This is a genomic window from Helicobacter bilis ATCC 51630, from assembly GCF_000686565.1.
GTDB lineage: Bacteria > Campylobacterota > Campylobacteria > Campylobacterales > Helicobacteraceae > Helicobacter_A > Helicobacter_A bilis.
Genome location: NZ_JMKW01000014.1, coordinates 1 through 51,161, shown reverse-complemented (window position 1 = coordinate 51,161; position 51,161 = coordinate 1). Strand labels below are relative to the sequence as shown.

The 51,161-nt window shown below is 35.7% G+C and carries 40 protein-coding genes, 1 other RNA gene and 1 pseudogene; 8 read left to right on the top strand and 34 right to left on the bottom strand.

Going from position 1 to position 51,161, the window contains the following annotated elements; genetic code table 11:
* Positions 1 to 86 precede the first annotated feature (86 nt).
* The 6 genes and pseudogenes from T368_RS16290 (at position 87) to T368_RS17270 (ending at position 8,028) form a co-directional block, all read left to right on the top strand.
* On the top strand, positions 87 to 2,945 hold the full coding sequence (locus T368_RS16290; protein ID WP_004088530.1) for a YidC/Oxa1 family membrane protein insertase: 2,859 nt from the start codon (positions 87 to 89) through the stop codon (positions 2,943 to 2,945).
* 46 nt (positions 2,946 to 2,991) lie between these two features.
* Positions 2,992 to 3,744 carry a class I SAM-dependent methyltransferase gene (locus tag T368_RS13200; RefSeq protein WP_248646229.1) on the top strand — a complete coding sequence of 251 codons (753 nt, stop codon included), beginning with the start codon at positions 2,992 to 2,994 and terminating at the stop codon, positions 3,742 to 3,744.
* A gap of 1 nt (position 3,745) precedes the next feature.
* Positions 3,746 to 3,868 (top strand): hypothetical protein, encoded by a 123-nt coding sequence (locus T368_RS17065; protein ID WP_282705546.1) that lies wholly within the window; start codon positions 3,746 to 3,748, stop codon positions 3,866 to 3,868.
* Between the two features lie 69 nt (positions 3,869 to 3,937).
* Positions 3,938 to 5,250: pseudogene (gene aepX / locus T368_RS15335) on the top strand (phosphoenolpyruvate mutase).
* The gene (locus T368_RS15330; RefSeq protein ID WP_162164634.1) at positions 5,250 to 5,405 is read left to right on the top strand and encodes a hypothetical protein; all 156 of its coding nucleotides are present in this window, start codon (positions 5,250 to 5,252) and stop codon (positions 5,403 to 5,405) included. Before aepX ends, T368_RS15330 begins: the two are co-directional and overlap by 1 nt.
* A gap of 136 nt (positions 5,406 to 5,541) precedes the next feature.
* Positions 5,542 to 8,028 carry an iron-containing alcohol dehydrogenase gene (locus T368_RS17270; RefSeq protein WP_004088526.1) on the top strand — a complete coding sequence of 829 codons (2,487 nt, stop codon included), beginning with the start codon at positions 5,542 to 5,544 and terminating at the stop codon, positions 8,026 to 8,028.
* A gap of 773 nt (positions 8,029 to 8,801) precedes the next feature.
* On the opposite strand, the gene prfB is transcribed toward T368_RS17270, so the two are convergent.
* From prfB to T368_RS0103855, 12 genes are all read right to left on the bottom strand, one after another.
* The gene (gene prfB, locus T368_RS0103920) at positions 8,802 to 9,905 is read right to left on the bottom strand and encodes a peptide chain release factor 2 (RefSeq protein ID WP_004088525.1); all 1,104 of its coding nucleotides are present in this window, start codon (positions 9,903 to 9,905) and stop codon (positions 8,802 to 8,804) included.
* Between the two features lie 1,634 nt (positions 9,906 to 11,539).
* Positions 11,540 to 12,136: a hypothetical protein gene (locus T368_RS0103900; RefSeq protein ID WP_004088523.1), complete on the bottom strand. Its 597-nt coding sequence runs from the start codon at positions 12,134 to 12,136 to the stop codon at positions 11,540 to 11,542.
* A gap of 16 nt (positions 12,137 to 12,152) precedes the next feature.
* Positions 12,153 to 12,923, bottom strand: a complete 771-nt coding sequence (locus T368_RS0103895; protein WP_004088522.1) for an MnmC family methyltransferase — start codon at positions 12,921 to 12,923, stop codon at positions 12,153 to 12,155.
* 80 nt (positions 12,924 to 13,003) lie between these two features.
* Positions 13,004 to 13,101: signal recognition particle sRNA small type (ffs, locus tag T368_RS14805), an RNA gene on the bottom strand.
* 49 nt (positions 13,102 to 13,150) lie between these two features.
* Positions 13,151 to 14,260 carry an alanine dehydrogenase gene (ald, locus tag T368_RS0103890; RefSeq protein ID WP_004088521.1) on the bottom strand — a complete coding sequence of 370 codons (1,110 nt, stop codon included), beginning with the start codon at positions 14,258 to 14,260 and terminating at the stop codon, positions 13,151 to 13,153.
* A gap of 441 nt (positions 14,261 to 14,701) precedes the next feature.
* Positions 14,702 to 15,454 carry an RluA family pseudouridine synthase gene (locus T368_RS13175; RefSeq protein WP_034566671.1) on the bottom strand — a complete coding sequence of 251 codons (753 nt, stop codon included), beginning with the start codon at positions 15,452 to 15,454 and terminating at the stop codon, positions 14,702 to 14,704.
* Between the two features lie 112 nt (positions 15,455 to 15,566).
* The gene (locus T368_RS0103880; RefSeq protein ID WP_004088519.1) at positions 15,567 to 17,177 is read right to left on the bottom strand and encodes an SLC13 family permease; all 1,611 of its coding nucleotides are present in this window, start codon (positions 17,175 to 17,177) and stop codon (positions 15,567 to 15,569) included.
* A 113-nt stretch (positions 17,178 to 17,290) separates the two neighbouring features.
* Positions 17,291 to 17,800: a hypothetical protein gene (locus T368_RS0103875; protein WP_004088517.1), complete on the bottom strand. Its 510-nt coding sequence runs from the start codon at positions 17,798 to 17,800 to the stop codon at positions 17,291 to 17,293.
* A gap of 20 nt (positions 17,801 to 17,820) precedes the next feature.
* Positions 17,821 to 18,405, bottom strand: coding sequence for a DUF502 domain-containing protein (locus T368_RS0103870; protein WP_004088515.1), 585 nt, complete (start codon positions 18,403 to 18,405; stop codon positions 17,821 to 17,823).
* 9 nt (positions 18,406 to 18,414) lie between these two features.
* On the bottom strand, positions 18,415 to 21,045 hold the full coding sequence (locus tag T368_RS14480; protein ID WP_155266236.1) for an RNB domain-containing ribonuclease: 2,631 nt from the start codon (positions 21,043 to 21,045) through the stop codon (positions 18,415 to 18,417).
* A complete protein-coding gene (locus T368_RS0103860) occupies positions 21,027 to 23,384 on the bottom strand; it encodes a ribonucleoside-diphosphate reductase subunit alpha (RefSeq protein WP_004088512.1) in 2,358 nt (785 codons plus the stop codon). The genes T368_RS14480 and T368_RS0103860 overlap by 19 nt, the downstream gene beginning before the upstream one ends.
* 9 nt (positions 23,385 to 23,393) lie before the next feature.
* Positions 23,394 to 24,050: an NAD(P)H-dependent oxidoreductase gene (locus T368_RS0103855; protein ID WP_004088510.1), complete on the bottom strand. Its 657-nt coding sequence runs from the start codon at positions 24,048 to 24,050 to the stop codon at positions 23,394 to 23,396.
* A 263-nt stretch (positions 24,051 to 24,313) separates the two neighbouring features.
* Between T368_RS0103855 and T368_RS0103850 the strand changes: the two genes are divergently transcribed.
* Positions 24,314 to 24,928, top strand: coding sequence for an outer membrane beta-barrel protein (locus tag T368_RS0103850; protein ID WP_004088508.1), 615 nt, complete (start codon positions 24,314 to 24,316; stop codon positions 24,926 to 24,928).
* Between the two features lie 884 nt (positions 24,929 to 25,812).
* On the opposite strand, the gene rplQ is transcribed toward T368_RS0103850, so the two are convergent.
* From rplQ to T368_RS0103790, 12 genes are all read right to left on the bottom strand, one after another.
* Positions 25,813 to 26,166: a 50S ribosomal protein L17 gene (gene rplQ / locus T368_RS0103845; protein ID WP_004088500.1), complete on the bottom strand. Its 354-nt coding sequence runs from the start codon at positions 26,164 to 26,166 to the stop codon at positions 25,813 to 25,815.
* Between the two features lie 10 nt (positions 26,167 to 26,176).
* Positions 26,177 to 27,190 carry a DNA-directed RNA polymerase subunit alpha gene (locus tag T368_RS0103840; RefSeq protein WP_004088498.1) on the bottom strand — a complete coding sequence of 338 codons (1,014 nt, stop codon included), beginning with the start codon at positions 27,188 to 27,190 and terminating at the stop codon, positions 26,177 to 26,179.
* An 18-nt stretch (positions 27,191 to 27,208) separates the two neighbouring features.
* Positions 27,209 to 27,835 (bottom strand): 30S ribosomal protein S4, encoded by a 627-nt coding sequence (rpsD, locus tag T368_RS0103835; protein WP_004088493.1) that lies wholly within the window; start codon positions 27,833 to 27,835, stop codon positions 27,209 to 27,211.
* A gap of 11 nt (positions 27,836 to 27,846) precedes the next feature.
* On the bottom strand, positions 27,847 to 28,242 hold the full coding sequence (gene rpsK, locus T368_RS0103830) for a 30S ribosomal protein S11 (protein WP_004088492.1): 396 nt from the start codon (positions 28,240 to 28,242) through the stop codon (positions 27,847 to 27,849).
* A 10-nt stretch (positions 28,243 to 28,252) separates the two neighbouring features.
* Entirely contained in the window at positions 28,253 to 28,615 is a 363-nt protein-coding gene (gene rpsM, locus T368_RS0103825) for a 30S ribosomal protein S13 (RefSeq protein WP_004088490.1), read from the bottom strand.
* A gap of 3 nt (positions 28,616 to 28,618) precedes the next feature.
* Entirely contained in the window at positions 28,619 to 28,732 is a 114-nt protein-coding gene (rpmJ, locus tag T368_RS0103820; RefSeq protein ID WP_004088486.1) for a 50S ribosomal protein L36, read from the bottom strand.
* Positions 28,733 to 28,929: 197 nt separating this feature from the next.
* On the bottom strand, positions 28,930 to 30,090 hold the full coding sequence (locus T368_RS0103815; RefSeq protein WP_004088484.1) for an MFS transporter: 1,161 nt from the start codon (positions 30,088 to 30,090) through the stop codon (positions 28,930 to 28,932).
* A gap of 69 nt (positions 30,091 to 30,159) precedes the next feature.
* The gene (locus T368_RS0103810; protein WP_004088483.1) at positions 30,160 to 30,708 is read right to left on the bottom strand and encodes an FKBP-type peptidyl-prolyl cis-trans isomerase; all 549 of its coding nucleotides are present in this window, start codon (positions 30,706 to 30,708) and stop codon (positions 30,160 to 30,162) included.
* Positions 30,709 to 30,718: 10 nt separating this feature from the next.
* Positions 30,719 to 31,651, bottom strand: coding sequence for a tetratricopeptide repeat protein (locus T368_RS0103805; protein WP_004088481.1), 933 nt, complete (start codon positions 31,649 to 31,651; stop codon positions 30,719 to 30,721).
* 31 nt (positions 31,652 to 31,682) lie between these two features.
* Positions 31,683 to 32,384, bottom strand: coding sequence for an OmpA family protein (locus T368_RS14475; protein ID WP_004088472.1), 702 nt, complete (start codon positions 32,382 to 32,384; stop codon positions 31,683 to 31,685).
* Between the two features lie 58 nt (positions 32,385 to 32,442).
* Positions 32,443 to 33,729 carry a Tol-Pal system protein TolB gene (gene tolB, locus T368_RS0103795; protein ID WP_004088471.1) on the bottom strand — a complete coding sequence of 429 codons (1,287 nt, stop codon included), beginning with the start codon at positions 33,727 to 33,729 and terminating at the stop codon, positions 32,443 to 32,445.
* 313 nt (positions 33,730 to 34,042) lie between these two features.
* A complete protein-coding gene (locus tag T368_RS0103790; protein ID WP_004088469.1) occupies positions 34,043 to 36,739 on the bottom strand; it encodes an ATP-dependent Clp protease ATP-binding subunit in 2,697 nt (898 codons plus the stop codon).
* A gap of 299 nt (positions 36,740 to 37,038) precedes the next feature.
* On the opposite strand from T368_RS0103790, the gene T368_RS0103785 reads away from it, so the two are divergent.
* Positions 37,039 to 37,716, top strand: a complete 678-nt coding sequence (locus T368_RS0103785; RefSeq protein ID WP_004088467.1) for a suppressor of fused domain protein — start codon at positions 37,039 to 37,041, stop codon at positions 37,714 to 37,716.
* A gap of 159 nt (positions 37,717 to 37,875) precedes the next feature.
* On the opposite strand, the gene T368_RS0103780 is transcribed toward T368_RS0103785, so the two are convergent.
* From T368_RS0103780 to T368_RS0103735, 10 genes are all read right to left on the bottom strand, one after another.
* Positions 37,876 to 38,532 carry a lysophospholipid acyltransferase family protein gene (locus T368_RS0103780; RefSeq protein ID WP_004088466.1) on the bottom strand — a complete coding sequence of 219 codons (657 nt, stop codon included), beginning with the start codon at positions 38,530 to 38,532 and terminating at the stop codon, positions 37,876 to 37,878.
* Positions 38,533 to 38,540: 8 nt separating this feature from the next.
* Positions 38,541 to 39,875: a tRNA (N6-isopentenyl adenosine(37)-C2)-methylthiotransferase MiaB gene (gene miaB, locus T368_RS0103775; protein ID WP_004088464.1), complete on the bottom strand. Its 1,335-nt coding sequence runs from the start codon at positions 39,873 to 39,875 to the stop codon at positions 38,541 to 38,543.
* A gap of 150 nt (positions 39,876 to 40,025) precedes the next feature.
* Entirely contained in the window at positions 40,026 to 41,480 is a 1,455-nt protein-coding gene (locus tag T368_RS0103770; RefSeq protein ID WP_004088462.1) for a chorismate-binding protein, read from the bottom strand.
* A gap of 21 nt (positions 41,481 to 41,501) precedes the next feature.
* On the bottom strand, positions 41,502 to 43,823 hold the full coding sequence (locus tag T368_RS0103765) for a metallophosphoesterase (protein ID WP_004088460.1): 2,322 nt from the start codon (positions 43,821 to 43,823) through the stop codon (positions 41,502 to 41,504).
* Between the two features lie 238 nt (positions 43,824 to 44,061).
* The gene (gene lpxD, locus T368_RS0103760; protein ID WP_004088458.1) at positions 44,062 to 45,051 is read right to left on the bottom strand and encodes a UDP-3-O-(3-hydroxymyristoyl)glucosamine N-acyltransferase; all 990 of its coding nucleotides are present in this window, start codon (positions 45,049 to 45,051) and stop codon (positions 44,062 to 44,064) included.
* Between the two features lie 149 nt (positions 45,052 to 45,200).
* The gene (locus T368_RS0103755) at positions 45,201 to 46,355 is read right to left on the bottom strand and encodes a hypothetical protein (RefSeq protein WP_004088456.1); all 1,155 of its coding nucleotides are present in this window, start codon (positions 46,353 to 46,355) and stop codon (positions 45,201 to 45,203) included.
* A 107-nt stretch (positions 46,356 to 46,462) separates the two neighbouring features.
* Entirely contained in the window at positions 46,463 to 47,317 is an 855-nt protein-coding gene (gene rsmI, locus T368_RS0103750) for a 16S rRNA (cytidine(1402)-2'-O)-methyltransferase (protein ID WP_004088454.1), read from the bottom strand.
* Between the two features lie 237 nt (positions 47,318 to 47,554).
* Positions 47,555 to 49,507: an acetate--CoA ligase family protein gene (locus T368_RS0103745; protein ID WP_004088452.1), complete on the bottom strand. Its 1,953-nt coding sequence runs from the start codon at positions 49,505 to 49,507 to the stop codon at positions 47,555 to 47,557.
* Positions 49,508 to 49,662: 155 nt separating this feature from the next.
* Positions 49,663 to 49,908 (bottom strand): hypothetical protein, encoded by a 246-nt coding sequence (locus tag T368_RS0103740; protein ID WP_004088451.1) that lies wholly within the window; start codon positions 49,906 to 49,908, stop codon positions 49,663 to 49,665.
* Positions 49,909 to 49,910: 2 nt separating this feature from the next.
* Entirely contained in the window at positions 49,911 to 50,753 is an 843-nt protein-coding gene (locus T368_RS0103735; protein WP_004088449.1) for a metal ABC transporter permease, read from the bottom strand.
* Positions 50,754 to 51,161: the final 408 nt, after the last annotated feature.

Below are 51,161 nucleotides of genomic sequence, written 5' to 3'. Positions count from 1 at the left end.
TCTAGACTAAAACCACAAATCGCCCTTGTAGCAAGGCTAAGGGAGCTAGATACTATGCTAGAAAAAGGACTAGAGAAAGGGAAGCTATGCTAGAGATTTTATATTATATTTTTATATTTCCAGTAGAACAGGTGCTTGAGTGGGCTTTATTTACACTTTTTAAGGCAACTAAGAATTATGGCATAAGCATTATTTTACTCTCTCTTATAATGCAGCTTTTTATGCTAAAACTCACTTTTTACTTTGATAAAAAAGTGGCTTCCTTTGGAGTGTTAAAAGCACAATGTGATAGTAAGATTAAAGAGTTTAAAAGAGTATTTAAAGGTGCAGAACTGCAAAGCTATATCCGCACACTCTATAAGCAAAGGCATTTTCACCCCATTTTTGCCTTATTTGGCTTAGGGGGATTAGCATTACAAATTCCATTTTTTATTGCAATGATTCATTTAGTAGAGAATGCGGAGTATTTGCAAAGTGTCCGCTTTCTATGGATAGATGATTTAAGCAAACCAGATTCTATTATGTTATTTGGTTTAAGTATCCATATACTGCCTTTACTTATGACTATTTTTACTTTAATCAATGTCTTTTATAGCTCAAAAGAGCTAGGTGCGAGAGTGCAAGGGAGTTTGATTGCCTTATTATTCTTGGTGCTACTTTATAGTATGCCGAGTGCGTTAGTATTATATTGGACTTGTAATATGGCGTTTGCGTTGTTTAAAGAGATATTTAAGCAATGTAGAAATAAAAGGCATTCAGTATTGAGCGATAAATCAGGGAGTGCTTCGCCTTACTCACTGCGGTGTATGTCCAATACGCCTCATTCGCAAGACTTGCACAACCCTAATTTCTCATCTCAATCCTTAGAATGCCGAGACTCTAACACTAGAATTGTGGATTCTCAAAATACAGAATCTAAGCTAGATTCTAAAACTGCAAATCCAAGCCAAAACCCTAAAAACACACAATCCACAAAACTACAAGGAAAATTTAAGACTCTATTATTTAACATTTTCACCCCATACACCGCCCTAGATTCTAAAGCCTATACAAATTATCGCAATATTAGCATTCTAGCTATTCTTAATATCTGCTTTATAATATGTGTCTTTAGCCCTTATGCTATTTATAGCAGTGATGTCTCTCAATTTGACACAAGCCAAACATATCAAACACTAGCAGTTTTATTTGGTGCATTCCTTTGTTCTAGCTTTATGGTTATCTATATTACAAGCTTTTTTTATAAAACACGACTTTTTAAGTTTGGTGTATATGTTGCAAGCATATTATTTCTTATCGGGGTCATCAATACATTTATTTTTGTAGGTGATTATGGGGCTATGGATCATTTTGTCTTACAAAAACCAGAGTTTAATAATCCAAATAATCTTTTATATGCCTTGTGTGCTTTTATAGCAAGTGTAGCGATTGTGTATTTTTGTTTTAAATGGCTGAAGAGTATTTTTAGTGTTAGTCTCATTAGTCTTTGTGTGCTAAGTGTTATATCTTTCTTTAATATTATGGAAGCAAATAAAACTTATATAGTCCCAAAAAGCCTTGTTGCAGAGGATAACAATCTGCAACCTTATGAAAAAGAATTATTCTCTTACTCTAAGACTGAAAAGAATATCATAGTTATGGTGCTTGATGCATTCAGTGGCTCACATATGCATCCACTCTTAGAGCAATTCCCAGAGTTTAAAACACAGCTTGATGGCTTTGTGCTATTTGATAACGCTATATCTACGACAAACTCTACTATTCATAGTATTGCTACGCTTATCGGCGGGGAGCATTATGCTGTATATAATATGAATGCCAGAAAAGATAATCTTGATGATAGTATCACTGAAGCCTTTGGTGTTATAGGTGATACTTTTGTAAAGAACGGCTATGATGTGGGGTATTTTATGGGGGAATCGGCCAAAGCAGCCAAATACATACAGGCTTATAATCAAAATATTTTTGTAACACAAAATGGATATGCCTATATCGACTATTATCTTACACACCACCCGGAAGACACAATTGCTTTCAAACTTGCAAATGAAGGTAATGCAGCGATATATAAACGCTTATTAAGTTATGGGACATTTCGTTTTAGTCCAGAAGCATTGCGTTCTAAAATATATAACAATGGAAAATGGTTCCGATATAAGGGGTTGGGCTACAGAATCATGGACCCAAACGTTAGAGGATCGTTAGGATATACTTCATCAATGTATGCTTTTACCCATTTGCACAATACAGAATCTAAAAAGCCAACTTTTAAATACTTGCATACATGTATTACTCATCCCCCATATGCCATGTATTACAATGGAAAAAAATGCTTATTTCAAGGACCAAAAAATCAACTTGCCAACAAAACGGCATGGCATGACCATCCACATAAAGAAACAATGTCATATAGCTATCAAGGCGAACGAGACTTCTTCTTCAAACATTATGATTCTGAAGCATGCGCATTAAATTATCTCGATTATCTTATACAATGGCTTAAAGATAATGCAATTTACAATAACACGCAGATACTTATCGTAAGCGATCATGGATCACCAGATAGTATGGGAATACCACGCTTTATAATAGAAAAAAATGGGCGACCCGAAACCATATTTTTATTTAAAGATTTTAATACAAGCGGAGAGTTAAAAGTAGATTCTAGACTTATGGCAAATTATGATATTTCAAGCATTTTTTGCGAAAATCTTCCTAATGGTTGTCCTAATGTGCCAAAGAATATACTTAAAAATTATCCAAACAATAGAAAAATTATTACTGCAACCCCGATTACAAGCGATCTAAAAAAAACACAAAAAAACGAATGGATTATTGACCATTATTTCCAAGTCAAAGGTAATATTTATGATGAAAATAGTTGGCAAGATATCACAGAAGAAGTTAAAGATGACACATTAAAGATTGATGGGATAAAGCATTAACAATTGTCTAATAAGAAGATAGTAAAATACCCAGAAAGGATAAAATATGGACAAAACATATTGGCGTGAATTTTATAGTGGGCACAAAATCGGTGTAGAACCATCACTTTTTGCAAAATTTGTGTATAAAAACTATTTGTTAGAATCCATAAATTGTGATACTAATAAACGCACAAAATCTAATACCCCATCTCTTCTTGAGCTAGGTTGTGGTAATGGGCGAGATAGTCTCTATTTTGCAAATAATGGCATAGATACAACCGCCATAGATCAAGTGCAAGAAGAGATTGCATTTTTAAATGATTATGTAGAAACGCAGCAAGATTCTAAACAAAGCCACACAGAATCCACACAAGAAGCGGAGCAAAGATCAGATTCACAAAACAATCCCCACTTTCTATGCGGGGATTTTACACAATTAGATTCCTTTAGTTTTCAACAACAATTTGATTGTATCTACTCTCGTTTTACCCTGCATTTTGTCAATAAAGCTCAACAAGATAAAACCTTGGCAGATTGCCTTAAATATTGTAAAGAGGGTGGAATCCTAGCTATTGAAGTGAGAGGCGAGAAAAATAGCCTTTGTGGCAAGGGTAAGGCGGTAGAAGGTGAGACAAACGCATTTATTTATGATAATCACTACCGCAGATTCTTAAACTTCACTCAAACATTGCAAGAGATTGAAACCTTGCGTTTTAGCTCAAATAACGCAATGCAAGAAACAATAAATCAAAAAGCAGATGATACAAGCAACACTCAAGCAGATACCCATACAATAACTATGGGGGGGGGGGGGTAATATGCTTATTGTGTATTGTTTTAAAACTCTTTACGCAATGGAAAACAAAGGCTTTGCACCATTTAATGGTGAAGATGACTACTTTATCCGCATTATCGCAAGAAAGGAGCGCTTTAAGTTTTAGTGTTGTTTCTGTTCTTTGTAAAATCTACTCAAGGAGCAGACAATGAAACCTCCAATAATCTATGTCGCTATGGCGGCAGATTTAATCCACCCCGGACATATCAATATCCTAAAAATCGCAAGAGAACTCGCAGATTCTTTAGAATCTAGCGAGGGCAAAAAGGGCGAAGTCGTGCTAGGGCTTTTGACCGATAAGGCAATAGCCTCATATAAGCGACTACCCTATATGAACTACGACCAACGCTATGAAGTCATTAGCCATTTAAAAGAGATTGATAGAGTTATCCCGCAAGATACATTGAGTTATGAGGGCAATATCCGCTCCTTAAAGCCTCGCTATGTAATCCACGGCGATGATTGGAAAAGTGGCACACAGAGTAAAACGCGTCAAAATGTCATTGATACCTTGCAAGAGCTAAATTGCGGTGAGCTTATAGAGCCTAGCTACATAGAGGGCATAATCTCCACACAGCTAAACCTTGATGCAAGGGCGATTGGTATCAGCACAAATGCTAGACTTTCGCTTTTACGCCGACTTGTGAATGCAAAAACCCCACTTAGAATCTGCGAGACACACTCCGCCATATCTGCCCTTATCGCACAAAATGCTTGTGTAGAATCTAGCGGTAAAAAGCTAGAGTTTGATGGCTTTTGGAGTTCTAGCCTTACAGATAGCACAAGCAGGGGTAAGCCAGACATTGAAGCAGTGGAGCTAACAAGCCGCTAAACACCATTAATGAAATCTTTGAAGTAACCTCTAAACCTTTAATCTATGATGCTGACACAGGCGGTAAGATTGAACATTTTGTCTTTTCGGTGAGAAGTTTGGAGCGAACAGGCGTGTCTGCTGTCATCATTGAAGATAAAACGGGCTTAAAGAAAAACTCACTTTTAGGCAATGATGTAGAGCAAACCCAAGAAGACATTGAAGTCTTTTGCGACAAGATTAGAGCGGGGAAAAACGCACAGATTACACAAGACTTTATGATTATCGCGCGCATTGAATCTTTGATACTAGACAAAGGGCAAGAAGACGCACTGAAGCGGACTTTTGCCTACATTAACGCTGGGGCAGATGGCATAATGATACATTCACGCCAAAAAAGCCCTGATGAAGTGTTAGCTTTTCTCAAAGCCTTTAGAGAGAAAGATTCTAAAACGCCTGTGGTAGTCGTGCCTACAAGCTTTAATGAAATCACTGCAAAAGAGCTAGGCGAAGCAGGGGCAAACATTATTATCTATGCTAATCACTTGCTTAGGGCTTCATTTGTAGCGATGCAAAAGGTCGCACAAGGGATTTTGGAGTTTGATAGAAGCAAGGAGATGGAATCTTCTTGTATGAGTGTGAAGGAGATTCTTTCACTCATTCCGGGGACAATATAATGTTTTTGCGTTTTGGCAATTCAGCTTGTGGCACTATTTCGGCGGAGTCTTCAAAAATCGCTCAATCACTTACTTCAAGTAAGCTCAATCGCGATTTTTTCGACAACCACCAAACTAGCACTCACAATCTTAGAATTGCTGGGAGTTTGCATTGAAACACTTCATTCTGAGATAGCAAAACCATACTGCTAGAATGTGGAGTTGAGGTTTGCGGATTTTTGAAAAACACTTAAAAATACTTCCGCAAAATGTGTTTTTAGGTATTTTAGTCATTACACTTAAAGGAAAACTATGTTAGACACGCAGGAATTTGGTGATTATTTGCAGAGTGTGGGATTAAGGGATTTTGTCGGTGTGCCTTGCTCATATCTTGCACCGCTTATTAATTATGCGATTAATAGTGAGCGGTTTATTATGAGTAATAATGAGGGGGATGCGGTAGCGATTGCAAGTGGGATAAGCTTGTGCCGACTAATTCATAGCAATTCGTCTTTGGGTAGTCATAGCGGCGATTTTGTGGATTTTAGGGTGAGCGACACGATTGCGAACGCAGACTCTATGTCTAGCTCCCCCTTAAAATCCACAAAAAGCCCCAATAGCAATACTGCACTCGTGCGAAGCACTAGTCCAAACTTGCAAAATACTAGAATTGTGGATTCTGCCATTGCGGAGTCTCAAGTGGATTCTAGGCTTTGTCATACTGAGCAAAGCGAAGTATCTACAAGCCTAGAATCTCAAGCCGATTCTAATAACACAGAATCTAAACCAGATTCTAAACCCACCCAACCTGCAAACAAAAAGCCTACACGGCTAGAAGCCTTGGAAGTTCTGCATACTCTAGCAAAAGATTCTAAAGCCTTGCTGTTTGCTACCACAGGTAAATGTGGCAGGGAACTATATGAAATAGAGGATAGTCCAAATCAGCTTTATATGGTAGGCTCTATGGGCTGTGTGAGTTCTCTCTCACTTGGCATTGCGTTAAAAAGCAGACAAAAAGTCATTGCCATAGATGGTGATTCTGCCCTGCTTATGCGGCTTGGTGCATTAAGCACAAATGCGTATTACACAAAGGATAGGGATAATTTTTGCCATATTTTACTAGATAATGAAAGCCACGATAGCACAGGTGGGCAGTTTAATCTCTCACCTTTTGTGGATTTTAGCAGTATTGCTAAGTCGTGTGGGTATGGGAATGTGTATATAGCGGAGAGTTTAGAAGAGTTTGAGTTGCATATTAAAGCGTTTTTGAATGCAGGGCATTCAGTATTGAGCGAAGCTTACGGGAGTAGCGAAAAATCGCTGCAGTCATTTATGTCTAATAAACTCCCTTGCGATTTTTCTCACAACCCACAAGCTTCATCTCAATCCTTAGAATGCCAAGACTCTATTTATTGTTATGCTGAGCGTGAGCTAGTATCTCAAATTTTAGATTCCAATCCTGCCGAATCTAGAAGAGCAAACTTAGCCCAAAATATCACAAAGATTTTTAGCAACATTATCATCTATGATTCTGTAAATCCAAATCCGCAGCTAGAATCCTTACAAAGTGCAAAGGCAAAGATTCAAGGGCGTTATGATGTGGTTATTGCCCTTGGTGGTGGGAGTGTGCTTGATAGTGCAAAGTTTTTTGCCCTGCAAAATGAGATTGTAGTAAATAATGGGGGTTTGGAGATTGTGGGCGAGGCAAAGGCAATGCCACTTTTTGCTTGTCCTAGCACGGCTGGAACAGGCAGTGAGCTGACACAATGGGCGACTATTTGGGATAAAGGGGCAAATGTCAAATACTCTTTATCGCATAAATGCTTATATCCACAAATAGCATTTTATGATATTTCTCTTTTGCTATCCTTGCCTTTAAATCTTAGCATTCATACCACGCTTGATAGCCTATCTCACGCAATAGAATCTATTTGGAATAAAAATGCAAACCCCATCTCTACGCAATATGCAAAGGCGGCTATTGAGCTGATTTTAGAGAATCTGCCACCATTATATGAAATGCTAACTTTGGATTCTAAGCAGATTTTAGAAGCTACAACAATTGCTTGTCATACTGAGCCTTTAGGCGAAGTATCTAACAATATAGAATCTAAACAAGATTTTTCGCCTACGGCTCAAAATGATAGGACTACAAAAAACGCAAACAGCACCACCACTGCGGAAGGATTTTTAGATAATTTCAAGGGGTGTGTAGATTTGAGTGCGAGAAGCTACCTTAAGGGTAGTGCCCAAGCACGAAAATCAAATTCAAGCACACACAGCACACCTGCGGAAGTATCTTTAAGTGATTTTCTAAAGAAACTTCGTTTTCAGGGTTGTGAAGCTTTTTGCGCGGAGACTAGCCATAAGGGCTGTCGCACAAGCAAAAAGCAAATCTCCCTGAAAAACACTAAAGAGACAACGCAGATTAGAAGAAATCTAGCCCTTGCTTGTATGTACGCTGCCCTTAGCTTTTCAAACACACAAACCGCCCTAGCTCACGCCATAAGCTATCCTATCACAATGCGTTTTGGTGTGCCACACGGCTTGGCGTGTAGCTTTACTCTGCCGATTTTGCTTGATTGTATCAGTGATAAAAACGCAGATTTTATCCTACGCCCTTATAAACAAAGGATTAAAAATCTTTTTAAAACACTTCATATCTCAAGCAATCCGCGTGATTATGGACTAGATTCTACAATGATAGAAGATATTTTTAACTCACTGAATGCTAGGGCAAAAAATGGACTGCTTGATGTGGCAAAGGCAAAGAAAAGAATGCTTAGTTTGCTTTGGTAATGATTTTACTGACTAGCGGAATGAAGCGATGCAAAATTAACGCAGCGTTTAATCCAAGTTCTTGCGCTTGTAATAGGTAAATATCTATATGCAAGCTTGGATAAAGCAAGAGAAAAGTGCATACATATGTAGCTTTAATATTGCATATTACAGTAAGACATTGCATAGGAAATTCACAGCTATAAAAAGCTACACATATAGCAACCATTTGCAAGGCTAGGGCACATAAATAAAAAAGAATTGAGCTTTAAATACTTACAAATCAAGATAGGGTTAAGGCAAAAAACAAAAGATAGACCAAATCTATAAATAGTAGGGATAAAGCAGATAATGCAAACAAATTTTTTAATAAGTGGATAGACAATAAATAAATAAGAACCAATAACAACCAAGCAAAGCAACATTAAACGGCAAAGAAAAACAATGCTTACATAGATTTTTTAATCCATTGCACGATACGCCTAGAATCTCATAGTTAAACATAAAATATTTTTTTAACAATAGGCAAAATCTTGAGAAGATTCATAAAAGCATAAATCTTTTTATTGTGCAAACTCTTTGTGATTATGATGTGTAAAACTTCTGTTTTTGGGGAGGGGCGTTCTTCTGCGAGAATATCAAGATTCATTATTGTTGTATTATTGTTCCTATTTAGTGTCTAGTATTTGTCATCTTATTATCCTAACCATATTTGCTGCAATTGGATTCTCTTGTGTTCCTTGTATTCTGTCTTCCTTTATTATATGGTATTTTTAGAATCTTCTCTTAGAATCTCACTCACCCTTACTCTCCCCCAACACCAGCACAGATTCTATTAAATCATCAATATCCCCATCTAGCACACCATCGGTATCGCTTGTAGCGTAATTGCTCCGCAAGTCCTTTACCTGCTGGTAGGGGGCTAGGACATAGCTACGGATTTGATGTCCCCAGCCTATCTCGCTTTTTTCGGCATTTGCCACGCCCTCACTTTGTTTCAACCGCTCTAGCTCATAGAGTTTGCTCTGCAGCATTTTCATAGCTGTTGCCTTATTTTTATGCTGACTGCGATCATTTTGACACTGCACGACTATGCCTGTTGGAAAGTGCGTTATGCGGATAGCAGATTCTGTCTTATTCACGTGCTGTCCGCCTGCACCACTGGCACGATAGGTATCAATGCGAATGTCCTTATCCAAAATCTCAATATCTATGTCTTCACTGAGTTCCGGGCTTACCTGCACGCTAGCAAAGCTTGTGTGTCGCTTGGCATTGGCATCAAAGGGCGAGATTCTAACCAGCCTATGCACGCCATTTTCGCTTTTGGCATACCCATAGGCATTCTCACCTTTGATGATAAACGCCGCCCCCTTAATGCCTGCCTCTTCGCCATCTTGATAGTCTAGCAACTCCACTTTAAAGCCTTTGCGCTCACTCCAGCGCAAATACATACGATAGAGCATACTTGCCCAATCTTGCGATTCTGTCCCACCGGCTCCGGGCTGAATGGTAATAATGGCATTTGATGAGTCAAACTCCCCACTTAGCATAACCTCAATTTCTACCTTTTGTATGTGGCTTTGCAGGGATTCTACATTTTCAAACAACAGCTCCAAAGTGCTAGAATCCCCCTCGCTCTCTGCTATCTCAAATAGCTCTTTTGCGTCATCTAGCTCGGCTTTCATCTCCGTATAAGTGTGTAAAATCCGCTCACATTTTCGCTTTTCCTTTGTGATTTCCCCTGCCTTTTTTGCGTCATTCCAAAACTCTTGGTGCGATTCTAATGCGTTAATCTCATCTAATCGCTTTTGCAGGGAATCTGGGTTTAGAATCTTTGCGATATTTTGCGCCTTATTTTGCAGAGTTTTTAACAACTCGCCATATTCATAAGAATCCATTGTGTGCCTTTATCATGCTTGGAATTATAAAAAATTCATTATTATAACAAAAGAATGTCTAGCGTGAAACAAGCATATAGCAATCTTAGTCCTTTGGGGGTTGCTAAATTGCCATAAAATCAAGAATAGACTCTTAATATAAACTTTTAATCTTATAGTTACGCCTAAAATTCATAACCGCTTTGTAACATAAGCAAGTAAAAATCTTGGTATTTGTAAGACTGCAACGATTTGCCCAAGAAAGTGTCTTCATATAATCGCAAATTTCTATATCTGCTTTAATCCTTTTGGTATGGACAATGTTAATCCTCGCATTAAGGAGCTAGATTCTAAAATGGGATATAATTCTCATGAAACGATTCGAAACAAAAAAGTATTTACAAATAATATAAGTTGCAATTGTCTAAAAATTTATTTATAAGAAGCAGATGATGAATAAACCTTACGGAGTTGTGCAGGGTGCGTATCCCCACTGATATTATTGCTGATGAATGTGTAGAGATTTTATGCAACATCTGCTCCATTACTTTTATACAGATTGCTTTATAAAAGTAATGCATTGGACTTTAAAAAATAGGATTTTACAGATATGCTTCTTGGCATTACAAAATAGTTAGGCATTGTGATTTGTTGCTAAGTTTTGCTGTATTTACATTGTCCCCATGAGAAGTTTTATCAAGCAAAAAAATTTCTTATAAAATTTTAGATTCTGTATTTCTAATACAAGAATACTACACAAAACATAAATATATGCAAATATTATTCTTAGGTATGTTAAGCGTATTCTTTGGTATTTTGGGTTTTTCAATATTTTTATTGGTTTTCTTGAGGTTTTTTGCCCCCCCCCCCCCATCCACACACTCTACACGGATAATAATCAGAATCCCTATGCGGATTTCACGCTACTACATTTTCTCTTAGATTATATACTATTGGAAATGATGAGAGCTTGTTATTGTGAAGTTTATTATTCATAATCCTTGCCTCCACTAAAAATACAGTAGCTTATGTGTTGCACTTGCGATAATAGAAATCTTGTCAAACACAGAATATTTAGGTTTGCAAAATAGAGAATTTTATTTTACATAAGAATATTTTGGGTGGTAGTTATGATGAAAAGTTACAGTAATTTTCAATGATGTTAAACTTATATACTAACCCTAGCCTAGCACACTTACCTAAAGAAGACCATATCACAGTGCTAAGCTCTAAAACTGCAATTGTAAATGAGCAAGTCTATAACGAAATAAGCTTTATCTAACATAAAAGATAACGAAGAAATCTATATAACAGCAGAGAAAGACTATATGGAGTCTATCATTAACAACTTCTCTCAAGGCGTTCAAAATAGTAAAGATTGCAATCAATTTGGTATAGGCTTTTGTGTTTTTGGGCGAAACAATAAAGATGTCTTTTTTTGAATATTATTGCACAGAAAATGGAGAGATTAAAAAAAGAAATTGCAAAAGCGATTGATAAGAACTCGCCATATGTAGGATTTGCTAAAAGTTATAAAGGCAGATTGATATTGATAATAATGGTGTGCTAGAAGATGTAATTCTTACAGCAAGAGACTTTTAATGTGTTTTGGATATTTAAAAATGGCAAGTTATTTGAAGATAAAAATCTATTTATCAATAATTTAGATATTGCAGTATTACTTCTGTATATGCACCTTTTTGTGTAAAAATAATCGTGCATGATTGTCCTAATGTTTCATTTCTATATAGAATCCATAGTTGTTTAAAGTCTTTATTTTTTGTGTTATCTTTTTGCCAAAGTGTTGTTATATTGCCTTTATCGCTTTGTATAATCTCATTTTTTAGTGGCAAATTTTTAGCAATAAAGTCTAAAAATTTTAACTTTTTTAAGGCAATAAGACTTTGCTCTATATCTTTATTGTAGATAAAATATTTTCTAGCCCCACTACTCTCATCGCATGTAAATGGCAGGTCAGCAATCTTTTCCCCCTTAAATCGTCCATTCTCCAATGCCCCAAAGACAAGGCTTCTATCTGGTGGATATTCACAAAAATCAATATATGAAAACCCTGTTATAGAATCTTTTTTTAACTTAAAAGATTCTAATTTCTGTGCCATAGCTTCCTTAAAAAATGGCTCAAACTCTTTGATTATCTCTTGTGCTTGTTTTGTGCTTAACTCTTGTCTCATTAATTCTTGTGCATTTAAGCTGCTTAACATTGCACACAAAAATAATATCAAACTTTTCATACATATCCTTTAGAATCTATTTATAAAACACGCTACCCCATACATATTTTAGCGTCTTAAATCCTGCTTTTTGTGCTGCTTCAAGCACGACTTTTGCCTTTGCATAAGTTGTGATAATACATGGGGTTTTTGTAATGTTATAGAGTGTTTGAAAATATTTTGCATCCCATAGCTCTTTATTATGGGCTTGACTAAAAGCGTCTTGAAATACAATATCAAAAAAGCCAACACTAAAGCTTGATAGAATCTTAAGGGCATCGCCATGCAAATAATAAAGTGTTTGTGTGTTATTTTGATAGAGTGAATGCGTGTGAAGTGTATGTAAGATTGTTTTGCTTTGCGGGATATTATGATATGGAAAATTATAAAGTTCTTGTAAGAAATAGTCTTTTTCTGGTGAGTAAATCTCGCATGTTTGAAAGTATTTTAAACTAAGCATGGCATTATAACCAAGTCCAAAGCAAATATCTAGTATGCGTAATGGGCGAGTGAGATTCTGTGTTTGTATAGATTCTGTAAGGGTTTTTAGAATGTGTTGCAGTGGAGTTAAATCTGTGTTGATTTTATAGTATTTTTGTATGGAATCCACTTGTTTTAAAAAGGATTTTCCTGTGTTTTCATCACAAAAACTACCATGTTGCTGAAAGAATAAAGCAGGATAAATATGCTTTAATAGCGTTTCGCTATAAGCCCCAAGACTTTTTGAATGATAGCTTTGCTTATAAGTGGCGTTATAGACACTAAAGCTTTTATCTACGCCCTGAATTATATTATTATAAATTGCCATAAGTTAGAATCCGAGCATTTTAATATAAAGTTTCAATTTAAAGTCTTAACTAGAAGTTTGAATACGGGGTAAAAAAACCCTTCCAGCCAGGGACCAATGGCACACAAACATTGCAAGTGCTCTGCTATGTTCCCATCCTGAAGCGTTGCTCACAATGTCTATTGCATAGGGCTAACCAGAAAGGCGATCGCCATTATATCTCATTTTATTTTAAAACATGCTTAAAATTAGCACAACGCATCTTTTGCATCAGTATATGCGATACCAAAGGCATCACTCACACCTTTATAAGTGCATTTACCATTGTAGGTATTAAGCCCTTCTAAGATTCCGCTATCTTTTAATGCTGCTTCTTTTACACCTAGTTTTGCTATGCTTAAGCCAAAGTTAAGTGTAGAATCTGTTAAAGCCAAAGTTGCCGTTTTTGCCACAGCCCCGGGCATATTTGCCACACAATAATGCAAGATTCCATCAACATCAAACACGGGATCATTATGAGTTGTAGGTTTTGAAGTCTCAAAGCAACCGCCTTGATCGATTGCTACATCTGTAAGGATTGCTCCTGTTTTCATACATTGCAAATCATCTTTTTTTACAAGTTTTGGTGCTTTTGCACCCGGTATTAATACCGCACCAATCACCGCATCAGAATCTGCGATACTAGTAAGCAAATTAGCACGAGAGCTAAAAAGCGTGTGAATCCGCATATTAAACATTTGATCCACATACGCAAGCCTAGCCGTATCAATATCAAGTATCGTTACATCTGCACCAATTCCCACTGCAAGTTGTGCTGCATTTAATCCCACTACACCAGCACCAATAATTGTGACTTTGCCTTTTGGAGTGCCTGGAATCCCACTAAGAAGCACTCCATTGCCGCCAAAAGTTTTTTGAATATATTTTGCAGATTCTATAACTGCAAGTCGTCCAGCAATAGAACTCATAGGTGCTAAACAAGGCAATACGTTACGCACCTTAATCGTCTCGTATGCCACTGCATTAATCTTTTTTTCAAGCAACATATCAGTTAACTTTCGATCAGCAGCTAAATGTAAATAAGTGAAAAGTGTTTGTCCTTCTCTGAAATAGCTGTATTCGCTTTCAATAGGTTCTTTTACTTTTATAATCATATCGCTTTGCTTAAATAAAGTTTCTTTATCGACAATCTCAGCACCAGCCCTATGATACTCTTCATCGCTAAAACCAATCGCACTCCCAGCATCATGTTCAATAAAGATTTTGTGCCCAGCTTCTTTATATTCATGCACATTTGATGGCGTTAAACCAACGCGATATTCATGCACTTTAATTTCCTTTGGACAGCCAATAACCATAATGTCTCCTTAAAAAAGTATATATGTTGTATCCCTATAGCAACATTTTGCAACTATACACTTTGTCAATATATAGGGTTACTTTAGAGAATATAAGTCATCACAATAAACAAATACAATATAGACTATAAATTGAATGAATAAATAATTATATGTTACATTATGTAAAAAATATAGTCTTGCGGATATGTATTTTTATATCATTTTGAAACATAATTTGTAATTGCAAAATTTACCTTTAGAATCTACACGACAAAGATTTTTGCAAAGTCATTTAGATTCTCAATAAAAAGTGTGCTTTGCAAGATACAATGGAACATGGGATAATAAGCCCTTAATCCTGATTTATTATTATGTATAAAAGAAACTCAATATAACTTACTTGATATTTGTATAATATTTATTCATATTTCCAACCACACAACATAAAGGATACAAAACCTATTCACTCACCCCAAAGGCTTCGTGTATATCCACTTTGCTTTCAAATGTATAGCCTAGAAGTGAAGTCTTTTGACAATGCAGCATTAATCGCTTTGCTTTTATTAAGCTTGTTTTATTATAGATAATATCGCCTATGATTGGGTGTTTAATGCTTTTTAGATGGATTCGTATTTGATGGGTTCTACCTGTTGGAATCTGCACGGATACAAGCGTGGTATGCGTAAAGGTTTGCAAGGGTGTAACTATGCTTTGTGCGTTCAAGCCTTCGTTATCAATATGGCTTTTTGCTTTAGAATCTTTTTGTGTGCTAATCTTTTTTTCAATATTTATTTCTTCATAGAGTTTGCCCTCAATTAAGGCAAAATACATTTTTTCTACTTCTTTTTGCTTGAAAGCTTGGATTGCTTTTTGTCGCATTTTTTCATTTTTTGCAAGTAGGATTACCCCGCTTGTGTCTTTATCAAGGCGATTTATAAGCTTATAATGCGGATAGGTTTTAAGCAAACTATAGCTTTCAATCCCCACACTTTTATCAAGGGCTAGTATATCATCATCTTCAAATATCACAACACAAGGTGTAGTAAGCACCTCAAACTTTGTATTAAGTGGCAGTAAAGTCCTTGCGATAAGTAGCCTTTTACCTTTAATGCTTACCCTACCTGAATCAATTAAATCTTTTGCTTTATTTGTAGATATATTGCGTTGCAGGGCAAGTAGTTTATAGGCTTTTTCGCCTTGCTCTGTTCGCATGGGCTTTTTTGTGAGTATTTTTTGTGTTTTAGTTGTTGCATCTCTTTTAGCATGAGTTTTGTTTTTAGGTGCTTTTTTACGCTCCATAGTTCTCCTTATTTAGAATCTAGTTTTAGCCAAGCGGTTTTACTTCAAGGAAGCTCCACCAATACCACACAGAAAATAGCGTAACACACACAATGCCAACAAGGCTTAATAAAAAGCCAAAGCGTATCATATCCCATGCCTTAATTCCCCCTTGTGCAAAGACTATGGCATTAGGCGGTGTGCTAATAGGAATCATAAATGAAAAACTCGCACAAATAGTTACCACAAGCATAAGCAACACGCGAGAAGTATCACTCAAAAACGGCTGTGTGGCGACTTCTATAATAGGCAAAAGTATGGCGATTAAAGCCGTAGTTGATAAAAATCCAGTCGCTATAATAGAAAACACACAAGCAAAAAAGATAAAAGCAATGAAAGGCAGACCATCAAAACGCGCAAAAAATGAGGTAAATGCCCCGCCAAGCTCTGCTTGTGAAAACGCAGTAGCAATACAGAATCCAGCACCAAATAAAAAGATAATCTCATAAGGTATAGACTTTGTATCGTCCCAATCTAAAAAGCCAATTTTAGGGATAAACATCATTAAGCCAAAGGCAAGTAAAATGACATTTTCATTAAAGCCAAGCCCATTATAAAATGGTCGTATCGGCGAGTTTAAAAGCAATATCACAAGTAAAGCAGCAATAAAAACTAAAAGTCTTTTATGCGTACCATTTATATGGATAGAATCAAATAGGCTAAGATTAAGGGGCTCTTCACTCACACCATAAGACAGAATCTTTATCATCATAAATAGCATTAAAAATGTAAGGGGTGCCATCATAAAAATCCAAGTTGTAAAGCTGATGCCGCTTAAACCTTGAGATTCTAAAAAGCCAAGATAAATGAGATTGGGCGGACTGCCAATGGGCGTAGTAATGCCGCTAATACTTGCCCCAAAGGCTACGGCTAGTAAAAACCTTGTGCGTAAAATTTTATTATCTGTAATTGACATAGCAACAGGGAGTAATAATAGGGCAACAGTGGAGTTTGATAACGCTGTCCCAAGTGCCACAGAAGCCACACCTAAGGCGGATATAACGCCCTTTGTATTCTTTGGGAATCTTGCTAAAAACCATTTTGCTATCACTCTGTGTAGCCCTATCTTCTCTGTCGCGGTTGCTATCATAAAGCCACCTAAAAAGAGATAAATGATAGGATTAGCATAGTTTGCAGTGGCACTTTTTGTATCAAGTATGCCGAAGCTTGGGAATAAAATGATAGGAAGCAAGGATACAACGCCCATAGGCAATGCCTTATTCGTCCAAAGTGTTACAAGTAAGCCCATAATGCCTATAAGCGTTGAAACTTTCAAGGTTGCATGTAAATAGAAATATGCAAAGCAAAACACAATCGCACCTATAATAAGAGCTAAACCAACGCCAAGCAGGACGCCTAGAATCTTTTCTTGTTGTGTTGTGCTTATAGAATCTGTGTTATGTGTTTGGTTGCTTTGTTGTGATGAAATTTCTGTGTTATTTGTAGATTCTAAAGTTTTAGAATCTAGCTTTTTGTCATATTGAGCCGTAGGCGAAATATCTTCTTTAGATTCCATATGAGATACTTCGCCTAAAGGCTTAGTATGACAAATATTAGAATCTAGCTTCTCTCTATCCCTTGTGCTTGTATTTTGCATAAAACCCCTTTATAAGACTAAAAGCAAGATTATAACAAAAAAGTATCGATTACAAAAGTCCTAGATATCATTTACATGTTATTAATGAGTAAGGTTTTAGGCTAGATTCTAAACTAACCATAAGTCAAAAGCAAAGCAGTGATAGCATATATAAAATACAAAATACCATCAAGCATTTTAATACGCCATGAATAAATCGGTATCAATAAATAGCTAATAAAAAGCACAAAGCCTAGCGATAAAAGCATATAAATATCACGCAAATGCACCACATAAAGCACAATATAAGCAGCAATAATAAAAAGCGTATTGACAAGCAAGTATTTTAAACGCAACATGACAACACAAAAATGCAAAATCACAGCGACAAATAAAAAGCCATTTTCAAAAAATGGATTATTTGCTAAAGATTCTGGAAAACCCAAGTTAAAAACAGAAACAATAAAGATATATAGCCCACTCATAATTAAAGCGATAAAAAGACTGACAAAAAGCCATGAAGTCTGCCCTGCGGTTGCACTATCCATGCCACTTTTTTCAAGGCTATGCTTTAGGGGTGTATAGAGTGGGATACCGCCTTGTTCTTCATTCTTTTCTTTTTTATTTTTCTTTTTAATAGACATATTATTCTCTATTTAAGAATCTATTTCATACCAAAAGATACGACCTTTTTCAAACCATCACTCACACTCATTGACGACTTTTTCAGCTTATCTTTATGAATCCTTAATAAAAGCCCAGAAGTAGGTGGTGTAAGCGGACAAAATACCCAAAAATACTCCCCCTCTTCTTTTGTGATAAATCCTAGAATCTCCCCTTCACCAATCGTTACATAAGCAACGCCCAAATATTTATCCTTTGAGCTGCCACCTATCATGCTGACTAGATCTTTAATCGTATAATACACACTTCCCATAACAGGAATCTTAGATAGCACCCACTCCCCAAGCTTCACAAAAATGGCATTTTGACGCTTCTCAAATTTATATCCAATATAAAGGATAATCGCAAACATGACTAAGAGTAAGCCAATGCTTACAACAATGCTAGGAAGTGTTGTATCAAGATTCTCATTTGCTATCTTTTTAACAATAAAATGCACCATATCAAGTATGAGAATCCATATACCCTCCAAAATCCCAAATAAAAAGAAAAGTAGCCACACTACAACTGCAAATGGCAAAATCACCATTATGCCTTTACCCAAGATTCTAAATATTGCGTTCATATATTCCCTTTATGTATTATTTTTTTGTATTATAGGCTCTGCTTTGAGGCTTAAAGTATTAAAATCGACACCAATTATTTGAATCTGTATAACTTCATGTGTGTTTATAACGCAATCCTTACAATCAATCTCAACGCTACAATAGCCAACTTTATGCAAAGGAAAACCATAGGCGACACTCTTTCTCACCATAAAGACTAAGGCTTCATCACTAAAGGGCAATAAGCTTTGTGCGTATCGAAGCATTTTTAAGCGTTTATAATACGATTCTATAGAATCAAACTGCACTTCTCTCTTGTTGATATGGGCTAATATAGTCTTTGCTTCACGCATAATGTATTGTAATATTTTTGTGTTATTTTGTAAATGTGCTGTGATTAAGCGATGGATTAAAAGATCACTATAACGGCGAATAGGCGAAGTAAAATGCGTATAAAATGGGAATCCTAATCCAAAATGCCCGATACTATTACTCATATAGTTTGCTTTAGCAAAATGCCTTACAATGCAAAAATCAGCGATATGCCTTTTATGCTTTTTTATCGCCTCTTTTTGTAAAGCTTGTAGGGTAGTGAGCATACTATTGTGTTTTTTATTGCGTTTAGATTCTATGCTTTTAGGGCGTATATTCATATCTGCTAATATATTTAAAAGCTTATAAAAGTCCCTTTTATTTGGCTCTGCATGATTGCGATAGATTCCATGTTTTATGCTGTGTAGATACATTGCACTTGCTTGATTTGCAAGTAGCATTGCTTCTTCTACAATAGTGTGAGAAATATCTTTAGAATCTATTGTTATAGAATCTAGCCCTTCATCACTATCTACTTGCAAGGAAAAATCCCTTAATGCTAAATCGATCCCATTTTGCATACGCTTTTTGTATAATAAAACTGCAAGTTTTGAAAAAGCAAGTAAAGACTCTTCAATGGCTTGATTATTTATGGGTTTAGTTTCTAAACTTGATTCTAATGATATTTTGGGTGGGTGCAAGGTGTGGGGTGCAAAGGGGCTTTTAGAATCTTTTTTAGATTCTAGCCTTAAGTTTTGTTTTGTGTTTGTAGTGTTAGATTCTAAGTCTTTTTTAGATTCTAAAGTAAGGGATTTTTCGCTTTTCCTTAAAATGACATGGTCATTTGTTGTGTCTAGTGTTGTCATGTTGGTATCACTTGTCATGTTGAATGCGTAGCATGAAACATCTATTGTAGAATCTTGTTTTGTGTTTGTAGCATGATTTTTAGAATCTTGTATAAAATCTAGCTTACCCTCTTGTAAGCCCATAGCTTGTTTAAACATAAATTTAAGGCTAGAATCTAATCTAGATTCTAAAAAATGGCTGACTTGCTTATAATTGAGTGAAGCATGAGAGCAAATCACTGCTTTAAAGATTTGAGAATGCAGGACTTTTACATTTCTTTTATGTAGTTTTAAAGCCCAAACTAATGCTAGTCTCTTTTCATCTTGCTTTAAGGAACAAGCTTGAGAACTAAGCTGTGGTGGCAACATGGGAAAGACTTTATTTGGAAAATACAGACTAAAAGCCCTATCCCTTGCCTCTTTATCTAAAGTGCTATCCAGAGAGACATAGCTGCTTACATCAGCGATTGCTACATACAAAATGCTATGTTTAGAATCATAATAAATCGCGTCATCATGATCTTTTGCATTCACAGGGTCAATCGTGCAAAAAGGCAAATGTGTCAAATCATAGCGGAGTGTATTATCTAGTTGCTTTTTTATATGATTTTTAGGCAATGGTATAGATTCTGTATTCATAAAGCTTTTTGCCATATTTTCTGCTTCATTCAAGGCTTTTTGGCTAAAGTCTTTTGGTGTGTAGTCGTTGATATAAAGGGCTATTTCTCTATCTAAACTGCCTTGTGTGAGATTCCCTAAAACTTCTGTTATTTCATTATTTTCATTGACTGCTATGAGTGTAAATTTTGGCAGGGCTTTTAGGGCTTTTTGTGTGGCTTTTACAGGCAGTATCATGCGAGTATTAAGGGCTTGTGCTACTATTCTTTTTTTGCGTTCTGTAATCATGCAAATATGTCTTGTTACTGCATTAGATTCTGTTGTTTTATGTTTTTTAGAATCTTGTTTTATGTGGCTTGTGTGTTGATTATTTGCATAATATAGATTCTTATTCATTATCATGTTTAACCCATGTTTATAGTGTAATTCTAACTGCATGACTTTTCTATAATCATTTTTTGGAATCTCTTGATATTTTTTAGAATCTTTTTTTATTCTAATAAGCAGTAAATCATGTATTTGCAATGGCTTTTTTGAAGTGAGTGTAACATAATAGATATAAGGATTTGTTCGTATAGAATCTTTTCTTATAGAATCTTTTTGGGCTTGAAGTCTCTTATAAGATATGCTAAAAAAGGCTTCTGTTAGCATGAGTTTATAGGAAGTGTCTGTATGTGGGATTTTCTCTAGTTTTGTAACTACCATAAATTTTACATTTTTTGGTAGAAAATAATATTCACCTTTTGTAGATATAAGTTTATTTTTACATTCGTTTAAAAATGATTGTATAGGGCTACCTATCTTAATAGGCGTTTTGCTTAAAGCATGAAAAAGTGCGAGTTTCTCTGCATATTTTGTGCCATTTTTTATTGACAATTTACGCACTCCATGCTTCTATCAACGACATCATCGGCTTCTTTGCTTTGAGAGCGTAAGTAATAAGTAGATTTTAGTCCCAAACTCCATGCAAGCATATAGATTTCATGTAGCTGCTTTCCGCTTACAGAATCAAGTCGTATAAAGATATTTAGGCTTTGCCCTTGGTCTATCCACTTTTGACGCACGGCTGCTGCACGCACAAGGTCATGTTGATTAATAGAATAGGCTGATGGATAGAAGTTTATTGTTTCTAGTGTGAGATTAGGCACAACACTTTTTATCATTCCGCTTAGATTCTCTTCGTGCCATATTTGTTTATAAATAGGCTCAATAGTCTGTGTCGTCCCAACAAGTATGCTAATAGAACTTGTAGGTGCGATAGCCATTAAATAGCCATTTCTAATGCCCTCACTCTTCACTAAATTCCTTAAAGATTCCCAATCATAGTGAAAACTTCTCTCAACAATGGCTTTTGCTTTCTCGTTTGCCTTATCAATAGGGAAAATCCCCTTACTCCAGTTTGAGCCTTCATAAGTAGGATATGCCCCCCTTTCTTTTGCTAACATTGCACTTGCTTTAATCGCATTGTAGCTAATCGCCTCCATAATGCTATCAATAAGGCTAAAGTGTGCTTCACTCCCCCATAAGACAAGCTTACTTGCAAGAAGTTCAGCTTCTCCCATAACGCCCAAACCTATCGCACGATTTGCCATATTTGTTACTTTCACTTTGCGACTTGGATAGAAGTTTAAGTCAATCACATTATCAAGCATGCGAACCGCAATAGGCACAATCCGCTCAATATCTTCATGCGTATGAATCTTGCTAAGATTAATACTCGCAAGGTTACACACAGCAGTTTGCCCGCCTGTCTGCACTCTTTGTGTGTTAAATATCTTTTTGCCTTTGAGTGAATCTATACTTGTTAGCTTATTTGCCCTTTTTGTTACACCGCTATCTACAACTACTTCTTCATTCTCTTCAAAATAGATTCTCTCTCCATCATCAAACTCTACTTCAACTCTATAATGACTTGGCTCTGTATTTTGAAAAATCTCTGTGCAAAGATTACTACTGCGGATAATGCCGCTATGTGCGTTTGGATTAGCCCTATTTGCACTATCTTTAAAGCATAAAAATGGAAGTCCTGTCTCAAAATAGCTATTTAGAATCTTTTTCCATAAATCTTTTGCAGGCATACTTGATACGACCATATTAGGCATTTTCTCTAACTCTTCATAGCGACTTTTAAACTCATCTCCATAAAGATTAGTAAGCTCCCTGCAAGTATATGGATCAAAGAAACTCCACTGCAAATCTTGCAATACTCTCTCCATAAATAAATCACAAATCCATAAGGCAGGGAATAAATCATGCGTTCTTCTTCTCTCTTCACCGCTATTTTTACGCAGCTCGATAAACTCTGTTACATCATTATGCCATATCTCAATATATGTTGCTATCGCACCTTTTCTTGTGCCAAGCTGATCTACGGCGATAGCTATATCATTTGTGATTTTTAAGAATGGGATAATCCCACCCGCTGCATTCTTATGCCCATCAATAAAGCTGCCAATAGTCCTTACTTGTGAGAAATCCCAGCCAATACCACCGCCATATTTACTAAGTAATGCCATCTCTTTGTATGAATCAAAGATTCCCTCAATATTATCAGGTGTGCTACCAATATAGCATGAGCTTAATTGATGTCTTGTAGTCCTTGCATTTGAGAGTGTCGGCGTAGCACACATAACCTCAAAGTTTGATAAAGCATCATAAAATTTTATCGCCCATTCATTGCAATCCTTTTCATTCTGTGCCAAAAACATAGCTATTGCCATAAACATGTGTTGAGGTAACTCAATTGGCTTTCCATTAGAATCTTTTAGCAAGTATCTATCATAAAGCGTTTTTATACCTAGATAATTAAACTGCAAATCCCTATCAGCTACAATCTTAGAATCTAATAAGTCTAAATCAAACTTTTCTTTCAATCCCTTTAAGAGTTTGCCCTCTCTCTCTCCAACCTCAAAATACTCACGCAAATGCCTATATCCAGTAAAACGACTCACACGATGATACAAATCATATAAAAAAAGCCTAGCCGCAACAAAAGTCCAATTAGGACTAGCCACATCGATTTTATCCACCGCAGTTTTTATAAGCGTATCTTGTATTCTCTCTGTTGTTATGCCATCATAAAACTGCAATTTCGCATCAACTTCAAGCTCACTTTGACTCGTCCCGCTTAGCCCCTCTACTGCACTTGAAGTATGCTTTTGAATCTTTGTAATGTCAAGCTCTTCCATTGAGCCATTTCTTTTTATTACACATTTTGTCTGCATAGCTTCCCCTTATATACTTCTTACAATCTCATCTAAAGACATGCGAAGTCGTTTGCTTTGTGGCATATTGCGGTATCCAAGACATAAAAGCAGGCTTACTTGCTCTTTAAAGCTATCCATTTCTAAAACAGATTCTAAAGCCTTCTTATCAAAGCCCTCAATCATACATGAATCAATCCCAAGGAATGCCGCATGATTCATCATCGTAGTCGCCATAATATAGGCTTGATGCCCACTCCATAGCCCTAGCTTCTCAATATCTGCTGTATAGCCTAATGTCTCTAGCTTTCTTTGTCCATAACGCTCATTTGCATAATGCTTGATTTCTTCTTGTGTCTTTAATCGGCGAGAAAATTTATTGATAATATAATTTGTATGTGGCAGCATATCAGCTTTTAATGAAGTATAAATGATGACACAAGAAGCATCAACGATTTGATTTTGTCCCCAACATGCCTCTTTTACTCTCTCTCTCATCTCATTAGATTCTACAAGTATCATGCGTGTAGGCTCTAGCCCAAAAGAACTCGGTGCAAGCCTACCAGATTCTAAAATCGCTTGAAACTCATCATTTGGAATCTTTTTTGTCTTATCAAAAATCTTACAAGCAAAACGCAATCGCATCGCCTGTAAAAAAGCATCATTCTTCATAATTTCATGTTTCATAGTTAAACCTTTTGTGTGGAAGTAAAAAAGGCGTATTGTATCTAAAAAATCCTTTATAAAGTTTTAAAAATAAATTTTATAGGTTGTAGCCAAATATCCTAATACTTATATAATATAGCACTAAGTTCTATCTCATTTTATCTTAATTTGATACTTATAGTAACATTTTTTAATATTTTTTACACAAAATCACAAAAAAACCTTGAAAATCCTTTTTTTTTGTAGAATGCGGTTACAAACTTTTAAAGGAAAAGGACTTACTTATGAAAAAATACTTAGTTTCAGCGGTGCTTGCTAGCACACTTAGCTTCAGTGCATTGAATGCAGCAGAGGAAAACAATGGTGCGTTTTTAGGTTTAAATCTTGGTGGTATGATTACTGGGCAAATGAGTGGTGGCGTATCTTTAAACTCTTCAGTTGCAGTTGGTTTAAAAGGTGGTTATCAGGCATTTTTCTACGATAGAATTGGGGCTAGATTCTATCTTTCTGGTATCGGTGCGTTTGGTTTAATAGCTATTCCAGCTGGTGGTGCTGGCACCAATGCGAGTATGAATGTAAATCTTAGCGTTATGGCTGACTTAAACGGCGACATGCTATTTGACTTTGTAAGCGATGATGACTTTACAACTGGTATGTATTTTGGTTTCTTTGGTGGTGCGCTTATTAATACGCCTATCTATGTGCCTGCTGGTATGACAAGAGGTAATACAACCGTTGGCACAACTGCTGGTATCAATATCGGCTCAAGAACAACCGTGAAAGCTCACCATGAGTTTGATATCGGTGCAAAAGTAGGTGCAGCATTCAACATGGATGGCAAGACAACAAGCGTTGGTGCAGCAATCTATGTAGGCTCATCTTATTCATATAAATTCTAATCTTAGTTATACTCTAAGGTGTAATGCGGGATAACCTAAAGGCTTTTATCCCGTTTTGTATTAAATGTATTTTCAAAGTTAGATAACTTTTGACTTTGGATAGCTTATTTTTATAGGCTATCTTACTTCTTTTTGCTTCGTATCTTTAAACAGATTTAAATCTCAATTTTATAACGCTTTTTGCACTCCAACATTATGTAGAATTATTTTAGCATATGTTCGATCTGAAGTCTGTTTGGATTCTAAAGTCTTAGGGGCCATACAGAACGAGTTGGATTCTTTTGCAAACTCTTGTTCTACACTTATAGTTATCAAAGCCATTTAATAACACTTATAAAGAGTCCAATAGATAAAGCGATTATAGCTTTTTATTTCATGGAGATTTTAATATGTGATATTATGATTGAATGGTAGAATCTCATTTTATTCTCTTATGGCTTTTGTAAGATTTCTGTCTTTTTTTTGTAAAGCCTTATCTGCAAATAAGTGCATTAAGTCATGTTTGTTCGCCTATATCTATTATATCAAAATTAACACACCAAGTGATTATGCATTTAATTGACGAATAAGTTGTTAAAGAATGATTCTAGAGAGTTTAATAGGCAAGAAGTATAAACCAACAAGGGTTTCCTCATGATGCCAAGTGAGCTTTGTTAATATCCTAAAGGCACAAGAGAAAGGTTATTAACTTTTTTAAAGAAAGACATAAATAATGTAGTCTCTAGATCCTATACAAGCAATGAAATGCCAAATGGATAAGCTTAGAGTATTTTGAGATTTCTGCTTTAATGGGAGACAGAGAAAGAATGTGTGTTAAATATTGCTATCCAACACACAAGATTAGCTAATACATTGCTTGTTGCTTACATGTAAGCAACAAGTTTTTACTCAACAAATTCAATGATAGCCAATGTAGAAGCATCACCTCTTCTAATGCCACTTCTTTGAATACGAGTATAGCCACCATTTCTTGCAGAAAACTTAGGAGCTATTTCTGTAATCAATTTTTTAGTTGCCTTCTTATTTTGCAATTCAGCAAATACATATCTATGTGTATTAAAGTCCGCATTCTTTGACGCAGTAACAAGCTTTTCAATATAGCTTTGTAACTCTTTTGCTTTAAATACACCTGTTTCTATTCTACCATGCTCAATAAGGGCGATGCTTAGATTCTTTAACAACGCCTTTCTATGAGAAGAAGTCCTGCCTAATTTCCTATAACCATGTTTATGTCGCATATTATTCCTTTTAATTTTGTCCTTTTAATTTTGCCAAACGCTTACTTAAAGTCGTAGCTAATTCATGTGGTAAATCCGCACCAACCGCATAGCCAACTTCATTTAGCTTTGCTGTAATCTCATCAAATGAGCGTTTGCCTAAATTTTTAATATTCTTTAAATCACTCTCATTCATCAGCGCTAATTCACCGATGTATTTGATATTTGACTTCTGCAAACAATTGCTTGGTCGATGCTCTAAGTTGAGTATCTCAACACTTGATAACAATACCTTTAACTCTGGGCTATCATCATTTAAACGACCATTGCCTGTTGGCACATCACTAAGTTCCGCACCAAACACACTCATTTGAGAGTGCATAATAGCAACTGCTTCTTTGAAAGCTTCCATAGGCTCAATTTGCCCATTTGTTTCTACTTCAAATACAATCTTTTCAAAGTTGGGATTACTTTCATGTAGGACATTCTCAATGTCATACACAGCCCTTTTTACCGGCGTAAAGTCAGCATCAAGCGGTATATACTCACTACCTATTTCTTCACGGATAGTCTCACTTGCTACAAATCCTAAACCTTTATGTATTAAAATAGAGAATTTAAGCTTTGCATCACTATTAATATTTGCTAAATGTGAATCTGTGCTTAATACCGTGATATTTTCATTGCTTAAATGCTCACCACGCAATTCCATTGGACCATTAAACTCATAATGCAACTCAAATTTTTCGTGTTGTTGCATATCTTCATTTACTTTGAATTTCAAGTTTTTAATATTCACAATGAACGGCGCTACATCTTCAGCAACTCCACGCACAGTATCAAACTCATGTCGGACACCCTCAATCTTTATGCCTATTGGCGCATATCCCACAGAGCTTGATAATAGCAATCTGCGGACAGGATGAGCTATCGTAACAGCATAATGGGGTTCAAACGGATATGCGTGTAATCGAATGTGATTTGGCGCAATTTCTTCTATCTCAAGTTTTTCTGGAATATATGGTCTTACCTTTATACTTTTCATACTAAACCACCTTATGTATTATTTTGAGTATAGCTCAACGATTAAACGCTCCTCTATTGGAATCTCAACTTCGCTTCTTTCTGGATTGCGTGTAAAAATACCAAACTTTTTATCCTTATCAATATCAACCCAAGGCACAATACCAATTTGGTCAGTAAGATCAAGAGAACGCACAATCTGCACATTGTTTTTACTTTTTTCTCTTACTTCAACTTTTTGCCCTTGCTTGATTTGAAAAGATGGAATATCTACTCGTTTGCCATCAACTAAGATATGCCCATGTGTTACAAGCTGTCTTGCAAATCTTCTTGTAGTCGCAAAGCCCATTCTATACACAACATTATCAAGGCGTAACTCAAGCAATCGAATGAGATTCTCACCTGTGTTTCCTTCTTGTCTATTTGCTTCTTTAAAAATAGAGCGGAATTGCTTTTCACTAATGCCATACATAAATTTTGCTTTTTGCTTTTCGCGTAATTGCAAACCATAATCAGATATTTTACCTCTTCTCATGCCATGCTGTCCGGGACCATAATCCCTTTTTTCACGCGCACTTTTACCAGCTAGTCTTCTCTCACCTTTTAGTGCAAGAGAAACGCCTAGTCGTCTTTCAATCTTTTCTACAGGTCCTCTATATCTTGCCATGCAACACTCCCTTATACTCTTCTTCTTTTAGGCGGACGACAACCATTATGTGGCAATGGCGTTACATCCTTTATCCATAACACTTTAATACCTTCAATCGCACCAACACTTTTTACAGCAGTTTCACGACCACTACCCGGACCTTGCACTTTAATGCCAACTTCTTTAATGCCATGTTCTTTTGCTTTAGATAAAGCAGATTCTACAGCTTGTTGTGCAGCATAAGGCGTAGATTTTTTACTACCTTTAAAGCCCAATCCACCAGCAGTAGCCCAGCACAAAACATTACCCATTTCATCAGTAACTGTTACATTTGTATTGTTAAATGAAGCAGCAATACACACAATCCCGCGAGCAATATTCTTTTTTACCACTCTTTTTTTAACATTTGTTTGTTTTTTTGCCATACGCTACTCCTTATTTGCTACCAACGGTTTTCTTCTTACCTTTTCTTGTGCGAGCATTATTTTTTGTTGTTTGCCCACGCACAGGTAAGCCTTTTCTGTGTCTTAAACCACGATAACTGCCTAAATCCATAAGAGCCTTGATATCCATTGTTACTTTTTTGCGTAAATCACCCTCAACCATATAACTTTCTTGAATCTTTTTTGAGATTTTTGAAATATCATCTTCGCTGAGATCATGAACTCGCTTATCAAAAGAAATATTTACAGCATTCAAAATATCTCTTGAGCTCTTAAGCCCAATACCATAGATATAGGTGAGTGCATATTCTACTCGTTTCTTTTTTGGCAAATCTACACCAGCAATTCTAGCCATTTTTTATCCTTGTCTTTGTTTATGTTTTGGATTCGCACAAATTACACGAATCACACCTTTGCGTTTAATGACTTTGCATTTATCGCACATTTTTTTGACCGATGGTCGAACTTTCATAATGGACTCCTAAAAAATACGGATTTAACCCAATTTTTTGGATTAAGCCGATGATTATATCTAATAATGGTAAATATGAAAAAATATCATGAGTTTCAAATATTAAAACTTAAAATATTTTTCTTGCGTAATCTCAACAACTCAAATATATAAAAAATGAATACTGCAAATTAGCACAATTAACAAATGCTATTGTTTCATTCTACAACTACAACTCTTTGTGCGTAATAGCCAACAATATTTAACAATAAGCTTAGAACAATAAGCATAAAAATTGCATAGGTAAAGCTATGATATGTATCATGGAGTTTTCCAATAATCCATGGACAAAGAGAAGCCATAAGGTAGCCTATACCTTGCGACATGGCTGAGAGTTTAGTCGCTATGAATACATTTGCACTTTTGCTTGAAATAAAAAGTAAAGCGACACTAAAAACACCACCTAGTGGAATACCAATCAAAACAGAAGCGAGTATAACCGACCATACTTCATGTGAAATAAGTAGCAAAAAATAGCTTACCGCATAAAGCATACAAATGACAACAATAAAAACATTTCGCATTTTTTGACGCAGAGAGTGCAACCATAATGGAATGATAAATGAGAGTGGAATAATAACGCATTGTGTGAGTGTCATAATGCGAGAAATAAAATCCTTTTCAAAGCCAAAGTCAATCAGCAAACTTGGATACCATGCAAAAAAGCTGTATGCCATCGCACTTTGTAAGCCCATGAATAGAGTGATTTTCCATGCGTTTATATTTGCAAATAGTGAGTTTATCTTTGCGTAGCTTTGCTTTGGGCGAAAGATTCTGCGATTTTTGATTTGCGGTAGATAGCTTATAAACGCAAGAATGGCTAATATGACCCAGCAACTAAACGCTAAAGGTAGTGGTAAAACATGTGTCAATGGGAGTATAGCGATTATCCCTAATGCAGCGGAAATATTTAACACTAAGCTATAGATTCCCATAATCTTTGGAATCTCTCTGGGAAACTTTGCCTTTACAAAGCTCGGCAATAAAACATTTGCTATAGCGATACCAGAACCCATGATTGCCGTGCCGACAAATAAGGCTGTGTTGCCCCCAACACAACGCAATATTTCACCAAGAATTATACACAAAAGTCCAAAAAACATTGCCCTTACAGGCTGAAATACTGCAACCAAAAATGAAACTATTCCAAATGCTAGTAATGGTAGTGAAGTTAATAATCCAACTTGTGCTGAGCTAAGTCCGTAGTAGTCTTGAAGTAAATTTGCAATTGGACCAGCTGAAGTAATGGGCGCACGCAAATTTATGCTGATAAGTATAATTGGCAAAAGATTAATAAAATAAATCTTTTTACGAGACATCTTATTGCCTTTTATTATTTGCGTAATTTAAATAAGCGGTTTCTATGCGTCATTCTTTATGCTGTGTGCTTAATGACTACAACCGCAGCTACCTCCGCCACCGCCACAGCAGCCACCTCCACCATGTCCATGACCGCCACCGCTAGAGCAACCACAGCCACCCCCCATACTTGCTATAATCTCATCATCAGTAGCCTCTCTTACATTTAGCACTTCAACCCTAAAATCTAAAGTTTTTCCCGCTAATGGATGGTTATAATCAATAAGCACAGAAGTATCGTTAAAATCCGCAACAATGACTTGCACAGGCATACCATTTTCAGCTTGACCAAATAAAGTCATACCTTTTTCTAACTCAATATCTCCAAATTGTTCTCTGCCAACTTCTTGCATAAGCTCTGGATTACGCACACCATAAGCAAGTTCAGGTTCAACGCTAAATTCTAGCTTATCACCTACTTTTGCGTTTTTTATGTGTTGCTCCAAACCCTCAATGACTTGAGATTGCCCGACAATAAATTCAAGCGGTTTGTTATCCTTGCTACTATCAATTGTCTGCTTTGTTTGAGAATCAAGCACTTCATAATTAATTGACACAACATTGTTATTTTCTATCATAATGTATCTCCTATTTTGATAAAATATCTTGGGCTTTACGACCTTGTTCGCTTTCGGGGAACAAGGCAACCAAGGTTTGCAAAAATTTTCTATAATTATCTGAATCATTTAGATATTTAAATGACCATGCGGTATGCCATAGCAAAATCGGCATGTAACTCGCCTTACTATCAAGACTAGCGCTTGTCTTGTAATAAGGCAATGCCTCGTTATACTCTTTTCTTGCATAGTATATCTCACCGATATAATAACTTGATTCTGCTACTGCAAATTTCTGATCGATAAGATATTCAAAATAAGCCTTCGCTTCTTCATTGCGTTTTTTACGCAAAAGATTCTTTGCTTCACTCAGATTCTTGCTATTGTCGGGTGAAAAATTATACGCTTGTTTTGGCATATTATTGCTTGTTTGCATAGAATCTATGACTGGCTGATTTTGGATACCTTGTATATTATTTTGTAATGCTAAGGCTTGCTCACTCAATACTTGGATTTGTTTTATAATCTCATCGTTTGCTTGCAAAAAAGCTTCTGACAATTTATCAATTTTTTGGTTAATCTGCTCAATATTTTTTGTATTTGCTTCAACTTGGGCTTTCAAATTTTTAACAAGCTCTGCTTGAGATTTTTGCGACATTTGATAAGAATCTACAATATCTTGAATATTTTGGATTTTATCTATCTGATTCTTAATTGTAATGCTATCTTGTCTTGAAGTCGCGCTCATACCTTCATAAACGGTTTTTAATCCATCAACCGCTTGTTCTAGATTCACAATTTTATTTTGAAAATCACCAATAACAGAACGAGTAAAATCTGCAATATCTTTAAGGTCTCGCATATCCTTTTTTGTAGCACCACTTTGCAACTCAAATGCCGAAGGTTCGGCATAGAGTAATACAGATAATGAAGCAAATGCTAACAAAGACTTCTTAAATCTCATTGCAAAAACCCTAGCCAAGTTGTTACTTTTATTACTTCTCAACTATATCTGTGCGTCTATTTTTCGCATAGCACTCAGCAGTTTTTTCTCTACACACAGGTTTATGCATACCATAAGAGATTGTTGAGAACATATTTCTTGGTAGCCCCTGTAATACAAGCGCATCACGCACTGATATGGCTCTCTTTAGTCCTAATGCTGTGTTATATTCATCGCCACCAAACTCATCGGTATTGCCTTGCAATACAACCGCTTTAATATTTTTTTCTTTTATGAAATCAGCATTTGCCTTTATATAGTCTTTCATATCAGTTCTAATGTCATATCTATCAAAGTCGAAATAAATTGTCGTAAGAGAATCTACTTTGATAGCATCGCCATATGCTGTGCCCTCATTATTTCCGGCATACTCTTCTTCAGTATCGCCATTGGAGTTTCCAGACATACCATTTTCACCAGCATTGTTATCTGCATACGGATCATTTGAATCAGAATCGCCACTGCCATCATAACCATCTCCCCCACTCACAGCACCATCAGGCATAAAACCACCTTCAGGCAAACCTCCACCGCCCGGATTTGCCACTGCCTCTTCAGGTTCTTGACCATCAACTTCTTGTTGCACCTCTGTAGTTTTCTGCGTGGTGTTGCCATCCTTTTCTACACTTTTACTACCACAGCCAACCGCAAAAAAAAGTGCAAGTAAAACACTTGAAAGCTTTAAATACTTCATGATATCTCCTTAAATCTCAAAAAAATGTTTTGCTATTCTATCAAAAAAACAAAAAAAATTACCAATCAAACGCTTGAATTTTTACATTTTTTAGTGGAAAAAGGAAACTTTTGTTAATTGATAATCGGATAATGCCAATTGCTTGTTCATTTTTTTGTTGGCGTAAAAACATAATAGAATCTCCATCATGAGAGAATGCTGGGATTCTATTTGTGCCTATTTTACTCAAACGACGAACATAGTCGCTATGGGCTGAAACTAAATAGAGATTAAATACATTCAACCCAGTTTCTTCATCACTTTCTCTACTAGAATACACTATATATTGCCCAAAAGTTGATAGTGTGCTATTGTTGCGTCCTTTAAATACAATTTGTGTAACATTGGCGTTTGGCATAAGATCTTGCATGAAAATATTTGGATACCCAAGTCTATCAGATACAAATACAAAACTTTTTTCATTATTGGTAAAATGTGCATTGACATCAATGCCTGAATACCTTGTGAGTTGTGTTAGCTTTTTACTCTTTACTTCATATAAAAATATATCGCTTAATCCAACTGGGGCAAGTGATAATAGTAACTTATCGCCATGCTTTGACACATCAGACACTACCGCCATGCCTTGACTTGAGATGACTTTCTCGTTTTTTCCACTATACATGTTATATTTATATATGGTCGCCTCATGCGTTACGAGTGTGTAGTAGAATTCTTCTTGCTTACTATCTGCCCATTTTGGAAACATGTTGAGACCATTACTGATGATAGTTTTTTGGTAGGTAAAGGTATAGTCTGCAATGAGAATATTGCTACGACCAGAACCAACATAATTTGAAAAAACGACATAACGATTTAGCCAATCAGCATTTGGTGCTTTGATACAATCATTAAGATAGCTTGCCATAGCATGGGCGATAAATGGATAGCGTTCTGTCTCATCTTCTCTATATTCTGTTGTGATGGTCTTACCACTTGCATATTCATATAGGCTAAGGGTGGCTATGAGACTACCACCTTTTTTCTTTTGTGAAACTTGTGCGATAAAATTCATATTTTTATTTTTATAATCCTGCAGTGCAAGATTATTTTGCAAAATATCAGTCTTCAAGGTATCATCATAATATACATTAAAATGCCCAAGTGTCTTTAAGTCTTGCACCAACATTTTGTATATTGCCATGGTATTATCAGCACCATCACTACTTACAACTTGAATATTTGGGATATTGTCTGTTTGTCTTGTTACAACAATTGTTTTATCTTCTGCGTATAAGCCCACAGAATGCATGGCAAACATTGCACAAAACGCAAATATTGCATAAAAACACCTAAAGCGATACATTGCACTTCCTTAGCTAAATTTATTGTTCGTGTAGAATGATAGCAATTTATTGTTAAAACATAAAATAAAACGCTGCTTAATCCGCAAACACTACTTATATGTTTTGCAAAATTGTTTATAGCTATGGGCATACATGTAAATATATGATTAGCTATTACAAAACAACATGTTTATTTTCATGTCGTGTTAATTTACTTGTTATAATACAATTATTATTGCTATGATAAGAAAAAATAAGATTCTCTTTTAATGTATGAATAGTTTTTGCAGTAAGCTCACCCCAAAGGGTAGGGCATACCAAAGATTTTTTACACTACATTGATACCACCTGCGTTTTTACGCTATTCTCCACAATGTCAAATATCACCTTGCTTTGTTCGCTTAACTCTTCATTAAGGATTAAATCTGCAAGTCTGTCTTCAATCTCTCTTTGCACTGCCCTTTTTAGCGGTCTTGCACCAAATACAGGATCAAAGCCAGAATCTGCTAGATAATCTTTCATAGAATCTGTTAAAACAAGCGTGATATTTCTATCCTTAAGTTTTAGGGCTACCTGCTGTGTTAAAATATCAATAATATTTCTAATATCATCTTTACTTAAAGCATTGAAAATAATCTTATCATCAAGTCGATTTAGAAATTCTGGTCTAAAAAATTTCTTTAACTCTTGCTCGATTTTCTCCATTTGAGAAGCCCTTTGTGCTTCTACTAAGCTGTTTAGAATCTCTTTTTCTCTCTCTAATTTCTCTCTAGATTCTATATTGCCCTCTTTTATTGCTTTTTGTAAAGCCGCAATATCATCTCTTTTCATTGCCACTTCTTTAGAATCTTCGCAAATAAGTTCACTGCCTATATTACTCGTTAGGATAATAATTGTGTTTTTAAAATCCACAACAACGCCTTTATTATCACTCAATCTTCCATCATCTAGCACTTGTAAAAGCACATTAAAGACTTTTGGATGCGCCTTTTCCACCTCATCAAAAAGCACGACACTATAAGGCTTTCTTTTAATGGCTTCAGTCAAGATTCCGCCCTCTTCATAGCCTACATAGCCCGGGGCTGCTCCAGTCAATTTTGTCGCATCAATCTCTTGCATATACTCACTCATATCAAGCCGCACAAGTTCTTTTTCACTATCAAACAAAAACTTTGCTAACGCCTTTGCACTCTGTGTTTTACCAACACCACTAGACCCTAAAAATAAGAAACTAGCAATAGGGCGATTTGCATCATTTAGCCCTGCTTTATTGCGTTTAATCGCACGGGCAATGCTTTCAATAGCCCTGTCTTGCCCTATCACACTTGCTTTTAAATTCTCTTCAATATGCAAGATTCTATGCTTTTCAGATTCTAACATTTTACCTACTGGGATCTGAGTCCAACGCGATACAATCTCTGCGATACTCTCTTTTGTTACAGCATGTTTTAGGAGTGATCCACTCTTTTGTAGATCCTGCCATTTTGCTTCAAGATTCTTTAATTCAGCTTGTGCGTTTGGAATCTTTCCATGCTCTATCTCTCCAGCCCTTGCATAGTCGCCACTTCGGCGTGCTATCTCGCTTTCTCTACGCAAAGATTCTATATCATTTTTCACTTTTGCAATATCGCTAAATATCGCCTTTTCATTTTCAAAGGCACTTTGCAATCCACTTAGCTTTTCTTTAGAATCTATGAGTTCTTTTTCTATCTCTTGCAAACGCGTATTGTGCTGTTCGTTTTTGTCAAGGTTTAGGGCAACCTTTTCAACTTCTAATGCTTCAATATCCCTTTTTGCTTTTGCAATGGCTTTTGGTTCAGATTCTATTTGCATTTTGAGTTCTGCTGCTGCCTCATCGATTAAATCGATAGCTTTGTCAGGCAAATAGCGATTTGTGATATAGCGACTTGATAGCTTCACGCTCTCCACTAATGCCCCATCGGTAATGCTTACATTATGGTGTGCCTCTAGGCTTTCTTTAATGCCACGCATGATTTGCAAGGCTTCATTTTGACTTGGTTCATTAATATTTACAGGTTGGAATCTCCTTGCAAGGGCTGCATCTTTTTCAAAATATTTTCTATATTCTTTTAGCGTTGTAGCCCCGATTGTTCTTAGCTCTCCCCTTGCTAATGCGGGTTTTAAAATATTTGCTGCATCCATGCCACCTTCACTCGCACCTGCCCCAACAATAGTGTGAATCTCATCTATGAATAATATAATCTCATCATTATTTTTTACTTCATCAACAACCGCTTTCAATCTCTCTTCAAAATCGCCACGATACTTTGCCCCCGCCATTAATGCAGTCATATCAAGGGCTATAACCTGCTTATTTTGCAAGGATAGTGGCACTTCTTTTTTTGCTATTTTTATGGCTAGTCCCTCTACAACTGCGGTTTTGCCAACACCCGGTTCTCCTAGCAAAATAGGATTATTTTTTGTTTTTCTAATTAAGATTTGCATCATTCGCTCAATCTCTTCATTCCTGCCAATAACTGGATTTAGCTTATTTTGTGCGGCAAGTTTGCTAAGATTTATGCCATATTTATCTAGCGTTTCAAGAGTGTCATCACTACTTTGAGAATCTATTTTCATACCTTTTCGCATATTTTTTAGCGTATTGATTAATTCTAATTTATCAATATTTTTTAGCAAATCTTTGAAATGTGAATCAAGATTTGCTCTCACAAAGCTATCCACACCGATGAAGCTATCACCTTGTGTTGTAGCAAAGCTTAGGGCATTTTGCAAGGCTTCTCGCAGTGATTTACTAAGCGACATATTTTGCGTATTTGCATTGCTAACTTTAGGCAATTTATCAATCTCAAGTGTGAGATTCTGTATTAAGGCATTAATATTTTCATTATTTTTTTGCAATGCTTGATATAAAAGCATATTAGAATCTGCAAGCATAGCAAGCAATGTGTGAATGGGCTGTGTTTCATTATTTTTATGCGTAATGGCAAATTGAGCCGCATTGTTTAATATCTCTCTCATTTGGTTTGTCAATTTATCAAAAATACTCATAAGAAACTCCTTATATAAAATGTGCTGAAATCATAGCATAAATTTAGCAATATTTATAAACAAGTGCTAATTTTTTTAAAATTTTATAGTATTTATATAATAAAACTTTAGCTAATTGATATAAAGTTATATAAATATATACTACTAAACCTTTTAAAAAGATACTTTGTTTCTATACTATTCAAAACGCATAGAATCTGGTGTATGAAAAATACATGAGTAAATAAAAATCAACAAAATTTCAGCTTAAATATTATATGATTGTAGTTATAAATCACTTTGAGTTTAGGGGACTTGCCATGACTTTAGAAGAATATAAACAGAAAATAGAAAAAAATCCAGATTATTCACCCGGTTGGGAAGCTATTGAATCTTGTTTTAGCACAATTTATGGCAACCAAAAACCGCGTCATTATGCTACAAATCTTGCCTCCCGTGCGAATCTTGGTGGCGATCAATACCTTGATGGTTACAGCATTTACACTTCTATGAATGAATATCAGCATATTGTTACCTATGGTATGAGTGAGTTATACGCAAATGAAGAATCTTTTGGTGGTGAATGGAGTGGCTGGGGCTATGAGATGACTTTTAAGCTTGTAGCAAATAAGCCTGAAGAGTGCCTATGGGTGCTAAATACACTTGCAAATCTTGCGTTTTTTACGAACACGCAAGAAAGCTATTTAGAGAATTTGCAATTTATCGCAGGTGATGGCAAGTCCCTTAGCCGCGATGATAAGTCCTTAATTACAGCTATGATTGTAACGCATGATACAGAGATACAAGGCGTTACAACAGAGCATGGCAAACTCCAGTTTCTACAACTCGTAGGCATTACACAAAAAGAGTTAGAATGGATTATGCAATATGATAATGCAGATGATAACAAAAAAAGCATACAAGAGTTAATCTACAAAATGCAAGATGATAATCCATACCTTGCCACTGATATGAATAGACAAAAAAGTTATGTGTGATGTTATGCAATCCATTTGTTATGGAGAATGGGATTGCGGCTTACAGATCATAAAAATGATTAACTAAATTCTAAAAGTGATTTTTATCTATGGCTAAAAACTAGGTTTTTTTATAGAATCTTATTGCCGCACTGCAAAACAATTTGAAAACTTGCATTATCATAGAGCATCCACTTCATTCATATACTCTTGCAATATCTTTTTTGCTTCATCAATCTCTATATCTTGTGGTAAAAATAAAGGCTTATGTATATAATAGTCAATGCGGCTAAAAGGCTTTGGAATGCAGAATTTATCCCATGTCTTTAGCTCCCAATATGCACTAGGTTTTACTCTACAACCACAGATTCCAACACCACTTCTCATAGCCATGAGTAAGATCCCATTTGCAATGCTTTTATATGGACCTTTTGGACCATCTGGGGTAACGGCTACATCTTTGCCTTCTTTTAAAGCTCTAACTGCTTGTATCAAAGCCTTTGTGCCACCTTTATGTGTGCCTGTGCTGCCACGGATAGATTCTAATCCAAACTGCTCAAAATACTGCTCCACCATCGCCCCATCATTATGTGCGGCAGTGATTAAACACATATTTGGAATCTCTCTAGCCTTTGCGTAAAGATAGGGCATCATTAAGAAATTGCCATGCCATAAGCACGCAATGAAATTATTATCCTTGACATAATCAGTGATATGAAATCTTTTACGGCATGTTATATTGATAGTTTTTGATATAAATAGCATAACTTTATGTATGTATCTGCGTTTTAGCTTCTGCTGCCGCTCTCGCGTAAGGAATCTATCAAAAAAAGACATTCAAATACTCACTTTTCTATGCTTTTACCAAAAAGCGTGCTACCTACAACTTTTATAATCTCTATATCCACAATAGCACCCATATCGATGAATTCATTCTCGATTCTAATCAATCTATTTGTATCGCTTCTGCCTTCACTAAAAGTCTCACTCAGTGATTTTTTATTAGAATCTATTAGCACTTTACGAATCTTTCCTAGCTCTTTTTGGCTATTTTCTTGTAAAATCTCTCTGTGTCTTTGCTGCAATATCGCTAATCTCTCTTTTGCTACTTCCTTTGGCACACTATCCTTATCTCCCCATGAATGCGACAGAGTATTTGGGCGCGGTGAGTAAATAAAGCTATACATTGTATCAAAACGCACAGATTCTAAAACGCTCATTGTCTCTTTAAAATCATCATCATTTTCACCCGGAAAGCCCACGATAATATCCGTGCTAATGCCTACATTTGGACTTTGCTTTTTTAAGTATGCAATGCGGTCTAGATACCATTCCTGCGTATAGCCACGCTTCATTGATTTTAGAATCTTATTTGAGCCGCTTTGCAGGGGGATATGTATGCTTTTACAAATCTTTGGATTAGAGGCAAACTCGTCTAAAAAAGAATCATTCATATGCAAAGGATGCGGACTTGTAAAGCGGATACGCTCTAAGCCATCTATCTTGCTTAGCTCCCTTAAAAGCGTAGTGAAATCAATCTTTTCATGCGGTGCGCTAAACCTTACACCATAATTATTTACATTCTGCCCTAATAATAGAATCTCTTTGACACCATTTTTAACTAGCTTGTCTGCTTCTTTATAAAGCAAATCAAAAGGGATAGAGATCTCTTTACCACGCGTAAAAGGCACAATGCAATACGCACATTTTTTATCACAACCGATGGAGATATTTAGCAATGCCTTAAATCCACTCTGCTTAGAATCTGAAAAAACATAAGTGCTATCATCATAGCTTGTATCAATCTCTACTGCTTTTGGTTTATGTATAATGCTTGTGATTTTAGAGATATTTCTAGCCCCCAAAACAAAATCTACATGCGGCGATTTTTTGATAATCTCATGCCCCATAGCACTTGCCGTGCAGCCGCATATGCCAATCTTTGCCCCATCTTTTTTATGCTTTGCAAATTGTCCTATTTCACTAAATAGCTTTTGTTCTGGCTTCTCTCTAACAGAGCAAGTATTAATGAGTATGAGATCTGCTTCTTGCATATTCGCAGTCAAGCTATACCCCTCTTTATCTTGCAATTCTGCAATAATATGCTCACTATCACGCACATTCATCGCACAGCCCAATGTTTCTATATAAAGCTTTGGATTGCTAGTCTTTGTCTGCATGAGATTATTTCCTTATGGTTATGTTAGATTTATATGAATTGTTTATAAAGTTCGAGAGAATTATAGAATCTTTGTGTTATTAAAAGCTTAATGGGAGTTTTGTTTGTGATTTTAAACATGAAGTAGATTTTATGTTTTAGAATCTAATGATTAAAAATTAATGTCGCTCAAAAACTTACATTTTAACTGCAATTCACTAAACTCTTCTTCTGCCAAAGATTCCCATACAACTCCACTGCCGACACCATAGTGATAATATGCTTCTTGCTTGGGCTTATAAAGTGTGCGGATAGGCACACTCATAATGCACTCTTTTTTGCTAATCACACCAATAGCACCGCAATACACCCCCCTTTTTCGCTGTTCTAACTCGCTGATTATATGCGTAGTTTTGTATTTTGGCGCACCTGTGATAGACCCGCATGGAAATAGTGCTTTTAAAACCTCAATGATTCCATAGTGTTTTGGCAGTTTTGCTTGTATTGTTGATACCATTTGATGTAGCGTAGGATAGGTGCGGATAGCAAATAGTTCTTTGACACGCACACTTCCTTGCAGTCCTATGCGACTTAAATCGTTTCGCAATAGATCTACAATCATCACATTTTCGCTGCGATTTTTAGAATCATAATGCAGTGTTTTAAGGTTAGAAAAATCCCTTACCCTATCAATGCCCTTTATTTTTGGAATCTTTTTATATTGTTTGTAGAGTTTTAGATTTGGCTTTACTTCGTTTTTTATTTTGTTTTTCTCTATAAATGCACGCTTTATTGTGCCTTTCATAGGTTGTGTTGTGATAGTGTGATTTTTATAATGAAAAAAGAGTTCTGGGGATAGGGATAAAATCTCTACATGTTTATTTGTAATATAGGCTTTATAGGCTGTGTTTTGCCGACTGGATAGAATCTTAAAGTAAGTAAAAGAATCTTTCTTTAGCATGGGTTCTAATAGGATTTCTTGTGTGTAATTTACCTGATAAGTATGCCCTTGTTCTATATTTTCTTTAATGCGTGAAAAGTCGAGAATATAACGCTCTTTATCAAGGGGTTTTACTATCTTAAAAAGTTTATTTTTTTGATATTTTTTTTGGATTGGTTTAAATTTCTTTCGTTTTAGAAAAAGCTCAAAGTAGAGAAGTGGTTCTTTTATGTTGTTTGTTTTAATTGTGCTGGGGTTAGATTCTGTATTTCCTTTTACTTGGGTGGGTGCAGGGCATTGGGGTGCGGATTTTTTAGAATCTACATTCTTGCAAGTGTGAGTTGCTGTAAAAGTTGAAAAATCTTTTTTAGATTCTAAAACTTTAGATACTTCGACTAAAGTCTCAGTATGACAAGTTTTAGAATCTAGATTCTCTATTGTTTGTACCTTGAATTCCGCACTTCGCTCAAGTTGTTTAGAATCTAGATTTTTACCATCTTGCATACCATAATAGGAATCTTGTAAAAGCAATCCGCATTCATAGGTTAAATAGCCAACAAAATAGCCCTTCTTTTTTCTTTTTGTATGATTTTGCATGATACGCAAACATGCCATAACCTCATCATAGCTAAAAGCTTGGAAAATGCGTTTAGAATCTGTGTAGATATAATCTCCAAAAACAAACATAAATCTACCTATTTAAAGCTATTAAATCGTAAAATCATATAGAATCTGTGTAGCATTTTCATTGCTAACTAAATCGTGTATAAACGCATTTTGTATCCATGATATTGGCATATTTTTCCAATCATTTTGCGTAGCAAAGGCACTAAACCATCGCATAAAAGCAAGGCGAAATGGGCTATTCACCCATGATAAAGGGGCAATCTCATCACGCATACGCCACACTTTAACAAGCTCCAAGCAAACCTGCATTTCATGCTTATATAAAGTCTGTATTGTAAAATAATTACCTTCAGTATCAACCGCATAAAAGCCACTAAAAGATATATTAGGGCGTATGTTTAAAGCATTAGATTCTAAGATATGTAGCTCTAAAGGCATGGATTCTAAAAAGCCAGATTCTGTGTTTATTGAAGTAGTGTTTGTGCTATCTTGTGCTGTATTTGTAGAATCATTATTTTTATCAATTGCATTAGAATCTATTTTATTTACTTGAAGTGTTTTGCTTGAAGCGATACGCATATTAAAGCTATTGATCGCTTTTATAAAGGTTTTAAATTCTTCTTTATCATTGATTGTAAAGAGAAGTTTTTGCGATTTTATATGAAGTATTTCTGCGATTTTTTCTCTCTCGCTTTGTGGCAGGGCTGTCGCTTGAGTGAGATTTGGGAATATATTAAGCAGATAAATCTCATTTCTATTTGTTTGGGCAAAAAGCATGGAATGTGATTTATTCCTAAAATAGTCTATAAGCTTTTTTTGTTTATCTTTATCTCGTAAGAATTTTGGCAATTTATTCTGTATTATAGAATCTTTAAACATATAAAAATTATTGTTGTAAAAAGAGATGATAAACTGCTTACTAAAAAGCTTTTGTGTGATATGTAAAGGAAATCTTACATGCTCTAAGACACTCTCTTTATTTGCTTGAAAATAAGGGTTTTTATCTTGGCTTAGATGAGATCCCCTTGCTACAAACTGCCACTTTTTTGTATCAATAATGCAAGGATAAAATGCGTGTATAAGCTCGACTAAATCCTTTGGTCGCTTGATTGAGGGATATTCCACACCGATAAAATCCCTGTTTTCTTTCAATATAAATCGCTTGTTATGTAAAAGATGATCGAAAAATTTTTGTAGCTTTCTTTGTGCTTCTTTCTCTTCTTTTGGGATAAAAATGGTATTTTTCAAGCTTTTATCTGTGAAGCCATGCTGGTTTAACTGCAATATGCGTAAATAGCCCCCAAACTCAACTTGAGATTCTAGAATAAAGTTTTTATCATTTAGCTGTATAGGCAGCCCTGTTTTATTACGATGTCCAAATACTTGGTAGAAATTCTCTGGCACATTGTATGCAAATGCTTGTGAAATGCCACTTGCATTAAGATATGAGCCTACGCCATGTATGCTTTGTGCGGCACTTAGCAGGACTAAACGCTTTGGCATATTTGAGATTCCACCATGTGTGCAAATCACCCTTTTATCATGGAATTTGTAGAAAAGATAGGGCTTTAATTTGAGATACAATCTTTTTGCATCATTTTTATCTAAACCTTTTTGCTCTAACTCTATCTGCGTGCTGAAGCGAAACTCTTTTGACTCAACCTCCCTATTATTTGCCCACTCCCATAGCCATTTCTCATGATTACCCTCAAGCAAACACACATTTTTTCTATCCATAATCTGCATTAAAAACTCTAGCACTTCATAATTTTGGAATCCCCTGTCAATATAATCCCCAAGAAAGATATAAAACTCATCATTTTTCATATCTTTTAGATATTGCTTCAATACATGATATGAGCCATGTATATCGCCTATGTGATGGACTATCTTGTAGCCATTGAGATTGTAAGGGTCTGTATCTAGCATTGTCTTAATCTCATCTGGGGCTATAATCTTACATTTAATGGGAATCTCTTCATTATTCATGGTGTTATAGAGAGTTTGTAACTCTTCTTTTGTATAAGGGTCTTTTTGTGTGCTGTTTCTCTCACAAATCATCTCAAAAGGTATATGGCTAAAATCTACTATAAGCACTTCATATGCATAATGTTTTGCCATTTCTTTGTAGTTACTCCAGTATGATTTTAAAATATGTAAATCTTCTATAATGATAAACTCACCACGCTCCATTCTTGACTGCAAGGCTGTAAAAAGCATTTGATATGCAAGCTTATCATTTTGCTTTGGCTGTGTAAATTTACCAGAATCATCAAGCATAGGTGCGTGTAAGAGTTGCTGAAAATGCTTTGGATTCAATACATAAGATTCTAAATTATATTGCTGTATCCATGTGGTCTTCCCACATAAAGGCATACCGCGTGTTACAAGTAAATACCGCATATCTCATATCCTTTTTTCTTTACCATGAAACAAAAAATAATAAGCAATTATAACGAATTTTTAAGGGGAGATTCTGAATTCTTATATCAAGTGTCTTATCTTGCTCATAAATGTGAGAAATCCATATTTATATATTCTACACCCGCCCAAGCAACAGAGAATATAGAATATACAAAATGTCTGTCTAGTCGAAGTTCAAATCAATCTCATGTTAAACTGCAAGGATATGGAATTAGCGTTACTTTTCAGTCTTATTATTCTCTTTTAACATGCGTCTAAGACTTACATAAAACTTCATCCATTCATCAAGCTGCATGATAGGATGACCGCCCCATTTGCTTTTGGGTGGTAAGTTTTTGGATACCGCTCCTCTGCCTGCAACTTGCACGAAGTCCCCGATATGCACATGTCCGCCTGTGCCAACTTGCCCGCCTAGCACAACATTTCGTCCTGTTGTAGTAGATCCTGCCAAACCAACTTGTGCTACAAGCAATGAATGTTCTCCTACAATAGAGTTATGTGCGATAACGCAACTATGTCCGACTTTACTGCCTTTTTTAACGCGAGTTTCACCAAAAACAGCTCGATCTATTACATTATTTGCACCGATTTCTACATCATCTTCAATAATTGTGCGTCCATTATGCTCAATCTTTGTGTGTTCGCCAAGTGCATTTTGCGCGTATCCAAAGCCATCGCTACCAATGACACTATTAGCATGGATAAGCACTCTATCACCTATCACACTTTCACGATAAATCACAACATTTGGATAAATCTTGCAATTTGCCCCAATACTCACATTATCAGCGATCACAACGCCGGGCATAATCATGGTATTTGCCCCGATAGTTACATTTTTACCTAGCACGACATTTGCTGCGATAGATGCACTTGTGTCGATTTTAGAATCTGCATGTGGTCTTGCTATAAAATCGCCTTTTGCAAAAAGCTGTGAAAGCAGGGCAAATGCTAAATGTGGGTTATCAACGATAAGAGGCTGTATATGGTTTGGCACTTTGTCTTTTATGGATTCTCTAATTAACACCGCTCCAGCCTTAGAATCTTGTAAGCCCTGAATGTATTGGTCTTGTTGTATATAACTTACTTGATTTTTAGTAGCAGATTCTAATGGGGCTAACCCTTCTAGTATAAAATCATTTGTAATTTCATTTTTCAATACCGCATTGCTACCAAAAGTCTTGTTAATTGCTTTACTTAGTTTCATAAGATTCCCTTAATTATGTCTATATTGCCATGTGGAGATTATGCTTAGTTTTAAATATCTATAAAAGTTTAATAAAGATCACTGAAGCATGGCGTTTAATCCATGCCCTATTTACAAAAGATAGGTTACTTTGTAATGGGTAACTACTTTTAGTTATGTTGCTTAAAGCGAGCAGCTCCAACTTCGATTCTATATCTATTAAACACATCGCCATTAAATAGATTGAGAGTTTGCCCTGCTTGTTCTTTATCTAATTTATAAAATCTATTTGTATCTTGTGTAATTTTATCATAAGCACGACCTAGATTAAAGCCTTTATTTGTGCGATTTGTCAGTGTGATATACACGGTTTTGATATTAGAATCAAGCATAGCAGAATCTCTTAGCGTTACAAAAAGTTTGTTGAGACTTTCTTTTGTGCGTTCGTCAATCGCGTCATTGCCCCATACATAGCCCATCGCATTGCCATATATATAACCTACACCAGAGTTATAAAGTGTATGTGCGAGTTGATTATATCTTTTATTTGCATAATCTGAAGCTTCACTAGAATCATCAATCATATCAGCAAAAATATGCTCATAAATTTTCTGTGGTAATTGTGGCTTTGTGATAGCAATATCTACACCATAAAGATTCACATCAATACTGCTTAATATATCTTTAAAACTATCCATTCTTTCAGCTAATTGCTTTTTATCTTTTGTGTTTGCTACTTCTCTTAACATTTTATCCCAAAACGCTGTGCTTTTTTGCAATAAAGACATAGAATCTACATTAGCAAATAGAGATGAATCAGCTTTTGCTCTCAAGCGAATATTGAGTTTATATGAGTCGCTATCTATCGTGCAAACAAGCTGTTCATTCACTTGCTTTTTATCATTGTGGATTTGAGTGAAATCAGAGCATTGAAAAGACTTTGGCACAAATGGCTTTAAGTCATAATTACTAGGTACTTCAATCTTTCCGCTTACTCTCTCAATCACGCGTGAATCTTTATAATCAAGCGTGTATCTATAATCACGCAATACAAAGCCATTTGTATTACCAATCTCATAGCGGTCAGTCTTACATATCGCAGTCCTATCGCCACCTTCACACTCAAACTTATTGGCATGATCAAACATGCTTGAGATAGACACTCTCATATAATCATCAGCTTTACCACCAGCATACGCAGACGAAGCTAATAACCCACTCAGTGTAAAAGCACACACCAAAGCTTTCATACCGCCATTTACAAGAGTGCGACTATCAGTATTTTTACCTTTTAAACCGCTTTTAAAACCTTTAAACTTCAACATACTTTTCCTTTTTTACAAGATTGTAGAATACTATCTTAAATTGTATAAAAATTCAACTTAATTTATCATAAAAAGCCAAAACTTCATTGCTTTTTCTCTTGTGTTTGCTATTGTGTTAATATTGTATACCATTCTTTTATGCTTTTTTCACTCACTTGTGCGAGTAGTTTTGCTTTTTGTTTTGGTGGTATATCAAGGGCTAAAATATCATCTTTACCTAACCTTAGAATCTTTTCTTTGGAATCTTTTAAAGAGTTTTTAGAATCTTTTTGGATAATTATGCAGTATTCCCCCTTAATATTATTTGGCAATTTAGCAAGTATTTCTTGTGGGCTACCTATGATTTCTCTCTCATATAACTTTGTGAGTTCTTTATATACAAAAAGTGTAGAATCTGGCATAAATAAGGCTATATCGCTTAAGGATTCTCTAAGTCTTTTGGGGCTTTCATAAAGGATTATATGCGTTGTGTTATGATATTCAAGTAAGGATTTTAAATGCTTTTGTCGCTCTTGTTGCTTATGGGCTAAAAAGCCACCAAAGTAGAATGCCCCCTCTAATCCACTACACACAAACGCATGACTAAATGCACCCCCGCCAAGCACCACTTCATATTCTATATTATTCTCTCGCACATACCGAAGTAGTAATGGCCCCGGATCACTAATATTTGGCATACCTGCATCTGTGCAAAAGGCAATATCTTGTGTGAAAAAATCTTTATTTGCATTCCTTAAAAACTCATCTTGATTATGACTATGAAAGCTTATGAAGTGCTTTTCTTGTGGATTTATATTTGGATAATTTTGCTGTATAAAATCATTGCGTAATAATAGAGTGAGTAATTTCTTTGTTACGCGTGTGTCTTCACATAAGATGACTTTGCATTTATTAAAAACCATAAGCGTATGTAATGATATATCAAGTAGATTCCCTATTGGCGTAGGCACAAAAAATAGCATAATGATCCTTTTTAGACACAAATATTTAATTTGCAAACTCTAATTATTATCATTAAACTTTAAGATTTAGCGATTATTTTTGTAGTAATGTAATGTAAGACTTATAGCGGCTTTTTTGCAATGTATTCTATTTCAGAATCTTGTATTTGGTGTTTTTGCAAAATCATACAAGATTCTATAAAGAATGACAACAAAGCTATATCGCCTAAAGTTAAAATAGATGATACGGCACAGAATCTATCCTAAAAATTCACATGCTTGCGCAATACTTGTAAAGTATAAGATTCCCTCTTTCAAGCAATACTCCCTCGCTTCTTTTACATTTTCGCCACCAAGTAGAATTGGCACAACTTTATGCTTAAATGTATATTGTTTTAGAATCTTAACCGTGCCTAACGCATCAGTCATATCCTGCGGTGTGATAAGCATATAGATTAAATCAAGATTTGGAAAAGTATCTACAACCTTTAAGGCACTCTCATATCTATCTGGCAGGGCATCGCCTATTACATCGATTGGATTATTATGCGACCACATTGGTGGCAGGACAGAATCTAGCTCACTTTTTTGTGCATCATTAAGCTCATATAATTCCTTTTTTCTTGCAGCTATTGCATCTGTTAAAACGGTTCCCGGACCTCCAGCATTTGTGATGACTGCGATATTTTTCACATCTTTAAATAATGGTGCAAAAAGTAGTGAATCTAGAGTATTCACAACTTTTACACCCAAGCTTTGCATGATTCCATTAAACATAGCGTAATTGCCACTAAGATTGCCTGTATGTGAAAATGCGGCTTTTTTTGCGGCTTCAGACTTTGCGGCTTTGAAAAGATATATTGGCTTGTTGCAATTTCTAATGCTCTCACACAAGGATTTACCGCGTGCCACACCCTCTAAATACAATGCAATGCTCTCACAGCTTTTCGCATTATTTAGCATAGGAATGATTTCAGCACTTCTTAAATCCACCGCATTCCCAACACTAATTAAATGTGAGAATCCAAGTCCAAGCTCTGCTGCCCTATCCATGAGACTTGCTAAAACCGCACCACTCTGTGATACAAACGCATGGCTTCCATCATGCACCATGCCCGTGCCAAAGGTGATATTTAGCTTCTCTTCATTCGCATAGAATCCAAGACAATTAGGACCAATAACATTAAAGTTATGCGTTGCCGCTAGTCTGCCAATCTCTTCTTCTTCTGCATCATGTCCGCTTTCTTTGAATCCTGCAGTAATGATAATGAGATTTTTTAGCCCTTTTTTGACTAACTCATGGATTGTAGGGATAACAAATTTCGCACCAATCACAATCACAGCGGTATCAATATCGCCCTCAATCTCACTCACACTTTTATATAATTTCTTACCAAAAAGCTCCCCGCCTTTTGCATTAACATAAAGCAATTCGCCTTTAAAACTTTGTGCGTTTTTTGCTATCGTGTAGCCCGTTTTGCCCTTTTCCGTGCTAGCCCCAACAATCACTACTCGATCATTCTTTAAGAAGTCTGGTCGCTTTTTCTCTCTTTGTATTTCGCTATATTCTAGTTTGCCTTTTAAGATTCTAGCATCGACTGCAACTAAGCCATCTTTTGTAAGCTTTAAGGGATTTATATCAAGCTCTTTTATCTCATTTTCTTGCAACATTTTTTGCACACTCTTAACAAGATTAATCACCCATTCAATCTTATAGTCAAAGCCTCTAAAACCATCAAAAAGCTTTGCTATTTTTGTTGTGGCTAAAGCCCTTTTAATCTCATCTTCTCTCGCATCAGATTCTATATAGCACACATCTTTATATAACTCAAGATAGATCCCACCCTTGCCAAATAAGATAACATTCCCAAAGGTAGAATCTTCCACACTTCCAATATAAAGCTCTTCGCCAAATACCATTTGCGTGATGATAAAGCCATCATTACTATCAAGCTCAATATTGTGCTTTTTAAGATTTGCAATGATTTGTTCCCTTGCTTTCTCTAGCTCATCGTTACTTGTAAGGTTGAGCATCACACCACCTACATCGCTTTTATGCACTACCTTTGGTGATTGTATCTTTATAACAGCTGGGAAAGCATCAAATGTGATTTTTTCTCTCAAGCCCACGCTTTTACATGCTGGTGTTTTTATCCCATATTTACCTAAAAAGCTATAAAGCTCACTTTCGCTTAATGTATGATTTTGCATATCTGCTCCTTTTGTAGAATAAAGCTAATTGTAATGCAGAATAAACATAAAGCAGCAGTGTTATATGATATTCTTATGTAATTTATGATTTTGTTTTTCTTTTTTACTCAATTTGTTATACAGAGCTTGTAAATATGAATGTGATATATCAAAAATTATTTTTCGCCAATATTTTGCATTTTCTCTATTTGTGTTTGTAATGATTGCACTTTGCGTTCATTTCCTGCCACACCACCTGCGATAGTGAAGAGTATGCTAAGATTTAGCGCAACAAAGAAAAAGCAGAGTATGCCAACGCCTATGCTAAGTTTCAATGCATTTTTTGTAGTCTTTTTCTGTGCGTCTAGCTCATTTTGTAAACTCTTTACTTGCTCTAGCAATGCCTTTATATCAGAATCCATATCTATCCTTTTTGTAAATATCCCAAAAACCATCTACATAAATGCACCAAAATAATGCAAATCGTGCCAACAAAAGTGATAGCCGCACCGGGCATAACATTATAAGCATAAGCAAGAAATAAGCCAATAACCATAAACAATAACGCAAAGATTCCAGCAAAAAACATTTGAGTTTTGAGCGTTTTTGCAAAAATATTTCCCATATACGCAGGGATAGAAAGCATGGCTAATACAAGGATTAAACCCGATATTTGCATACTAAGAATGATCCCAATGGCAATAAATACAAAAATGCTTTGTGTAAAGATATTTGTATGAAGCCCACGCAACTGGCAAAACACAGAATCATAACTCACGCTTAGAATCTCTTTATAATACATACCAACAAAAAGCAGCAAAATCACATCAAACACGCCCATAAGCAGCAAAGATTCCATATCCACACTAATAAGTGAGCCAAAGAGATAAGATTCCATATCGGCATTTGCGTTTGGACTAAGATTCATAAACACCACGCCCACAGACATGCCAAGCGCCCACAATATCGCATTAAAAGTATCAATATGTGTATCCCATTTCTTCTGCACAAACGCAAGGCTAAATGCCACAATAATCGCACTGATACTTGCCCCAAGCAATACAGAAAAGCCGAAAAATAACGCAATGCCAATCCCACCATACGCACAATGGGCAACACCGCCACCAACAAATACAATGCGATTTGACACAAGCAAAGAGCCAATTATCCCAGCAATTACGCTAATAAGCACAATAGCAAGTAAGGCATTTTGCAAAAAGCTATATTGCATAATGGCTTGCAGAAAAGATTCTAAAGTTGTTAGCATAATGTCCTATATTTTGTAAGATGTGCGTATTATAATCTTTTAAAGCGAATTTTTATCCGCAAAGATTTATTTTAGAATCTAGAGGCTACAATGACTTATACACTTACCCCCCCCCCCCCACAGAAGACTTCTTAAGCAAATGTTTAAAGTCCAAGCATGAAAGGATAAAACTCATCAACACACTTTTAAAAACATAACTGCATTATTTTGAACCAAACAAGTAAATGCTTTTTTATATGCCATAAAACTCGCTATTGATGGGCTAAATCCTGGATTATGCGTAAGTCAAACATGCAATTTTTAAAAAACACTCAACAAAAGAATAAAAAATGCCGATTTAGTTTGCAACAAGACAAGAAAGACCTAAAGACATCTAACATTTAAGGAGCATAAGATGGCTTTTCAAGT

Coding starts and splice junctions, on each gene's coding strand:
- T368_RS16290 (WP_004088530.1), top strand. CDS start 87: ATGCTAGAGATTTTATATTATATTTTTATATTTCCAGTAGAACAGGTG.
- T368_RS13200 (WP_248646229.1), top strand. CDS start 2,992: ATGGACAAAACATATTGGCGTGAATTTTATAGTGGGCACAAAATCGGT.
- T368_RS17065 (WP_282705546.1), top strand. CDS start 3,746: ATGCTTATTGTGTATTGTTTTAAAACTCTTTACGCAATGGAAAACAAA.
- T368_RS15330 (WP_162164634.1), top strand. CDS start 5,250: ATGTTTTTGCGTTTTGGCAATTCAGCTTGTGGCACTATTTCGGCGGAG.
- T368_RS17270 (WP_004088526.1), top strand. CDS start 5,542: ATGTTAGACACGCAGGAATTTGGTGATTATTTGCAGAGTGTGGGATTA.
- prfB (WP_004088525.1), bottom strand. CDS start 9,905: ATGGATTCTTATGAATATGGCGAGTTGTTAAAAACTCTGCAAAATAAG.
- T368_RS0103900 (WP_004088523.1), bottom strand. CDS start 12,136: ATGAAAAGTTTGATATTATTTTTGTGTGCAATGTTAAGCAGCTTAAAT.
- T368_RS0103895 (WP_004088522.1), bottom strand. CDS start 12,923: ATGGCAATTTATAATAATATAATTCAGGGCGTAGATAAAAGCTTTAGT.
- ald (WP_004088521.1), bottom strand. CDS start 14,260: ATGGTTATTGGCTGTCCAAAGGAAATTAAAGTGCATGAATATCGCGTT.
- T368_RS13175 (WP_034566671.1), bottom strand. CDS start 15,454: ATGCGAACAGAGCAAGGCGAAAAAGCCTATAAACTACTTGCCCTGCAA.
- T368_RS0103880 (WP_004088519.1), bottom strand. CDS start 17,177: ATGCAAAATACAAGCACAAGGGATAGAGAGAAGCTAGATTCTAATATT.
- T368_RS0103875 (WP_004088517.1), bottom strand. CDS start 17,800: ATGTCTATTAAAAAGAAAAATAAAAAAGAAAAGAATGAAGAACAAGGC.
- T368_RS0103870 (WP_004088515.1), bottom strand. CDS start 18,405: ATGAACGCAATATTTAGAATCTTGGGTAAAGGCATAATGGTGATTTTG.
- T368_RS0103860 (WP_004088512.1), bottom strand. CDS start 23,384: ATGCAGACAAAATGTGTAATAAAAAGAAATGGCTCAATGGAAGAGCTT.
- T368_RS0103855 (WP_004088510.1), bottom strand. CDS start 24,050: ATGAAACATGAAATTATGAAGAATGATGCTTTTTTACAGGCGATGCGA.
- T368_RS0103850 (WP_004088508.1), top strand. CDS start 24,314: ATGAAAAAATACTTAGTTTCAGCGGTGCTTGCTAGCACACTTAGCTTC.
- rplQ (WP_004088500.1), bottom strand. CDS start 26,166: ATGCGACATAAACATGGTTATAGGAAATTAGGCAGGACTTCTTCTCAT.
- T368_RS0103840 (WP_004088498.1), bottom strand. CDS start 27,190: ATGAAAAGTATAAAGGTAAGACCATATATTCCAGAAAAACTTGAGATA.
- rpsD (WP_004088493.1), bottom strand. CDS start 27,835: ATGGCAAGATATAGAGGACCTGTAGAAAAGATTGAAAGACGACTAGGC.
- rpsK (WP_004088492.1), bottom strand. CDS start 28,242: ATGGCAAAAAAACAAACAAATGTTAAAAAAAGAGTGGTAAAAAAGAAT.
- rpsM (WP_004088490.1), bottom strand. CDS start 28,615: ATGGCTAGAATTGCTGGTGTAGATTTGCCAAAAAAGAAACGAGTAGAA.
- rpmJ (WP_004088486.1), bottom strand. CDS start 28,732: ATGAAAGTTCGACCATCGGTCAAAAAAATGTGCGATAAATGCAAAGTC.
- T368_RS0103815 (WP_004088484.1), bottom strand. CDS start 30,090: ATGTCTCGTAAAAAGATTTATTTTATTAATCTTTTGCCAATTATACTT.
- T368_RS0103810 (WP_004088483.1), bottom strand. CDS start 30,708: ATGATAGAAAATAACAATGTTGTGTCAATTAATTATGAAGTGCTTGAT.
- T368_RS0103805 (WP_004088481.1), bottom strand. CDS start 31,651: ATGAGATTTAAGAAGTCTTTGTTAGCATTTGCTTCATTATCTGTATTA.
- T368_RS14475 (WP_004088472.1), bottom strand. CDS start 32,384: ATGAAGTATTTAAAGCTTTCAAGTGTTTTACTTGCACTTTTTTTTGCG.
- tolB (WP_004088471.1), bottom strand. CDS start 33,729: ATGTATCGCTTTAGGTGTTTTTATGCAATATTTGCGTTTTGTGCAATG.
- T368_RS0103790 (WP_004088469.1), bottom strand. CDS start 36,739: ATGAGTATTTTTGATAAATTGACAAACCAAATGAGAGAGATATTAAAC.
- T368_RS0103785 (WP_004088467.1), top strand. CDS start 37,039: ATGACTTTAGAAGAATATAAACAGAAAATAGAAAAAAATCCAGATTAT.
- T368_RS0103780 (WP_004088466.1), bottom strand. CDS start 38,532: ATGTCTTTTTTTGATAGATTCCTTACGCGAGAGCGGCAGCAGAAGCTA.
- miaB (WP_004088464.1), bottom strand. CDS start 39,875: ATGCAGACAAAGACTAGCAATCCAAAGCTTTATATAGAAACATTGGGC.
- T368_RS0103770 (WP_004088462.1), bottom strand. CDS start 41,480: ATGTTTGTTTTTGGAGATTATATCTACACAGATTCTAAACGCATTTTC.
- T368_RS0103765 (WP_004088460.1), bottom strand. CDS start 43,823: ATGCGGTATTTACTTGTAACACGCGGTATGCCTTTATGTGGGAAGACC.
- lpxD (WP_004088458.1), bottom strand. CDS start 45,051: ATGAAACTAAGTAAAGCAATTAACAAGACTTTTGGTAGCAATGCGGTA.
- T368_RS0103755 (WP_004088456.1), bottom strand. CDS start 46,355: ATGTTGAAGTTTAAAGGTTTTAAAAGCGGTTTAAAAGGTAAAAATACT.
- rsmI (WP_004088454.1), bottom strand. CDS start 47,317: ATGCTATTTTTTGTGCCTACGCCAATAGGGAATCTACTTGATATATCA.
- T368_RS0103745 (WP_004088452.1), bottom strand. CDS start 49,507: ATGCAAAATCATACATTAAGCGAAAGTGAGCTTTATAGCTTTTTAGGT.
- T368_RS0103740 (WP_004088451.1), bottom strand. CDS start 49,908: ATGGATTCTGATATAAAGGCATTGCTAGAGCAAGTAAAGAGTTTACAA.
- T368_RS0103735 (WP_004088449.1), bottom strand. CDS start 50,753: ATGCTAACAACTTTAGAATCTTTTCTGCAAGCCATTATGCAATATAGC.